This is a genomic window from Thermomonas fusca, from assembly GCF_005862345.1.
Taxonomy (GTDB): domain Bacteria; phylum Pseudomonadota; class Gammaproteobacteria; order Xanthomonadales; family Xanthomonadaceae; genus Thermomonas; species Thermomonas fusca.
The window spans coordinates 54,635-111,015 of record NZ_SROY01000004.1; the positions used below are offsets into that span (position 1 = coordinate 54,635).

Genomic DNA, 56,381 nt, shown 5'->3' on the forward strand with positions numbered 1-56,381 from the left:
CCGGCCACTGGCAGGCGCGCGCGTTGGCGGCGCAGTGGCTGCGGCTGGACGTGGGCCGGGTCGCACTGGACGCACAGGCCGACGGGCGGCCGCTGCTGCGTGTGGACGGTGATGCCGCGCCGCTGCATCTGTCGCTGAGCCATAGCGGCGGCTGGCTGGCGCTGGCGCTGGCCGATGCGCCGGTGGGCGTGGATATCGAGCTGCCGCGGCGCGTGCGCGATTGGAACGCGCTGGCGCGCTTCGTGTTTTCGCCGGAAGAATGCCGGCGCGTCGATGCCGCCGGCGACGCGCTGTGCGCCGAGGTGTTCCACGCGCTGTGGACGCTCAAGGAGGCGCGCGGCAAGCGCAGCGGCGAGGGCCTGCAGCCGCGCGCCGCGCGTGCGGTCACCGCGCAGCCTGCCGATGCGGCCAATGCCGAGGCGCTGGGCTGGGCCTTCGGCGAGGGAGCACTGGCGCTTGCGCTGGCGCCCGGCACCCGGCTTGAACGCGCCGACGGCGTGCCGGGCACGCCGGCGTACTGGCGCTTCTCCAGCGCCGCCGGTGACCCTCGCGAACGGGATTGACCGTTGGTTGCGCCCCCATTATCTTGTGGTTGTCGGTTCCGTCAGGCACAACCTGTCGGATGAAAAGGGAAGCCGGTGCGGCGCGCATTCTTTCGGAATGGCGCGCCAATCCCGGCACTGCCCCGCAGCGGTAAGTGGAGACGAGGTCGCGATATCGCACTGGGACGGTGGTCCTGGGAAGCGGCGGCCAAGGAGGTCGGGACGGGTTCCCGCCGCATCCACGAGTCCGAAGACCTGCCGACAGCCGCGCGAAGCACAGCGCGCGGTGCCGGCCGCGGAATCTCCGGGGGGAGATGGCAGGTAGCGCAGGGCTGACCGCACGGAATTTCCGTGGCGGATCGCAGGCCGTGCGACGCCGCGCTTCCACCCTGCGTTTCCGATGCCGCCGCGCCTGCGAGGGACAGGCCGGGCCGTGCATCACGCATGGAGACGCCAGATGCCACAGACCCAGACCGCCGAACCGCCCGCCGGCGCGCCCGCGTTCGACCTCACCCCGCCGCCCACCGCCACTGCCATGGGCGTGACCAAGCGCAACGGCAGCATCGAGCCGGTCGATCTGAACAAGATCGTGCGCGCCGTGCAGCGCTGCTGCGAGGGGCTGCACGCAGTCGATCCGATGCGCGTCGCCACCCGCACCATCTCCGGCCTGTACAACGGCGCGACCACGCAGGAGCTGGACGAGCTGTCGATCCGCACCGCCGCGCTGCTGATCGGCGAGGAACCCGAATACGGCCGACTGGCCGCGCGCCTGCTCGCCAACACCATCGCCAAGGAAGTTTCCGGGCAGGAAATCCACGCGTTCTCGCAGTCGGTAGGCCGCGGTCATGAAGTGGGCCTGATCAACGACCGCCTGCTCGGCTTCGTGCAGGCCAACGCGCGCAAGCTCAACGACGCCATCGATCCGGCGCTCGACCTGAACTTCGACTACTTCGGCCTGCGCACCCTGTACGACCGCTACCTGCTGCGCCACCCGCACAGCCGCAGGGTGATCGAGACCCCGCAGCAGTTCTTCCTGCGCATCGCCAGTGCCTTGAGCGAGGACGTGCCGGAAGCGCTGGCGCTGTACCAGCGGCTGGGGCACCTGGACTACCTGCCGTCCAGCCCGACCCTGTTCAACGCCGGTACCCGTCACGAGCAGCTGTCGTCCTGCTTCCTGCTGGATTCGCCGCAGGATTCGCTGGAGTCGATCTATGCGCGCTACGGCGAGATCGCTCAGCTGTCGAAGTTCAGCGGCGGCATCGGCGTGAGTTATTCGCGGGTGCGTTCGCGCGGCTCGCTGATCCGTTCCACCAACGGCCATTCCAACGGCATTGTTCCGTGGCTGAAGACGCTGGATTCGTCGGTGGCGGCGGTCAACCAGGGCGGCAAGCGCAAGGGCGCGGCCTGCGTGTACCTGGAGACCTGGCACGCCGACATCGAGGATTTCCTCGAACTGCGCGACAACGCCGGCGACGAGGCGCGCCGTACCCACAACCTCAACCTCGCCAACTGGGTGCCCGACCTGTTCATGCAGCGGGTCGAGGCCGGCGAGGATTGGTCGCTGTTCGATCCACGCGTGGTGCCCGAGTTCGTCGACCTGCACAGCGCAGATTTCGAGCGCGCCTACCTGCAGGCCGAGGCGCAAGGCAAGGCGGCGCGCACGATCCCGGCGCGCAAGCTGTACGCGCGGATGATGCGGACGCTGGCCGAGACCGGCAACGGCTGGATGACCTTCAAGGACAAGTGCAACCGCGCCGGCAACCAGACCCTGCGCCCGCACAACGTCATCCACCTGTCAAACCTGTGCACCGAGATCCTGGAGGTGACCAGCGCCGAGGAAACGGCGGTGTGCAACCTCGGTTCGATCAACCTCGGCAACCATCTGGACGCGCACGGCGATTTCGATTTCGGGAAATTGGCCGAAACCGTGCGGCTGGCGGTGCGCCAGCTCGACCGCGTGATCGACCTCAATTTCTATCCGATCGAATCGGCACGCCGCGGCAACCTGCGCTGGCGGCCGGTGGGGCTGGGCTGCATGGGCCTGCAGGATGTGTTCTTCCGTCTGCGCCTGCCGTTCGATTCCGATGCCGCGCGCGCGCTGTCGAAGCGGATTGCGGAGGAGATCTATTTCCACGCGCTGGACACCTCCTGCGAGCTGGCCATCGAACGCGGCGCGCATGCCTCGTTTGCCGATACCCGCGCCTCCGTCGGCGAGCTGCAGTTCGATGCCTGGGGCGTGGCGCCGGAACATGCGCAGCGCTGGGACGCATTGCGCGAACGCATCCGACAGCATGGCCTGCGCAACTCGCTGCTGATCGCGATCGCCCCCACCGCCACCATCGCTTCGATCGCCGGCTGCTACGAATGCGTGGAGCCGCAGGTGTCCAACCTGTTCAAGCGCGAAACCCTGTCCGGCGACTTCCTGCAGGTCAACCGCTACCTGGTCGCCGAGCTCAAGCAGCTGGGGCTGTGGACGGCGGAAATGCGCGATGCGATCAAGCTGGCTGAAGGTTCGATCCAGAACATCGCGCAGATCCCGGAAGCCCTGCGCCACGTTTACCGCACGGTATGGGAGCTGCCGATGCGCAGCCTGATCGACATGGCCGCCGAGCGCGGCGCGTTCATCGACCAGTCGGCCTCGCTCAACCTGTTCATGGAAAGCCCGAACATCGGCGCGCTGTCGTCGATGTACATGCATGCGTGGAAGCAGGGCATCAAGACCTGCTACTACCTGCGCTCGCGACCGGCCACCAGGATCGCCAAGACCACCGTGTCCGACTACAGCCCGGCGCAGGCGGTGGCCTGCTCGCTGGAAAACCCGGAAGCCTGCGAGGCCTGCCAATGAACGCCCCACAACCCCGCCAGACGCTGCTCGATCCCGGCTTCGAGCTGACCCTGCGCCCGATGCGTTATCCGGGTTTCTACGAGATGTATCGCAACGCCATCCGCAACAGCTGGACGGTGGACGAGATCAACTTCCAGATCGACATCGCCGACCTGCACGCAAAGATGTCGCCGGCCGACCGCCACCTGATCCATCGGCTGGTGGCGTTCTTCGCCACCGGCGATTCCATCGTCTCCAACAACCTGGTGCTGAACCTGTACCAGCACCTCAATGCGCCGGAAGCGCGCATGTACCTGTCGCGCCAGCTGTACGAGGAGGCGCTGCACGTGCAGTTCTACCTGACGTTGCTGGACAACTACCTGCCCGATCCGGAAGAGCGCTTCAAGGCGTTCGCGGCGGTGGAGAACATCCCGGCCATCAGGAAGAAGGCCGAGTTTTGCTTCAAGTGGATCGATTCACTGCAAGACCTGCGGCGCATCGAAACTCGCGCGCAGCGCCGCCAGTTCCTGCTCAACCAGATCTGCTTCGCCGCCTGCATCGAGGGCCTGTTCTTCTTCGCTGCCTTCGCCTACGTCTACTACTTCCGCTCGCGCGGGCTGCTGCCCGGGCTGTCGTCCGGCACCAACTGGGTGTTCCGCGACGAAAGCTGCCACATGGACTTCGCCTTCGAATGCGTTCGCACCATCCGCGCCGAGGAGCCGGCCTTGTTCGACGGGGAGATGGAAGCGCAGGTGCGCGACATGCTGGCCGAGGCGATCGAATGCGAGGTGCAGTTCGCCGAGGACGTGCTGTCCGGCGGCGTGGCCGGCATTTCCACCCGCGACATGCGCCAGTACCTGCAGCACTGCGCCGACAACCATTTCGCCAAGCTCGGCATGGCCAGGCAGTACCACGTGCGCAATCCGCTGCCGTTCATGGAGCTGCAGGACGTGCAGGAGCTGGCCAACTTCTTCGAGCGCCGGGTGTCCGCCTACCAGGTCGGGGTGCAGGGCGAGGTGGAGTTCGACCATGCCTTCTGAGCCGGTGCGTCCGCTCGAGGCGAAGCTGCAGGAGATCGTCTTCCCCGACCATGCCAACCACCTGGGCACGCTGTTCGGCGGGCAGGCGCTAGCGTGGATGGACAAGGCCGCGTTCATCGCCGCCTCGCGCTACGCGCGCAGGACGGTGGTGACGGCGCGTTCGGAGCAGGTGGATTTCCGCCTGCCGATCCGCCAGGGCCAGCTGGTGGAAGTGCTGGCGCGGATCGTCGAGGTCGGCCGCAGTTCGATGCAGGTGGAGGTGGAACTGATCGCCGAAGACCTGCTGGGCGGCGAACGCGAGCTGTGCACGCGCGGGCGCTTCACCATGATCGCGCTGGATGGGCGTGGGCGGCCGACCGGGATCCCGGCACTGTCCGAGCACCCGCCGTAGCAGCGCGCCGCGAGCGCCAGATCGCGCGGGAAGCAGCGCGCCGCCGCGGCGGGCCTATGGGTGGGCGTCGGGATGGCGGGCCAGCCACGCCGCCAGCGTCTGCCGGTAATGCGCCAGTGCTTCGGCGTAGGTGTCGTTGACGCAGGGATCGCAACCGCTGTCGCAGCAGTCGCTGGGCAGCGGCGCTTCCGGCGGCTGCGGGCGCGGATCGGGATCGAGGCGGGGCAGGGGAATCGGCATGGCCGCAATTATCCATGCCCGTGCATGAGGCGGAAATGAGCCGGCGGCGCTGGCCGGTGCTTTCCGCAAATCAATTTGTCGCAAGTTCAAGGAGAGGACGATGCAACCAGGCAATTCCACAGTCATGGCCGGGCGCAGCCTGGTCGATCCGGTCAGCTCGGTCGAGGAATACCTGACCCGCGCGGACTGGCGGGTCAATGCCAACGCCAACCAGGGCTATTCGCTGGGCGGGCTGATCCTCAACGTCGCCGGCAAGGTGACCGCCAATTACTGGCTGGAGAAGATCTATCCGCCGGAGATCGGCCGCGCCCATCGCGAGGCCGACCTGCACATCCACGACCTCGACATGCTCTCCGGCTACTGCGCTGGCTGGTCGCTGCGCACGCTGCTGTACGAAGGCTTCAACGGCGTGCCCAACAAGGTCGAGGCCGGCCCGCCCAGGCATCTGTCGTCGGCGGTCGGGCAGATCGTCAACTTCCTCGGCACCCTGCAGAACGAATGGGCGGGCGCGCAGGCGTTCTCCTCGTTCGACACCTACATGGCGCCGTTCGTGCGCAAGGACGCGCTGTCCTACGACGACGTGCGCCAGTGCATCCAGGAGCTGATCTTCAACCTCAACGTGCCCTCGCGCTGGGGCACGCAGACGCCGTTCACCAACCTCACCTTCGACTGGATCTGTCCCGCCGACCTGCGCCACCAGACCCCGTTCATCGGCGGCGAGGAGATGCCGTTCACCTACGGCGAACTGCAGGCCGAGATGGACCTGATCAACCGCGCCTACATCGAGGTGATGAGCGCGGGCGACGCGCGCGGCCGGGTGTTCACCTTCCCGATCCCGACCTACAACATCACCGCCGACTTCCCCTGGGAATCGGAGAACGCGCGGCTGCTGTTCGAGATGACCGCGAAATACGGCCTGCCGTACTTCCAGAACTTCATCAATTCCGAGCTGGACCCGGGGATGATCCGCTCGATGTGCTGCCGGCTGCAGCTGGATCTGCGCGAGCTGCTCAAGCGCGGCAACGGCTTGTTCGGCAGCGCCGAGCAGACCGGCAGCCTCGGCGTGGTCACGATCAACTGCGCGCGGCTGGGCCATCTGCATCGCGGCGACGAAGCCGGCCTGTTCGCGCGCCTCGACGAACTGCTGGAGTTGGGCCGGCGCAGCCTGGAAATCAAGCGCGGCACCATCCAGCAGCTGATCGACGACGGCCTGTACCCGTACACCAAGCGCTACCTCGGCACCCTGCGCAACCACTTCTCGACGCTGGGGGTGAACGGCATCAACGAGATGGTCCGCAACTTCAGCGGCGACGCGCACGACTTGACCAGCGACTGGGGCCACGCCTTCGCGCTGCGCCTGCTGGACCACGTGCGCGCGCGGATGGTGGAATTCCAGGAGCAGACCGGCCAGCTCTACAACCTCGAAGCCACGCCGGCCGAAGGCACCACCTACCGCTTCGCCAAGGAGGACCGCCGCCGCTGGCCGGACATCCTGCAGGCGGGCAGCCGCGACCGTCCTTACTACACCAATTCCTCGCAGCTGCCGGTGGGCTTCACCGACGACCCGTTCGAAGCGCTGGAGCGGCAGGAAGCGCTGCAGTCGCGCTACACCGGCGGCACCGTGCTGCACCTGTACATGGGCGAACGCCTGTCCAGCGGCGATGCCTGCCGCGACCTGGTGCGGCGCGCGCTGAGCCGCTTCCGCCTGCCCTACATCACGATCACGCCAACTTTCTCGATCTGCCCGGAGCACGGCTACCTGGCGGGCGAGCACGAATTCTGCCCGCGCTGCGACGAGCGGCTGCTGGCGGAACTGCAGGCGGCCGCCGCGCCGACCATTACCGACGTCACGTTCCACGAGGAGATTTCCGCATGAACAACATCGCCAATTCCGCAATATCCGCCGCCGCTTCGCTGCGCAACGAAGACCGCCAGCGCTGCGAAGTGTGGACCCGGGTGATGGGTTACCACCGCCCGGTGTCCAGCTTCAACATCGGCAAGCAGGGCGAGCACGCCGAGCGCTGCTTCTTCAGCGAACGCCCGCGCGCCACCCTGGCCGCCGCCGCCGCATGATCCGCGTCGGCGGGATGACGCCGCTGACCAGCATCGACTTCCCCGGTCGGCTGGCGGCGGTGTTGTACCTGCAGGGCTGTCCCTGGCGCTGCGGCTACTGCCACAACCCCGAACTGCTGCCGGCGCGTGGGCAGGGCGGGGTTGCCTGGGCGCAGGCCGAAGCGTTCCTGCACCGCCGCGTCGGCCTGCTCGACGCGGTGGTGTTCTCCGGCGGCGAGCCGACCTCACAGGCCGCGCTGCCCGACGCCATCGCGCAGGTGAAGGCGATGGGCTACCAGGTCGGCCTGCATACCGGCGGCATGTATCCGGCACGCCTGCGCCAGCTGCTGCCGCAGCTGGACTGGATCGGGCTGGACATCAAGGCGCCCGACGCGCATTACGACGCGGTGACCGGCCGCCGCGACAGCGCGCGTCCGGTGGGCGAGGCGCTGGAGGCGGTGCTGGCCAGCGGCGTGGCTTACGAATGCCGGACCACTTGGCATCCGGGGCTGTTCCCGCTGCCGGCGCTGTATGGCTTGGCGGAAGACCTGTTCGCGCGCGGCGTGCGTCACTGGGCGCTGCAGGAATGCCGCGAGGAAGGGCGCGGGCTGGTGGCGGAAGCCACGCTGGACCTGCAGCGGCTGGGTGCGGGGTTCGAGCGCTTCTGTTTCCGTCGCGGCTGAATCCCGCGTTCCCACCAGCGCCGGGACGGGCTGGCGCGCGGGTAACATGGCGACATGGAGGAATCCCTGTCCGCCTGGATGCAGTCCAGGATCGAATACGTCGTGGTGGCGCTGCAGGTGCTGGCGATCCTGCTGGCGGCGTGGGCATTGCGCTGGCTGGTGCGGCGGCTGATCGCACGCCTGGCCGCGCGTTACGAGCTGCCGCCGATGGTGGTGATGGGCGCGCGTCGGGTGGCCACGTTCCTGATCGGGATGGCGGCGCTGCTGATGGTGCTGGAGCGCTTCGGCGTCTCCGCCGGGGTGCTGTGGGGCGCGTTCACCGGCTTCGCCGCGGTGGCGGCGGTGGCGTTCTTCGCCGCCTGGAGCGTGCTCACCAACATTTTCTGTTCGTTCCTGATTCTGGTGACCCGCCCGTTCCGCCTGTTCGACCACATCGAGGTGCTGGACAACGGCGAGAAGCCCGGCCTGGGCGGGCAGGTGATCGACATCAATCTGGTCTACGTGACCCTGCTGGAGCGCCATGCCGACGGTTTCGAAAGCCAGCTGCGGGTACCCAACAGCCAGTTCTTCCAGCGCGCGGTGCGGCGCTGGAGCGGCGAGCCGCCGCCGCGCGCGGCCGACGGCGGTGCGCGCCGCTGCGATGACAAACCCTAGGAACCCGACCATGCCCGCGATCTCGCGCCGCAGCCTGCTGGGTTCCGGCCTGGCGCTGTCGGTGCTGGGGCCATTGGGCCTGCGCGCCGCGCCCACCATCGGCGCGGATGCGGACTGGATCCCTGCCGACGATTTCCTGCGCGAGCTGCCGCGGCAGATGCAGGCGCTGGGCGTGCCGGGCATCGCCATCGCGGTGGTCGAGGATGGCGGGCTGGCATGGTCGCGCGGCTTCGGCCTGGCGCATGCCGGACGCGGCACGCCGGTGGGCGATGACACGGTGTGGGAGGCGGCTTCGCTGAGCAAGCCGATGTTCGCCTACGCGGTGCTGCAGCTGGTGGACCGCGGCGTGTTGGCGCTGGACGCGCCACTGTTGGGTTACGCCACGCCGGCGTATCTGGGCAAATCGCCTTGGTTGGCGCAGATCACCGTGCGCGACGTGCTGCGCCATTCCACCGGCCTGCCGGACTGGCGCAAGGACCCGGCCAACGAACCGCTCGAACCCGCGGTCGCGCCGGGCACGCGCATCGACTATTCCGGCGAGGCCTTCGTCTGGCTGCAGCTGGCGGTGGAGCAGCTCACCGGCGAAAGCCTGGACCAGACCATGCATCGCCTGCTGTTCGAGCCGGCCGGCATGCGCGACAGCAGCTACGGCTGGGATGCCAGCCTCGCAGCGCGGTCGGTGTACGGCCATCGGCAATCGGACGATGGCGCAATCGTGGTGCCGCCGCAGATGTTGCGTGATGCCTGGAGTACGGTTCTGCCGCTGGCGGATCGCATCGGCAAACCGCTGTCCGCGTGGCGCTACGCAGACGCGGAGCTTGCGATGCCGGAGGCGCAGGCGGTGGCGCGGCCGGGGCTGGTGAATTGGCCCAGCGACATCCTGGCCAATGCGGCCGCAAGCCTGCGCTGCACCGTGCAGGACTATGCGCGGTTCATGGCGCTGATGGTGCGCGCGGATGCGCAGCAGTGGGAGCTGAAGCCGGCCACCCGCGAGGCGATGTTGCGGCGGCAGATCGACTTGCCCGGCCGCTGGACCGACAAGGGGCTGGGCTGGAACCTCGAAGCCACCGCGCGCGGGCCGGTGTTCTACCACTCGGGCAGCAATGGCGGTGTCTTCAAGACCTTCGCGCTGGGCGATGCCCGCCGACGCCGCGCGCTGGTGGCGATGACCAATGCCGCCAACGGCAACGTGCTGTATCGCCGCGTGGTGCGCGCGGCGACCGGCCTTGACCTGCTGGCGTTCGACCTCTGACCCCGCGCGGTGCGGTCAGCTGCGCTTGAGGCCCTTCAGCGCATCGGCCATGGCGCTGTTGAACGGCGCCTGCTGTTGTACGGCCGGGCGCGCGGCCGGTCGGTTTGCACGCTCATCGCGACGCTGGCCGCGGTCGCTGCCGCGCACATCGCTGCGTGCTTCCCCGACCGGATCGTCCATGCGCCGGGTCAGCGCGATGCGCTTGCGCGCCACGTCCACTTCCAGCACCTTGACCTTGACGATGTCGCCGGCCTTCACCACTTCGCGCGGGTCTTTCACGTAGCGGTCGGACAGCGCGGAGATGTGCACCAGTCCGTCCTGGTGCACGCCGATGTCCACGAACGCGCCGAACGCGGCAACGTTGCTGACCACGCCTTCCAGCACCATGCCGGGCTTGAGGTCGCGAATGTCCTCCACGCCGTCGGCGAAGGTGGCGGCCTTGAACTCCGGGCGCGGGTCGCGGCCCGGCTTTTCCAGCTCTTTCAGGATGTCGCGCACGGTGGGTTCGCCGAAGCGCTCGTCGGTGAACTGCGACGGCTTGAGCGAACGCAGGAAGGACGCATCGCCGATGATCTGCTTCACCTGCTTGCCGCCGGCGGCCAGGATGCGTTCCACCACCGGATAGGCTTCCGGATGCACCGATGAGGCATCCAGCGGCTGTTCGCCGTCCATGATGCGCAGGAAGCCGGCGCACTGCTCGAAGGTCTTCTCGCCCAGTCGCGCCACCTTCAGCAGCGCCTTGCGCGACTTGAACGCGCCGTTGGCATCGCGATGCGCCACGATGTTTTCCGCCACCGTGGCCGACAGCCCGGACACCCGCGCCAGCAGCGCGCCGGAGGCGGTGTTCACGTCCACGCCGACCGCGTTCACGCAATCTTCCACGCGGGCGTCCAGCGCGCGGGCGAGGCGATATTGATCGACGTCGTGCTGGTACTGGCCGACCCCGATCGCCTTCGGTTCGATCTTCACCAGCTCGGCCAGCGGGTCCTGCAGGCGACGGGCGATGGACACCGCGCCGCGCAGCGACACGTCGAGGTTCGGGAACTCCTTCGCCGCCAGTTCCGACGCCGAATACACCGATGCGCCGGCCTCGCTGACGACGATTTTCTGCGCCTTCAGTTCGGGCACCAGCTTGAGCAGGTCGCCGGCCAGCTTGTCGGTCTCGCGGCTGGCGGTGCCGTTGCCGATGGCGACCAGCTGCACACCGTGGGCGAGGCAGAGCTTCTTCAGCGTCGCCAGCGATTGGTCCCATTGGCGACGCGGCTCATGCGGATAGATGGTGTCGGTAGCGACCAGCTTGCCGGTGGCATCCACCACCGCCACCTTGACGCCGGTGCGCAGGCCGGGGTCGAGGCCCAGCACTGCCTTCGGGCCCGCGGGCGCGGACAGCAGCAGGTCCTTGAGGTTGTCGCCGAACACCGCGATCGCTTCGCCCTCGGCCTTCTCGCGCGCCTGGTTGAACAGGTCCAGCAGCAGATGCATGTGGATCTTGGCGCGCCAGGCCAGCCGCACGGCATTGCGCAGCCAGGTGTCGGCGGCGCGGCCGCGTGCGTCGATGCCGGCGTGCAGGGCGATGCGGCCCTCGGCGTACTGGTGGCCGGCCTCGGCATCGCTGCCGGGGTCGAGGTCGAGCTGCAGGAATTCCTCGCGGCGGCCGCGCAGCAGCGCCAGCAGCCGGTGCGAGGGAATCTTCGCCAGGGATTCCGCGTGGTCGAAATAGTCGCGGAACTTCTCGCCGGCCAGCTCCTTGCCTTCCACCACCTTGGCGCGGATCAGGCCCTCGCGTTCCAGCCAGCCGCGCAACTCGCCCAGCAGCGCGGCGTCCTCGCCCCAGCGTTCGATCAGGATCGCGCGCGCGCCTTCCAGCGCGGCCTTGGCATCGGCGACGCCCTTGTCGGCATCAACGAAGCCGGCGGCGAATTCCTCCGGCACCAGATCCGGGTTGGCCAGAAGGCCGTCGGCCAGCGGCGCAAGCCCGGCTTCGCGGGCGATCTGCGCGCGGGTGCGGCGCTTCTGCTTGTACGGCAGGTAGAGGTCTTCGAGGCGCGACTTGCTGTCGGCGGCGTCGATGTCGGCGCGCAATTCGTCGGTCAGCTTGCCTTGTTCTTCGATGCTGGACAGGATCGCGGCGCGGCGGTCTTCCATCTCGCGCAGATACGTCAGTCGGGTTTCCAGGTTGCGCAGCTGGGTGTCGTCCAGTCCGCCGGTGACTTCCTTGCGGTAGCGCGCGATGAAAGGCACGGTGGCACCTTCGTCCAGCAGCCCCACCGCCGCCTGCACCTGCGCGGGCTGCGCGCCGATCTCGACGGCGATGGTGGAGGCGATCTTGCGGGCGAGGGCGGGGGAAAGCTGGGTCATGCGGATCTGCTGTGGCTGCGGAACGAAGCCGTCATTGTCGCTGCCGCATCGGCACGGCAACAGCTTGACAAAGCCGGCTGCGCGGGAGTGCGCGGGCGCTTCGTCAGGATCCGCGCCCTCGCCACTCCACGAACACCCCCAGCGCCACGCCCAGCGCCGCCATGCCGGCGATGTACTGCATCGGTGCGTCGGGGTTGCCCTTCATCGCCAGGCTCAGTAGCACCGGGGTCAGACCGCCAGCGATGGCGTAGGCCAGGTTGTAGGAGAAGGACAGCCCGGAGAAGCGCACCGGCGCGGGAAAGCCGCCCAGCGCGATGGCCGGAATCATCGCGGTCAGGCCCACCGCGCTGCCGGCGACGGCGTAGTGCCACTGCGAATAGGTGCCGGCCTGCGCCTCGCGGAAGAACCACCAGAACGCGACGCCCAGCAGCAGGCTCCACAGCGCCAGCACGCGACCGGCGCCGTAGCGGTCCGCCAGCGCGCCGGCAAGCAGGTTGGCCGCCATCGCCGCCAGCACCGCCAGCGCGTTGCCCGCCAGCGCGGCGTCGCGGCTCACGCCCATGCCTTGCAGGAAGGTCGGCATCATCAGGATCGTGACCACCACCGCGGCGGTGAGCAACCAGGTCAGCAGCATGCCCAGCGCCACCGCGCCGGCATGGTCGCGCACCACCGCCTTCAGCGGCGTTTCCGCCAACAGCGCCCGGCGCTGCTGCAGCTCGGCGAATACCGGGGTTTCGTGCAGCTGCCGGCGCAGCACCATGGCCAGCAGGCCGAACACGCCGCCGGCCACGAACGGGATGCGCCAGCCCCAGGCCAGCAGCTGCGCCTCGTCGAACGCGGCGTTGACCGCGCGCGCCACCAGCGAGCCCAGCAGGATGCCGGCCAGCAGGCCCAGCGACAACGAGCCGCAGGCGAGGTTGCGGTGGCGCGCGGACACGTGTTCGCTGACGAACACCCACGCACCCGGTGCCTCGCCGCCGATCGCCGCGCCCTGCAGGATCCGCAGCAGCAACAGCAGCAGCGGCGCCGCCATGCCGATCTGCGCATAGGTCGGCAGCAGGCCCATCAGCAGCGTGGGCACCGCCATCAGCAGGATGCTCAGCATGAACATCCGCTTGCGGCCGGACAGGTCGCCGAAATGCGCCATCAGCACGCCGCCCAGCGGCCGCGCCAGATACCCGGCGGCGAAGATGCCGAACGCCTGCACCAGCTTCAGCCACTGCGGCATGTCGGCGGGGAAGAACAGCGCGCCCATGGTGGTGGCGAAGAACACGAACACCACGAAGTCGTAGAACTCCAGCGCGCCGCCCAGCGAGGCCAGCGCGAGGGTCTTGAGCTGTTGGCGGGACAGGCCGGGGGCCGGGGCGTCGCTTGCGGTCATCGTGCAAGCGTAGGGCATGGGCGCCGTTCGGGGCTACGCCAGCCAACGCCGCAGGTGGCTGTAGACCTCCTGGCTGCCGAGCAGGTCCAGATGTCCCGTGCCCTCCACCACCCGCTGGCGGGCGGGAGCAATCGCCAGGCGTCGGCGTGGATCGCGATGCTCGCCGAGGGCACTGGCGACAGGCACCAGCCCGTCGCCGCGCAGCGCGCGTCCGATCCGCGTGGTCGATCCGCTGGATCCCGCTACAGCGTAGGCACGGACGCCGTCCGGCAGCGGGATGGTTTGGCGAGGAGGCAGCGGGTGGTCGCTGATGCTGCCGTGGCGCAGGTCGCGGATGCCGGCGCTGCGCAGATCGCCGATGCGCACGAAAGGCGCCGTCCACGCCGACAGCCCGAGCGCTTGCTCCAGCAAATGGCCGACGCGCTCCAGCGGTGCGCCGTGGTGGGGGGTGCCGAGGAACACCACCTGGTCCAACCGCCGTACCCAGGGCTGGGAGCGCAGCGTGGCCTCGTGCATCGCGGCGCGTGTCACCAGCCCGCCCATGCTGTGCCCGAGGATGGCGAAGCGCTCCACCGGCACCGGCCAGCCATCCAGCATCTGCTGCAGCAGTGCGGAGAACGTGCGCCCATTGCGCGCGATCGGCAGCCCGCTGTTGTAGTGAAGGTGGATGGCGGTGTAGCCAAGCGCTTCGGCCAGCTGCTCGCCGTGGTCGTGGCCATTGCGGCGCCATTGCCGGTCGTTCATGCACAGCCCGTGGACCTGCACCAGCAGGCGTGGCGAGGGCGATGACAGGGCGCTGGCCCAGCGGGGTTCGCCGATCGGCAACGTCTGGCCTGCATGGCGCAACGATGCGGCCAGCGCCAATGGATTTCCGTTGGTGGTGAGCTGGTCGCCGAGCACGCCATTGAGCGCGGCCAGCAAGGCATCGCGGCGCGCCGACCCCGCGCCCTGCGGCCAGCGGTCCGCCAGCGGCGCCAGCACGCCGTCCACCGCGCCGCCCAGCAGCGACGCGCCGCCGCGGACGGCACCGTAGGCAAATCCGGCAATGCCGCGCGTGCGCGTTGTCGCTTCTGCCCCAAGCAGGCGCGCAGGCAGGCCAAGTACGTTGGCGTGCACGTTTTCGGCGAGGTCGGTGGTGGCAGTCACGGCTTGCACCAGCAACTGGGCGATCCCACGCAGGTCTTCCGCCAGCCGCGGCGGCGGGAGGTTTCCGGTGGAACCGGCGGTGTGCGCGGTGATGCCCATTCCTCCACCCTAGCGCGGGCAAGCTGAGTGAAAGTTCCAACCCGGCTGCGGGAACGGACCCGTGGCCGTGCGGGCGCTGGGTGGGGATTACCCCGGCTGCGGGCCGCGGAACAGGTCGTCCTGGGCCGCGCTGCCGTCGGGTTCGGCGAAGCCCGACAGGCCCACGCCGGCCAGCCGGTAGCGCGTGCCTGTCGGCAGGTCGACGCGCGCGCGCAGCGCGCAGGCGGTGCGTGCCAGCGCGTCCTCGCTGGTCGGCGGCTCCGTGCCGGTCAGGCTGCGGGTGAGGGTGCGGAAGTCGGCGGTCTTGAGCTTAAGCACCACGGTGCGGGCGATGCGGTCCGGGTGCTGCGCGCGTTCGCGCAGGTAGCCGGCCCAGGTGCTGGTGGCCAACCGCCGGATATGCGGCTCCAGCTCGTCCAGCAGCAGGTCGCTGGCGAAGGTGTCTTCGCTGGAGATCTGCAGGGTGGGGCGGCCGGTCTGCACTTCGCGCTCGTCGAGCCCCTGCGACAGCTCGTGCAGGCGCCGGCCCCAGCGGCCGAAGCGCGCTTCCAGCGCCTCCGCGCCAAGCGCGCGCAGGTCCGAACAGGTGGCCACGCCCAGTTCGGCCAGCTTCGCTTCCATCACCCTGCCGACGCCCGGCAGGCGTCCCACCGCCAGCGGGGCGAGGAACGCCTCCACCAGCGCCGGCTTGAGCACGAACTGGCCATCCGGTTTGTTCCAGTCGCTGGCGATCTTGGCCAGGAACTTGTTGGGGGCGATGCCGGCAGACGCGGTGAGCCGCGTCTCCTCGCGGATCGCATCGCGGATTTCGGTCGCGATGGCGGTGGCGCTGCCCAGATCCCGCTTGGGCGCGGTGACGTCGAGATAGGCTTCGTCCAGCGACAGCGGTTCGATCCGGTCCGTGTAGCGCTCAAAGATGCCTCGCACCTGTTTCGACACCGCCTTGTAGCGGGTGAAGTCCGGCGGCACGAACACGGCCTGCGGGCACAGCCGCTCGGCGCGCAGCGCCGGCATCGCCGAGCGCACCCCGAACCGGCGCGCCTCGTAGCTGGCGGCGCAGACCACGGAGCGCGCGCCCTTCCATGCCACCACCACCGGCAGGCCACGCAGCGACGGATCATCGCGCTGCTCCACCGACGCGTAGAACGCGTCCATGTCGACGTGGATGATCTTGCGCTGCGGGGTTTCGCTCACCCGCAGATTCTAGTGCGCGGCCGGCGTTGCCTCAGCGCCAGAACCGGATCGCATCGAAGCCCGGATCGGGGTTGTCCTTGTCCGGGTTGCGATCGGCGCGCGGCGGACGGGCCACGCGCAGCTCGTGCCGGCCGCGCGGCAGCTCGCGCACGTCGATCATCGCGAGCAGCGCGGGGCGGTCGGTGCGCGGGTCGCTGGCGATCTCGTAGCGCAGGTCGGTGAGCGGCTTGCCGTCCAGCGTCGCCGGGTGCAGGCCCTGCAGACATGCCAGTTGCGCCATTGCCAGTTCGGTGCCGGCCAGCTTCCGGGTTTCCTTGCCACATCGGTCGCGCATCGCCGCCTCGTCGCGACGGGGCTGATAGGGCACGACCAGCTTCAGATAGGGCCCGATGATCACGGCGGATTGCAGGTAGGGGCGCACGTTGTCCCGGGCGGGGTCGCGTTGGTCGTCGTAATGCGCAGGGTTGACGGCCAGCGCATCGGCGTCGGGGAAACCGGAGTAGCTGCCGATCACGCCGTCGCTCCGCATCACCAGGAAGCTCGCGCAAACGCCGATGATCGACACCAGCATCACGCCCAACACTGTCGCCATCATCCTGCGCTCGCCACCGTTGCTGCTGAGAATGGCGATGATCCTGTTGTTGCTTCGGCTCATGCCCACGCGAGTGTAAAAACGCAGCACGCCTGCGATGAGGCGATGGCCCGGGGTATCCGGAGGGAACCGGTTGTGCAGATGCTGGTCGAGGCTGGCGGCGACGAGGAACGGAGCCATGAAGGCCGCGAAGGCGCCGAAGAACAGCCAGATCGGCTTCGCCTGCAAACCCAGGGCCTGGGTGGATAACGTCGCCAGAACCAGCACGCAGCAGAAGATGACGCAGACGGAGGCGATAACCAGCGCCACGCTGACGCCGATGGCGAAGGCGACGCTGGAGCGGTTGTCGGCGCGCTCGATCGCCGCCTCGGTCGTGCCTTGGCGCTCGGCTTCGATGCTGCGCTGGATCGGTCCCATGCGCAGCCGGTCCAGCCGGATGCCCTGCGGATACACCGAGTGCACGCCGACCAGCGCGATCCACTGCGCGCGCAGCATCAAGTGCATGGCGAAGGTGGCCGCCAGCACCACGGCCGCGCTCTTGGCGTAGAAGTAGGACAGCGCCAGCACGACCCGCCAATCCTCGTCCAGCCGCGGCTCCAGCGCGAACATCCGGTCATCCAGCCAGCCCGGCAGCTGCAGCATGGCGAACACCGCCACGCCGGAGATCAGCAGCTCGACTTCCCAGGTGGGCGTGGTGCGGCGCGACAGGTGGCGCGTATCTTCGATGGGTTCGCTCATGGCCGCCGATGGTGCGGGCGGCGCGCGGTGCTGGCAAGCCCGGTCAGACCAGCCCGAAACCGTAGAACAGCCCGATCACCACGAACACCGCCAGCGTCTTGATGCAGGTGACGGCGAAGATGTCCTTGTAGGCTTGCCGGTGGGTCAGCCCGGTCACCGCCAGCAGGGTGATCACGGCGCCGTTGTGCGGCAGCGTGTCCATGCCGCCGGAGGCCATCGCCGCGACCCGGTGCAGCACCTCCATCGGGATGCCGGCGGCGTTCGCATTGGCGATGAAGGTGTCGGCCATCGCCGCCAGCGCAATGCTCATGCCGCCGGAGGCGCTGCCGGTGATGCCGGCCAGCGCGGTGACCGTTACCGCTTCGTTGACCAGCGGGTTGGGGATCGAGCCCAGGGCGTTGGCGACCACCAGGAAGCCGGGCAGGGCGGCGATCACCGCGCCGAAACCGTACTCGGATGCGGTGTTCATGCCGGCCAGCAGCGCGCCGGAAATGGCCGACTTGCTGCCTTCGGCGAAGCTGGCCTTGACCGGCTTCCACGCGAACAGCAGCACGCAGGCGATGCCGGCCAGCAGCGCGCCTTCCACCGCCCAGATCGCCGCCACCTTGGACACTTCCTGCACCACCGGCGCCGGATTGCCGATCACCGCCGGCACGAAGCTGGCGCTGTCACCGTAATGCCCGGGGATCCACAGCGTCAGCAGCTTGTTGGCCACGCCCACCACCAGCAGGGGCAGGATCGCGATCATCGGGTTGGCCAGCTTGCCGCCGGCGAACGCGGCAGGCTCGTTGACCAGGGTGGCCGCATCGCCATAGCCCTCGCCGTTGCGCGCGGCCACGCGCCGGCGCCAGTCGAGGTAGGACAGGCCGAGGATCAGGATGAAGACGCCGCCCAGCGTGCCCAGCACCGGCGCCGCCCAGGTGTCGGTGCCGAAGAAGGTGGTGGGGATGATGTTCTGGATCTGCGGTGTGCCCGGCAGCGCGTCCATGGTGAAGGTGAACGCACCCAGCGCAATCGTGCCGGGGATCAGCCGCTTGGGGATGTTGCTCTGGCGGAACAGTTCGGCGGCGAACGGATACACCGCGAACACCACCACGAACAGCGACACCCCGCCGTAGGTCAGCAGCGCGCATACCAGCACGATCGACAGCATCGCCCGCTGCGCGCCGACCACGCGGATGGTGGCCTGCACGATGGCCTTGGAGAAGCCCGACAGTTCGATCACCTTGCCGAACACCGCGCCCAGCAGGAACACCGGGAAATACAGCTTCAGGAAGCCGACCATCTTGTCCATGAACAGGCCGGTGAACATCGGCGCCACCAGCGTGGGGTCGGTCAGCAACACCGCGCCCAGCGCCGCCACCGGCGCGAACAGGATCACGCTGTAGCCGCGGTAGGCCACCAGCATCAGGAAGCACAGCGCGGCCAACACGATCAGAAACGACATGCCCATCCCCGGCGGCGGATTCAGGGCTGCGAGTGTCGTGGCAGCGGCCGGCCCGGCCCATTGTCCGAACGTCCAATGCCGCGACGAACGGTTGCCGATTACCTTGCCGGCATTGGTGGTAATCGTGCCGCCTGCAGCACCCGGAGGGGGAGTGATGAAACGCAAGCAATTGAGCATGGCGATCCACGGCGCGCTGGCCGTTTCGCTGCTGGTGGGCGCGCCCGCGCTGGCGCAGGACGCCCCCGCGGCCAAGCAGGGCGGCCAGAAGACCACGACGCTGGAAAGCGTCACGGTGACCGCGCGCAAGCGCGAGGAAACCCTGCAGGAGGTGCCGGTGGCGGTGACCGCGTTCACCGCGGATGCGCTGGACAGGCTCAACGTAGAGGATCTGTCCGACCTCGATGCGCAGGTGCCGAACCTCACCATCTACGCTGCACGCGGTTCCAGCAGCACGCTCACCGCCTACATCCGCGGTGTTGGCCAGTCCGATCCGCTGTGGGGCGTGGACCCGGGCGTCGGCATCTACATGGACGATGTCTACATCGCCCGCCCGCAGGGCGCGCTGCTGGACGTGTTCGATGTCGAGCGCATCGAAGTGCTGCGCGGCCCGCAGGGCACGCTGTACGGCAAGAACACCATCGGCGGCGCGATCAAGTACGTCTCCAAAGGGCTGCGCTCCGACTTCAACGGCTACGGCTCGGTGACGGTGGGCAACTACGGCCAGCGCGACATCAAGGCGGCGGTGGGCGGTGGTTTCGGCGGCAGCGAATACCTGCGCGGCCGGATTTCCGTGGCCGACCTGCACCGTGACGGTTTCGGCGAAAACGTCATCACCGGCGCCCAGGTCAGCGACAAGAAGATCCGTGCGTACCGGGCCAACCTGGGCGCGTACGTCACCGACAAGTTCGACCTGCAGTTCGCATTCGACCGTGTCGACGACACCTCCGGCGTGCGCGGCGCGAAGATGCTGGCCCCCAACCCGTTCAACTCGATCCCGCTGTACGGCGGCACCGGGCCGAAGCCGCCGATGGCGAGCCGCTACGACGTGCGCAACGGCATGCCGAACGTCAACGACACCACCCTCAGTGGCGCGTCGGCCACCGCGAACTTCCGCATGAACGACAACTGGACGTTCAAGTACGTGCTGGCCAAGCGCGAGTCGGATACCGAGACCAACATCGACTTCGACACCACCCAGGACAAGATCGCCGACGTCAAGGCGTTCTACAGCGACGAGCAGGTCACTCATGAGGTGCAGGCGAACTACGACGCGGGCGGCCGTATGCGCGGCGTGTTCGGCTTCTACAAGTTCGACGGCGAAGCCGGCGGCCAGGTGCTGAACAACTTCTTCAACTTGGCCTTCGGCGACACCCAGGGCACGATCTACACCGAAAGCATGGCGGCCTACGCCGACTGGACCTTCGACGTCAGCGACAAGTTCAGCGTGGACCTGGGCATGCGCTGGACCTCCGAGGACAAGCACGCGGTGGTCAAGAACATCGGCTATACCGACGGCACCTTCACCAAGCCCAGCGGCGTGGTGGCTGCGGCATTCGACAAGACCATCAATTTCAAGAACCTGTCGCCGAAGATCTCGCTGGATTACCAGGTCACGCCCGACATCATGGTGTACGGCCTGGCGTCCCGCGGTTTCAAGTCCGGTGGCTACAACATCCGCGCGCAGGCCACCGCGGTGCCGCGTTCCGCCGACCCGTTCCAGGACGAGCAGGTGGACAGCTACGAGGTCGGCACCAAGATGGGGCTGCTGGACCAGCGGCTGTTCCTGAACCTGTCGGCGTTCCACAACAAGTACAAGGACATCCAGCTCTCCATCTTCACCGAATACACCACGCCGCAGAACACCAAGGCGTTCTTCGGCGACTTCACCAACGCCGGTGAGGGCACCGTCGACGGGCTGGAAGTCGAGTACCAGTGGCTGGCCACCGACAACTTCACGATCACCGGCAACGTGGCCTGGCTGGACGCGAAGTTCGACACCTACATGTTCAAGAACGTCAACATCGCCAAGCAGCAGGAATTCACCAATGCGCCGGACTTCTCGGGTGCGCTGAACGCCGAATACCGCATGGATCTGGGCAGTGCCGGCAGCCTGTCCGCGCGGGTGGGCTACAGCTACCAGGGCCGCGTGGTGGCGACCACCGAGGTGGTCTATGACCCGGTGACCAAGGCGACGGTGCAGCCGATCACCCAGGATGGCTACGGGCTGATCGGTGCCGGCCTGATCTGGAAGTACAACGATGCCTGGACGGTGTCCCTGCAGGGCAGCAACCTGACCGACGAGGAATACCTCACCACCGGTTACAACCTGTATTCCGCGCTCGGCGTGCACACCGGTTTCTATGGTCCGCCGCGCCAGTACAGCCTGACCGTGAAGTACGACTTCTGATCCGGTAACCCCCCGGTGGAGACGGCGCGACGGCGGGCCTCGGTCCGCCGTCGCGCTATGCTCGCCGGCCATGCGCAACCATGAGCGACTTCCGTTCCCATGCCTGAAGGCGGCGCGATGCTGAGCGTCGCCGCGGTCGTGGCCGCGGCGCTGCTGTGGCTGGGGCTGCTGTTCGGCACCGGCCTGGTGGCGGAGCGGCATCCCGGCGTCTTCGAGAAGCACTGGCGCCACATTTACGCGCTGTCGCTGGCGGTGCACTGCACCTCGTGGACTTTCTACGGCACCGTCACCCAGGCCGCGCGCTATGGCTGGCCGCTGCCGCCCACCTTCGTCGGCGCGATCCTGTTCTACGCGCTGGCGATGGCGTTCATGATGCGGCTGGTGCGGCTGGCGCGCGAAAGCAACGCCACCTCGCTGGCCGACCTCATCGCTACCCGGCTGGGCAAGGACCCGTGGCTGGCGGCGGTGGTCACCCTTGTCGCGGTGCTCGGCCTGATTCCCTACATCGCGCTGCAGCTGCAGGCGATCACCATGAGTCTGGCCACCGTCACCACCGGGCTGCCCACCGCCGGCAGCGTGCCGCTGTGGCGCGACGGCGCGCTGTACGTGGCGCTGGCGATGGCGCTGTTCGCGATCCTGTTCGGTACCCGCCGGGTCAACGCGGCCGGGCACAACCGCGGGCTGGTGCTGGCGCTGGCGTTCGAATCGCTGTTCAAGCTGGTGGCGATGCTGGCGCTGGGCGCTTTCGTGTGGCTCGGCCTCCACGGACTGCCGGAAATCCCCGCTGCCCCGCCGCCGGTGCGCGCGGCCGGCGGCTTCATGCCGCTGGTGATCCTGGGCGCGCTGGCGATGTTCGTGATGCCGCACCAATTCCACGTCGGCGTGGTGGAGTGCCGCGACGAGGCCGATGTGCGCACCGCGCGCTGGCAGTTCCCGCTGTATCTGCTGCTGATCGCGCTGCCCACGCTGGCGCTGGCCCGCTACGGCGCGGCGCTGCTGGGCGATGCGGTGCCCACCGACATGTACGCGCTGGCGCTGCCGCTGGCGCAGGGCAATGCCGCGCTGGCGCTGCTGGTGTTCCTGGGCGGGCTCAGTGCCGCCACCGGCATGGTGATCGTCAGCACCCTGACGCTGAGCCTGATGATCGGCAACCACTGGTTCGCACCCGGCCTGCTGCGCAGTGCGTGGGCCCGCCGCATCGGTGACGACGGACGCGGCGACCATCGCGGCGACCTGCTGCTGCTGCGGCGCACCGGCATCGTCGCGCTGATGCTGCTGGGCTGGGCCTACAGCCGGCTGGTCAGCGGCAACGAGGCGCTGGCCGACGTCGGTGCGGTGTCGTTTTCGGCATTGGCCACGCTGGCACCGGCGCTGGCGTTCGCGGTCTGGCGGCCGCACACACCCGCCGTCGCTGCTTCGGCGGGCGTGCTGGCCGGGTTCGCGGCGTGGCTGTGGGTGATGCTGGTGCCGATGCTGGTGGCCACCATCGGCGGCGACCCGGCGTGGCTGCGCGACGGGCCATTCGGGCTGTCGTGGCTGGCGCCGGATGCGGTGTTCGGGCTGACCGGCTGGAGCCGATTGGGCCGCGCGGTGGGGGTGAGCCTGTTCGTCGGCACCGCCGCCACGCTGCTGCTGGCTGCGCTGCGCGGTGCACCCCGCCATCGGCAGGCAGGCGGCGCCGACCTCGCCAGCCTGCGCGACGCGGGGCGTCGCTTCCTGCCGGCGCCCCGCGTCGATGAGCTGCTGCGGCATGCGCCGGCCAGCGGGCCGGTGCCGGCGCGGATCGAATCAAAACTGGAGCACGAACTGGCCGCGGTGCTGGGCAGCGCCTCGGCGCGCCTGTTGCTGGACGCGGCGCGTCGCGATCCGGTGGAGGATGCCGACCGCCGCGGCGCCGACCTCGATACCGTCGCCGCCATCGTCGGCGAGGCCTCGCAGGACCTGCGCTTCAACCAGCGGCTGCTGGAGGCGGCGCTGGAAAACATGAGCCAGGGCATCAGCGTGGTCGATGCCGATCTGCATCTGGTCGCGTGGAACCGTCGCTACGAGGAGCTGTTCGGCTACCCGCCGGGAATGCTGCGGGTGGGCATGCCGATTGCCGAGGCGGCGCGCTGGGCGCTGCGCGAGATCGCCGGCATCGATCCGGCCCGCGGCACCGACGCGCTGGAGCGCCGGCTGGCGCATATGCGCGCGGGCACGCCGCATCTGTCGGAGCGCGTGTTCAAGGACGGCTGCATCGTCGAAATCCGCGGCAACCCGATGCCGGGGGGCGGTTTCGTCGCCACCTTCACCGACGTCACCGAGTTCCGCCAGGCCGAGGCCGGGCTGATGCGGGTGAACGAAACGCTGGAGCAGCGCGTGGCCGAGCGCACCGCGCTGCTGGAAACCGCCAAGCGCGAGGCCGAGCACGCCAACGATGCCAAGAGCCGCTTCCTTGCCGCCATCGGCCACGACCTGCTGCAGCCGCTGCACGCCGCCCACCTGTTCACCGACACCCTGCAGCAGCGTGGCGAACCGGCGCAGCGCGAGCTGGCGCGGCATATCGGTTCCGCGCTGGATTCCACCACCGACCTGCTGACCACACTGCTGGACATGTCGCGGTTGGAGGCCGGCGGGCTGGTGCCGGAGCCGCGGGCGTTCCCGCTGGCCGATGTGCTGGATCCGCTGGTGGCGCAGTTTCGCGTGCTGGCCGAGCTGCGCGGGCTGGCGCTGGAGTTCGTGCCCACCCGCGTCTGGATTCGCAGCGATCCGCAGTTGCTGCGGCGGGTGCTGCAAAACTTCCTCGCCAACGCGTTGCGCTACACCGCCAGCGGCCGGGTGCTGCTGGGCGTGCGCCGCAGCGGCGAGGGCCTGCGCATCGAGGTCCACGACACCGGGCCCGGCATCGATGCGGCCGGGCGCGAGGCGATCTTCGAGGAGTTCCGCCGTGGCGATGATGCGCCGGGGCAAGGGCTGGGCCTGGGGCTGGCGATTGCCCGCCGCATCGCCCGGCTGCTGGATTCGGACGTCTCGCTGCGCAGCACCTTGGGCCGCGGCAGCATCTTCGCCATCGACGTGCCGCGCGCGCCGGTGGCGCAGCCGCATCGCGCCGTGCCGCGCGGGCTTGGCGGGCTGCGCGTGCTGGTGGTGGACAACGAAGCGCCGGCGCGCGACGCCCTGGCCGGGGTGCTGCGTGGCTGGGGCTGCGAGGCGCTGGCGGTAGCAGGCGGCGACGCCGCGACGGCGGTGCTGGCGGCTGCGCCATTCGACCTGTGGATCTTCGACTACCACCTCGACGACGGCGACGATGGCGTGGCGCTGCACGCTCGCCTGTCGGCGGCGTTTCCGGCCGCGCCCTGCCTGATCCTCAGCGCCGACCAGACCGGCGCGGTTCGCAGCGCCGCGCAGGAAGCCGGCTTGCCGCTGCTGATGAAGCCGCTGCGTCCGCTGGCGCTGAAATCGGTGCTGGACCGGATGCTGGCGGCGCGCGGGTCGGATTATTCCTAGCCGCGATCGCGCCAAATCCTGCTTGGCCGCGGCGGGGTGGGGCGCTACCGTGTGTCCATCGGACAGGGGAGAGCCATGATGGGGATCAAGGTATTCATTGTCGACGACCACGCGCTGGTGCGCACCGGCTTCCGCCTGATCCTGGGCGCAGAGGGCGATATCGAGGTGGTGGGCGAAGCGGACAGCGCGGAGGCGGCGCTGCCGCAGATCCGCAGGCTGCGGCCGGACGTGGTGCTGTGCGACCTGCACCTGCCCGGACTCAGCGGGCTGGAACTGACCGAGCGCATCGTGCGCGGCGATTACGGCACCCGCGTCATCGCGGTGTCGGTGCTGGAAGACGGGCCGATGCCGCGCCGGCTGCTGGAGGCGGGCGCCTTCGGTTACGTCGGCAAGGCCAGCGATGCTTCCGAGCTGTTGCGGGCGGTGCGCGACGTGGCGCGTGGCAGGAAGTACCTGGCCAGTTCGATCGCGCAGGGCATGGCGCTGGCCGGCCTGCACGGCGAAACCGTCTCGCCGTTCGACACGCTGACGCCGCGTGAACTGGAGGTCGCGCTGCTGCTGAACCAGGGCCTGCGGCAGGAAGCCATCGCCCGCCAGCTCAGCCTGAGCGCGAAGACCGTGAACACCCACAAGACGCGGCTGTTCGAGAAGCTCGGCATCCAGGACAACATCGCGCTGGCGCGGCTGGTGGGCCAGTACGGCCTGGTCGATCCGGCGCAGGCGGTGCACTGAGCCGCGGCTGCCAGCGGGCAGCCGCGACGCTCGATTCCAATGGTCCAAATGCGATGGCGCCGGTTTCCCGGCGCCATCTGTCCTGCTGTGTGCCGCCCTGGATCAGGCGTTGTGGCGCGGTTCGTCGTCTTCTTTTTCCGCGGCTTCCGCGGCTTCCGCGGCGGCCACCTGCGCTTCCGGGGCAGCTGGTTCGGTCTGCGGCAGCGATTCGAACAACCCGCGCGTGGGGGCGTCCGGAGCCGGGGTCGAAACCGGTGTCGGTGCGGGTGCCGGGACTGCGGCCGCGACCGGATCGACGGCCGGTGCCACGGCCGGTGCTGCGGGCTCCCCGACTGCGACTGGCGCCACTTCCGCGGCGGCGCCAGGTTCGGTGGCAGGGCCAGCCTGCGCCACTTCCACTTCGGCCAGGCTTGCGTCCGCCGCCTGCGGGGTCGCGGTCGGCGCCGGCGCGGGTACCGCCACCGGCGCATCGGCGGCAGTCTCGGCGAAGACTTCGGCGCGCTCGGCTTCCACTTCGACCGAAGCGGTTGCGGTCACGGCGTCCGCCGGCGGCAGCCGTTCGGCTTCGGCCTTGGCGACGTCAGCCGCCTGCGCGACCGGCGCTGCGATTTCCGCGGCCACCGGCGCCACCTTGGCGACAGGCGAGCTGATCGCGACAATCGCGGCGGCTGCCGGCGTCGCGGTGGACGCTTCCGCCTTCGCGGCGGGCTGCTCGCGGGCGGTCGGGGCGGCGCTGTGGGCCGCCGGTGCTGCAGCCGCCGGCGCTTCGATGTCATCGAAATCGAATTCCGGCTGGTTGGTGTCGGCGCCCACCACTTCGTCCAACGCTTCGTCGTGGTCCAGCATCGCTTCGTCGGCACCGCCGGCGGCGTCGCCGTTGCCACGACGGCGGCGGCGACCGCCGCGACGGCCGCGGCGGCGCTTGCCGCCAGCTTCGCCCGCGTTGGCATCGTCGCCAGCGGCGGGCGCATCGTCGCTGGACGTGTCCAGCTGGGCGGTCTCGACGGTCGATTCCAGCTCGGCCGGCACAGCCGAGGCCGCAGCTGCGGCCGGCTGCTGGATCACCGCAGCTGCGCTGTTCTCCGCGATCGCCCCCGCTGCGGCCACCGCAGCTGCGGCGACTTCCGCCGGTTGCGCGGCCTCGCTGGCCGGACGTTCCTGCCGGGGCGGGCGCGGCTGCTTCTGCTGCTGCGCCTTCTCCGACTGCTGCGCCTTTTCCTGCGGTTTCGGCTGCTGCGGCTGGCGTTCCTGCTTCGGTTGTTGCGGCTGCTTGTCCAGCTTCTGCTGTTGCGGCTGCTTCTGCTTCTGCTGTTTCTGGCCTTCGCCGCGGTTGTCGCGCTGGCGGGTGTCGTCGCGGCGACCCTCGTCACGACGGCCATCGCGGTTGCCGCGCCCATCACGCTCGCTGCGACGATTGCCGCGCTCATCGCGGCGGCCGTTGCCTTCGCTGCGCGCCGGCGCCGGCGCGGGCGCGCTGGGCGCCGCACCGAACAGGCCGCGCAGCCAGCCGATCACGCCACCGTTGGCGGGCGCGGCCGGGACCGGCTTCGCCGCCTGGGCGAACGCCGGGGCGGGCGTCTGCTGCGGTTCCTGCGGCATCGGCTTGGGATCGCGCAACGGTGCCGGCTGGGCGGGGCTGACCCTGGTGACGGCCGGCGGCGGGATGTTCAGCTGGCCCTTGGTCAGGGCGATGGTGTTCAGCTTGCGCGGGGTGCCGCGCTGGTAGCTGGGCCGGCCGGTTTCCTCGCCCATCTCGTTGTCGCGGATGCGCGTCACTTCGTAATGCGGGGTTTGCAGCTGTTCGTCGGCGACGATCACGATCGGCGCGTCGTGGCGCTGCTCGATCTCGCGCAGCGCGCTGCGCTTCTCGTTGAGCAGGAAGTTGGCGATCTCCACCGGCGCCTGCACCAGCACCTGGCCGGTGTTGTCCTTCATCGCGTGCTCTTCGGCGACGCGGATGATCGACAGGCTCAGCGATTCGATGCTGCGCATGCGGCCGTGGCCCTCGCAGCGCGGGCAGACGATCTGGCTGGCCTCGCCCAGGCTGGGGCGCAGGCGCTGGCGGCTCATTTCCAGCAGGCCGAAGCGGCTGATGCGGCCGATCTGCACGCGGGCGCGGTCGTACTTCAGCGCGTTCTGCAGCTTGTTCTCGACCTCGCGCTGGTGCTTGGTGGACGACATGTCGATGAAGTCGATCACCACCAGCCCGCCGAGATCGCGCAGGCGCAGCTGGCGCGCGACTTCTTCGGCCGCTTCCAGATTGGTGTTGAACGCGGTTTCCTCGATGTCGCCGCCCTTGGTGGCGCGCGCCGAGTTGACGTCGATGGCGGTCAGCGCTTCGGTCTGGTCGATCACCAGCGCGCCGCCGGAGGGCAGGCGGATGGTGCGCTCGTAGGCGTTCTCGATCTGCGACTCGATCTGGAAGCGGTTGAACAGGGGCACGTCGTCGGTGTACTGCTTCAGCTTGCGCTTGTTGTGCGGCATCACCTGATCGACGAACTCCAGCGCCTCGGCGTACATCTCCGGGGTATCGACCAGGATTTCACCGATGTCGCTGCGCATGTAGTCGCGCAGGGCGCGCACGATCAGGCGCGACTCCTGGTAGATCAGGAACGACGCCGGCTTGCTCAGCGCGGCTTCGGCGATGGCGCGCCAGATGCTGAGCAGGTAGTCCAGGTCCCACTGCAGCTCTTCCGCGTCGCGGCCCACGCCGGCGGTGCGGATGATCACGCCCATGTCGTCGGGGATGTCCAGCGAATCCATCGCGCGCTTCAGCTCGGCGCGGTCGTCGCCCTCGATCCGGCGCGACACGCCGCCGGCGGTCGGCGAGTTCGGCATCAGCACCATGTAGCGGCCGGCCAGCGAGATGAACGTGGTCAGGGCCGCGCCCTTGTTGCCGCGCTCCTCCTTGTCCACCTGCACCACCACTTCCTGGCCTTCGCGCAGGAGTTCCTTGATGCCGGCCTTGTTGTGGTCCACGCCCGCCTGGAAATAGTCGCGGGAGATTTCCTTCAGTGGCAGGAAGCCGTGGCGCTCGCCGCCGTATTCGACGAACGCGGCTTCCAGGGAGGGCTCGAGCCGGGTGATGCGGCCCTTGTAGATGTTGGACTTCTTGTTGTCGCGGGACGGCTGTTCGATGTCGATGTCGTACAGGTTCTGTCCGTCGACGATGGCAACCCGCAGTTCTTCCGCCTGCGTGGCGTTGATGAGCATTCGCTTCATTGTGCGTTCCTTGTGCGCTGCCACACCCCGTAACGGGTGCCGCGCGGAACGCCATGGGGCGTTTCGCTTCTGGATACCACCGAGCGTGCGGCCGCGCTGGGCGCTGGCCGTGCCGCTTTCGAGTTTTCCAGCGCTGCCACACCACGGCGAACCGCGGGAGCGCTTTTTCCTTGTAATGGGCTTGCTGGGCCGGCGACCGCCACCGCATGCCTTTGGGGGGAATGGGCGCGTCGCACGGGGCGTTGTTCAACGGGCAGAATCACGGCGGGGGCCGGCAATGGGCGGGTTTGCCGCGCAGCCGTTAACATGTCCGCCCCGAGGGCGGTGGCAACGTCACTGCGGCGGGGCTCGCCAGGCAGGCCGGCTTTCGGCCGGATGGGCGGTCAACCGCCCGACACTTCCTGCGAAATCAAACCCTTGCATCGCCCCCCGAGTGTAGCAGATCAACCCCCGATGACACAGCCGGACACCCCCCCCAGCAGCGGCGCGCGCACCGTCCGCATTCCCGATGATCGTGCCGGCCAGCGGCTGGACAATTTCCTGCTGGGCCAGCTCAAGGGCGCCCCGCGCAGCCTGGTCTACAAGCTGGTGCGCAGCGGGCAGGTGCGGATCAACGGTGGCCGGGCCAAGGCCGAACGCAAGCTGGAAGTGGGGGATGAGGTCAGGATCCCGCCGGTTCGGCTCGAAACCCAGCAAGATGCCGGACGTTCGCCGCCGAAAGGCCTGCTGGCGGCGCTTGAGGCGTCGATCGTGTTCGAGGACACCCGCCTGCTGGCCATCAACAAGCCTTCCGGCATCGCCAGCCACGGTGGCAGCGGCATTTCCTTCGGCGTGATCGAGGCGATGCGCGCCCTGCGTCCGCGCGACACGCTGGAGCTGGTGCACCGGCTGGACCGCGACACCTCCGGCCTGCTGGTGCTGTCCAAGAAGCGCTCGGCGCTGTCGGAACTGCAGCGATTGCTGCGGGAAGATCACGGATCAGGCATCGAAAAGCGCTATATGGCGCTGCTGCTGGGGCGCATGCCGGACGGCACCATGAGCGTGGATGCGCCGCTGCACGTCGGCCTGCGCCAGGGTGGCGAGCGGCATGTGCAGGTCAATCCGGCCGGCAAGCCGTCGATGAGCCATTTCCGGGTGCTCGAGCGGCGTGGCGGGCAGAGTTACTGCGAAATCCGCATCGAAACCGGCCGCACCCACCAGATCCGCGTCCATGCCCAGCACATCGGCCACCCGGTGGCGGGCGACGACAAATACGGCGATCCGGCCGCCAACAAGCGGCTGCGCGAGCAACTGGGTCTGAAGCGGCTATTCCTGCACGCTTCCACCCTGGAGTTCGCCCTCGACGGCGGCAAGGCGCCTTACTCGCTGAGTGCGCCATTGGTGCCGGAATTGATCGAGGTGCTGGATAGGCTGGGGTGAGTTGTGCGAAAGGCCTTGGTCGCCGCAGGCCTGGGCCGACCAAGCCCTGTGACGCTTTTCTAGCCCGCCAGCAGATCTGCTTTCGCCGCGCAGATGAAATCGTTCTCGCTGAGCCCGCCGACGTCGTGGGTGGAGAAATGCACCACGCAGCGGTCGTAGTGCACCGACAGGTCCGGATGGTGGTTCTCGGCGTTGGCGACGTGGGCCAGCGCGTTCACGAACGACATCGTCCGGTAGTAGTTGGGAAAGGTGAACGTCTTACCCAGCACATGGCCGTTTTCCAGCAGCTCCCAGCCGGGCAGCTGCGGAAGCAGTTCGCGGATGCGGGCTTCGCCGAGGCGGTGCTCGTGGCCGTGGCGCACGATGCAGTGGGCCTGGGCGAGGGGGATGAGATCGACCATGGTGTGCTCTCCGTGCGCGGGCTGAACCGGGATTCGGGCGATACGCAGCCGCAACGCCGCGCCGCTAGAATAGCCGGATGATCCAGATTTCCGAAGCCGCGCAGACCCATTTCCGCAAGCTGATCGAGCGTGAGGCGATTCCCGGCCTCGGCGTGCGCCTGTCGGCCCAGCACCCCGGCACCGCGCGTGCCGACGTGCGCCTGGAATTTTCCGAGCCGGACGAGCTTGCCGGCGACGAGTGGGCGATCGATTGCGAAGGCTTCACGCTGTGGCTGGATGCGCCCAGCGTGCCGTTCCTCGACGGCGCCGAAATCGACTATGCCACGATGGCCACCGGCGGCCAGCTGCAGATCCGCGCGCCGCGGATCAAGGGCGTGGCGCCGGGTGAGTCGGCGTCGCTGGTGGAGCGCGTGCGCTGGGTGATCGAGAACGACATCAACCCGCAACTGGCCATGCACAAGGGCCACGTCACCCTCACCGAAATCACCGCCGACGGCATCGTGGTGCTCAATTTCGGCGGCGGCTGCCACGGCTGCAGCATGGTCGACATCACCCTGAAGCAGGGCGTCGAAAAAACCCTGTTGGACAAGGTGCCGGGCGTCACCGGGGTGCGTGACGTCACCGACCACGCCAGCGGCAGTGCGCCGTACATGTCGAACTGACGGAACCCGGCGCGCGTGACGACGGCACAGGACCTGATCACCGCACTCGAACAACGGCGCCTGCTGAAGCGCGGGCATGCCGACATTCCCGGGGAAATGCCGGTCGGCTGGCAGCACTGGTTCGATGCCCTGCCGCAGGCCGATGCCGGCGCCGCGCGCGCGCGCATCGAAGCGTGGGTACAGCCGCTGGCGCAGCGCCTCACCTACGCGGCGCAAGGCAAGGCTGCCCGGCTGGGACTGCCGTTTTTCCATCTGCAGCGGCTGGGGCGTCCGCATGATCCGCGCGACGGACGCGCGCTGCGGATCGGCGTGGGCGCCGCCGACATCCTGCTGCACCTGCTGCTGGCGGTAACGCTGCTGTGGCTGATGTACCTGAACCTGGCGGAACTGGCGCGGCAGGACGACGACCCCGGTCAAGTGGTGCAGGTGCATTTCATCGGTCGCGGCAACGCGGAGACCGGCGGCGGTGCGCTGGCCGAACAGGGCGCGCAGTCTGGGCCGTCCGCCGCTGCAGCCGTCGTCCGGACCACGCCGACACCAACGCCGGTGGCGGAGGCGATGCCGGAAGCCGCCGCTGCAACCGCAGCGCCGCCGGTATTGGAGCAGGTGGCGGAGCCGCTGCCGCAGACCATCGACGCCAGCCGGCCGGTGCCGACGCTGGAGCAGGCGCCGCCCACGCCGCCGGAAGCGCGGCAGGTGCTGCAGGTCAGCGAGGTGCCGCAGCCGCAGCCGGACGGATTCAAGCTGCCGCCGCCGCGCGAACGCAGCGTGGCGCTGCCGCAGGCAACGCTGCGGGAAGCGCAGCTACAGCCGCAGGTGGAGTCGCTGCCGATGCTCGAAACGCCCGCGCCGCGCGCACTGCAGCCGGCGCAGCGGCAGGCCCAGCTGCGTGCGCCGGAACTGAAGGAACAGGTGCGCGAAATCGAGGTGTTCCGGCCCGACCCGCGCCTGCAGCCGCGCGAGCGCGCCGCGCCCACCGCCGATGCCCCTGCGCTGCGGGTGCCACAGCCGGCCGGGCAGGTGCGTGAGTTGCCGTTGAAGCCGGATGCCGGTGGTGCCACCGCCGCGGCCGGTGATCGCGGCAACGCCGCGGCGGACGGCAGTGCGCGCAACGCAAGCTCCGGCGCCGGGCAGAAGCAGGCCGGCAGCGGACAGGGTGCACGGCCGGCAGCGGCCGGCGGGCGCGGCGTTGCGGCAGCAGGCACCGGCGCCGGACCGGGGCTCAAGCCGGCACCGGGCGGCTGGCCGGGCGCGGCGAAAAGCGACGACTGGGGCGCTTCGCAACGCAACGTCGCCGGCACCGGCAATGGCCAGGGGCGCGAGGGCGACGGCAAGTCCGGCCTGTTCAACGCCGACGGCAGCGCGCGCCTGCCCGATGAATGGCTGGATCAGAACAGCGTCGACCTCGACCGCGCCGGCACCTGGCTGAAGCGGCCGGGGCTGGAATACCGCGGCACCCGCTTCGACAAATACTGGGTTCCGCAGGGCACGCTGCTGCAGGAATGGGTGCGCCGCGGGATCAAGGAGCTGTCGATCCCGATTCCCGGCACCAGCCTCAAATTGAAATGCGTGGTGTCGCTGCTGCAGTTCGGTGGCGGCTGCATGCCGGTGAACCCGGACGTCAACGAACAGTCGTCGACCGGCCGCGCCGCACCTGAGGTGCCGTTCAAGCCGGAGCTGCAGGAAGACAACGGCAGCGTGCGCCCGGCGCCGGTGCCTGCCGACAACCCGTAGTGGCACCGCGGCGCCGCGCGTGCTGTTGAAGCGCCTTGAAGCGCCGGCTGGCGCGCTCGCGCTGCCGGCGGTGAGGGAAGCGGTCGGCTTACGCGCGCGCGCCCAGCGACTGCAGCATCTGCGGACGCAGGCCGTCGTCGTCGCGCGCCTGCGGTGGTGCGATTTCGGTCAGCGAGAACCCGCGCGCCAGCGCATCGTCCTCGTCCAGTCCCTCGAACGACACGAACTCGGCGTCCATCAGCGCGGCGCGCGCGGTGTCGATGCTGTCGTAGGCGAGGGTGTTGCCATCGCTGTCGAACACCTCGGCGGTGCCGGCCTCGCGCTCGCGCAGGCGCGCCCACACCACGGTGCGGCCGAGCGTGGCCAGCCACCAGCTGTCGTTGTCCGTCTCGCTCATGCCAATCCCTTTCCGATGATCCACAGCACCCCGCCCATCGCGATCCCGCCCAGGATCACCAGCAGGGAAATGCGCGAAGGCGTGGCCAATCCCGACAGGCTGCGGTCGGCCGCGCTGCGATAGCCGCCGCGCAGCAGCCACCACAGCGCGACGGGGTTGAGGAAGGCGCCGGGGCTGAACTGCGCCACCAGCTGCGGGTGACGATCGCGCAGGTGCACCAGCGTCAGCGGCCAGAAAATCACGAAGGCGGTGGCGCCGGCGATCGCGATGGCGAATGCGGTCAGGGCCAAAAACAGGATCAGGTCGGCATCCATCAGAACTCTGCCGAGCCCGGCGCGCGCGGGTAGGCGATCGCGTCGCGGATGTTTGCCAGCCCGCAGACATAGACCACCAGCCGCTCGAAGCCCAGCCCGAAGCCGGCGTGCGGCACCGTGCCGTAGCGGCGGAAGTCGCGGTACCAGCCGTAATGGGCCGGGTCGAGGCCGAACTGGGCCATGCGCGCGTCCAGCACGTCCAGCCGCTCCTCGCGCTGGCTGCCGCCGATGATCTCGCCGATGCCCGGCGCCAGCACGTCCATCGCGGCGACCGTGCGGCCGTCGTCGTTGATGCGCATGTAGAAGGCCTTGATCTGCTCGGGATAGTTCATCACCACCACCGGGCGGCCGACGTGTTCCTCGGTCAGCCAGCGCTCGTGCTCGGTCTGCAGGTCCAGGCCCCATTCGACCGGGAAGTCGAACTTCCTGCCGGACTTCTGCAGCAGCGTGATCGCGTCGGTGTAGTCGATCCGTTCGAACGGCGCGTTGATGAATTTTTCCAGCCGGGTGACCGCATCCTTCTGCACGCGCTCGGCGATGAAGGCCATGTCGTCGGCGCGCTCGTCCAGCACCGCCCTGAACAGGTACTTGAGGAAGTCCTCGGCGAGGTTGGCATCGTCATTGAGGTCGGCGAAGGCGATCTCCGGCTCGATCATCCAGAACTCGGCCAGGTGGCGCGTGGTGTTGCTGTTCTCGGCGCGGAAGGTCGGGCCGAAGGTGTAGACCTTGCTCAGGCTCAGGCAGTAGGCCTCGACGTTGAGCTGGCCGGACACGGTGAGGAAGGTTTCCTTGCCGAAGAAGTCGCGGCTGAAGTCCACGTTGCCCTTGCCGTCGCGCGGCAGGTTGGCCATGTCCAGGGTGGAGACCCGGAACATCTGGCCGGCGCCTTCGGCGTCGCTGGTGGTGATGATCGGCGTGCTGATCCAGTAGAACTCGCGCTCGTGGAAGAAGCGGTGCACCGCCTGTGCCAGGCAGTGGCGGATGCGGGTGACGGCGCCGAACAGGTTGGTGCGCGGACGCAGGTGGGCGAACTCGCGCAGGTATTCCAGCGAATGCTGCTTGGGCTGCATCGGGTAGGTCAGCGGGTCTTCCACCCAGCCGACGACTTCGATGTTCGATGCCTGCACCTCGAAGCTCTGGCCCTGGCCCTGCGACTTCACCAGGGTGCCGGTGGCGATCACCGCGCAGCCGGTGGTCAGGTGCTTCACCTCGGAGTCGTAGTTGGCCAGCGTGTCCGGCGCCACCACCTGGATCGGTGCGAAGCAGGAGCCGTCGCTGACGTTGACGAAGCTCAGCCCGGCCTTGGAGTCGCGGCGGGTGCGCACCCAGCCGCGCACGGACACCTGGCCGCCTTCCGGTACCTTCCCGGCCAGCGCCTGGGCAACGGAGATCGTCGTCATCTTGAAATCCTGCACTGCAAGCATGAAATAGATTCGGGAGTTTACCGGAGCAGCCGCTCCCCTTGGATTAGAATCGACACATGGCCATCCTGCTGACCGACACCGCCCGCGACCGCATCCTCGGCTACCTCGATGCCGACCCCAAGGCCGTGGGCCTGCGCTTCGGCGTCTCCCGCAGCGGCTGCTCGGGCTGGGGCTACAAGGTGGACATGGCCCGCGAGCAGGGCGCGGACGACGTGGTGTTCGATGCCGGCGGCGTGCGCATCTTCGTCGATGCCGCCAGCCTGCCGCAGGTCGACGGCACCCGCATCGATTTCGTGAAGCAGGGGCTGAACGAACAGTTCACCTTCGACAATCCCAATGTGACCGGCGGCTGCGGCTGCGGCTCCAGCTTCACCACCGGGCCGCTTCCGCTGGCCTGATTTGCGCATAACCCCTTGATTGGCCATAATGGCCGGCTCCCGCTTGCGGGAATTCTTGCCCGAACGCGCCTGTCCATGTCACCGGCAGGTGGCCGAGGGCTGCCCGGCCGGCATTGCGCCAGCCGCCATCCACAAGGAAACCACCATGCGTCACTATGAAATCGTGTTCCTGGTCCATCCGGACCAGAGCGAGCAGGTCCCGGCGATGATCGAGCGCTACAAGAGCGCCATCGAGGCCGGCAACGGCAAGATCCACCGTCTGGAAGACTGGGGCCGCCGTCAGCTGGCCTACCCGATCCAGAACCTGGTGAAGGCGCACTACGTGCTGCTGAACATCGAGACCGAGCAGTCCGTGCTGGACGAGCTGGTCGACACCTTCCGCTTCAACGACGCGATCCTGCGCCACCTGGTCATGCGTCGCGACGACGCGGTGACCGAGCAGTCCCTGATCATGAAGAACAAGGACGAGAAGGGCGACAAGCCCGAGCGTCGCCGCCGCGACGACGAGAGCGACAGTGCCGTGGGCACTGGCGATAACGAAAACGCCGAAGCCGCCTGAGGATCACGCCCATGTCCAAGTTCTTCCGTCGCCGCAAGTTCTGCAAATTCACCGCCGAGGGCGTGACCGAGATCGACTACAAGGATCTCAACACCCTGCGCCAGTACCTGACCGAGACCGGCAAGATCGTGCCGAGCCGCATCACCGGCACCAAGTCCAAGTACCAGCGCCAGCTGCAGAACGCCGTCAAGCGCGCCCGCTTCCTGGCCCTGATCCCGTACACGGACAACCACAACATCTGACGCTTGCCTGTACGTCAGCCAGATTGAATCCCGTCCATTCGGACAGCAACCGTTGCGGCGCATCGCGCGCCGCTAACGAATACGGAGCAACACCATGCAACTGATCCTCCTGCAGAAGGTCACCAACCTCGGCAACCTCGGCGACAAGGTCGACGTGAAGCCGGGCTACGGCCGCAACTATCTGGTGCCGCAGGGCAAGGCCGTGCCGGCCACGGCCGCCAACCTGGCCGAGTTCGAAGCCAAGCGCGCCGAGTACGAAGCCAAGGCCCAGTCCAACCTCGATGCCGCTTCCGCGCGTCAGGCCAAGCTGGCCGATGCCAGCGTGACCGTGGCCGCCAATGCGTCCACCGAAGGCAAGCTGTTCGGTTCGGTCGGTCCGCGCGAAATCGCCGAGGCCCTGACCAAGCAGCTGGGCGTGGAAGTGAACAAGTCGGAAGTGGTGATGGGCGAAGGCCCGCTGCGCCACACCGGCGAGTTCGAGGTGCTGGTGCACCTGCACGCCGACATCGACACCACCGTCAAGGTGGTGGTGGTGCCGGAAGCCGCCTGAGTCTTCCGCGTCATTGCAGTATCCGGACGGGCACCCCAGGGTGCCCGTTCTGCTTTTTGCGGGATGTCCCGGAGTGTTGGTGGTGCTGGGCCCGGATCGAGCACGGGACACGCCGCAAGTACGTCCATGTAGGCTAATCGGCGACATCCATGTCGCCGATTGTCCCGCGCCCGATCCGGGCCCAGCGCCACCAACGTCATGGCGTCTGTCGTCGGTGTCGCAACCTGTGAGATGCCCACCGGTTATCCACAGGGTTATCTGCAACGCTCGCCGCCGGCGCCGACTACGATGATCGTTTCCGCCGCACAACAACAACCGGCCCGCCATGACGGGCCGACAGGGGAGTCACGCAGCCGATGAGCGCAAGGTCGGGGATCCGTTCCGATGCCAGCTTCCAGACCCGCAACGAGCATCGGGTCGAGCAGCTGCGCGTGCCACCGCAGTCGATCGAAGCCGAGCAGGCGGTGCTGGGCGGCTTGATGCTGGACCCGAACGCGTTCGACCGCGTCGCCGACCAGTTGCTGGAAGAGGATTTCTACCGCCGCGACCACCAGCTGATCTACCGCGCGGTGCGCGAACTGGTGGAGAAGAACCGGCCCTGCGATGCGGTGACGGTGGGTGAGTGGTTCGATTCGCAGGGACTCGGCGAACAGGTCGCCGGCGGCGCCTATCTGGTCGAGCTGGCCGCCAGCACCCCCAGCGCGGCCAACATCAAGGCCTATGCCGAAATCGTCCGCGACAAGGCGGTGCAACGCCGGTTGATCGACATCGGCACCACCATCGTCAACGACGGCTTCCAGCCCGAAGGCCGCGATTCCGGCGAACTGCTGGCGCAGGCCGAATCGGCGGTGTTCGCGATCGCCGAAGGCCATTCGCGCGGCAAGCAGGACTTCGTGCCGGTGCGGCGCGCGCTGGCAGAGGCGTTCGAGATCCTGCAGAAGCGCGCCGAGAACGGCGGTGGCATCACCGGCCTGCCGACCGGCTATTCCGAATTCGACCAGATGACCGCCGGGTTGCAGCCCACCGACCTGATCGTGCTGGCCGCGCGGCCGGCGATGGGCAAGACCACCTTGGCCCTCAACATCGCCGAATACGGCGCGCTGAAGTCGAAGAAGGCGGTGGCGGTGTTCTCGATGGAAATGTCCGCCGGCCAGCTGGCGATGCGCCTGATCTCTTCGCTGGGCCGGGTCAACGCCCAGCGGCTGAAGGTGGGCGACCTGGAGGACGAGGACTGGAGCCGCGTCACCGGCGCCATCGCCCAGCTCAGCGGCATCAAGATCTTCATCGACGACACCCCCGGCCTGTCGCCGGAGGTGCTGCGCGCGAAGGCGCGCCGGCTCAAGCGCGAGCACGACCTGGGCCTGATCGTGATCGACTACCTGCAGCTGATGCAGGTGCCGGGCAACAGCGAGAACCGCGCCACCGAGATCTCCGAGATCAGCCGTTCGCTGAAGGGTTTGGCGAAGGAGCTGAACGTGCCGGTGATCGCGCTGTCGCAGCTCAACCGCTCGCTGGAATCGCGCACCGACAAGCGCCCGGTGATGGCCGACCTGCGCGAATCCGGCGCGATCGAGCAGGACGCCGACATGATCGTGTTCATCTACCGCGACGAGTACTACAACAAGGAAAGTTCGCCGGACAAGGGCCTGGCCGAGATCATCATCGGCAAGCACCGAAACGGCAGCACCGGCAGCTTCAAGCTGAAGTTCTTCGGCGAATACACGCGCTTCGACAACCTCGCCCACGACACCGTCGGCAGTTTCGAGGGCTAGGCCGGCCGCCAGTGATGGCGGCATGCCGAAGGTTGGCTAGGCAGCCACGGCTGCGCGTGTTCGAATAGCGCCCCTATGAGCGAACTGATGAGCCAGCGGCCGACCCGCATCGTGGTCGACCTGGACGTGCTGGGCGGCAACCTGCGCGCGATCCGCGCGAAGGTTGGCGTGCCGGTGATGGCGATCGTCAAGGCCAATGCTTACGGCCACGGCCTGGTGCCGGTGGCCCACCACCTGCAGGCGCAGGGCGTGGAGCAGTTGGGCGTGGCCTTCGTCGAGGAAGGCATGGCGCTGCGCCGGGCCGGCATCACCGTGCCGATCCTGGTACTGGGCGGCATCCTCGGCCGCCAGACCGGGCAGCTGATCCAGCACGATCTGGAAATCACCGTGTCCTCGCTGGACAAGCTGCGCAAGGTCGAGGCCGCGGCCGAGCGGCTGGGCCGCAAGGCGGTGATCCACCTGAAGATCGACACCGGCATGGAGCGCATCGGCGTGCACAGTTATTCGTGCGGGCCGATGATCGAAGCGGCGGTGGCGTCGCCATGGTGCACGGTCAAGGGCGTGTATTCGCACCTGGCCTGCGCCGACGATCCGGCATCACCGATGACCGCGCTGCAGCTGGAGCGCTTCCTTGAAGCCTGCGCGCATTTCGACCGCATCGGTGCACCGATGCCGATCCGCCACCTCGCCAACTCCGGCGGCGTGCTGCACTACCCGCAGACCTGGCTGGACATGGTGCGGCCGGGGATCATGCTCTACGGCGTGCTGCCTGATCCCGATGCGCACCGCACGGTGGACGTGAAGCCGGCGCTGTCGCTGATCTCGCAGGTGGTCTATTTCAAGACCGTGCTGGCCGGGCACCCGGTGGGCTACGGCGCCACCTGGGCGCCTGAGCGTGACACCCACGTCGTGACCGTGCCGATCGGCTATGGCGACGGCTATCCGCGCGCGCTGTCCAACTGCGGCGAAGTGCTGATCCGCGGGCAGCGCCGGCCGATCGTGGGGCGGCTGTGCATGGATCAGTTCATGGTTGACCTGGGCGCGGACGGCAGCGCCTACGTCGAGGACGACGTGGTGTTGATCGGCACCCAGGGCGGGGAAACGATCAGCGTCGAGGACGTGGCCAGGCGCGCCGGTACCATCGGCTACGAAATCCTGACCCGCCTCAACGAACGCGTGCCGCGCGAATACGTGGGTGGCCCGGCCGCAGTCGCGTAAGCCGCCGGTGCAGGGCATTCCGGTGCGGACGGAACGCGCCTCGCGTTGACCGCCCACGACGCGGCGTGATTCACTCGCCCGGACTACCGGGGAGTGCAGGATGGCCACGTCGAAGCCGCGTCTGAAGCGTTCTGCCGAGCCATCGCGCCGGCCGAAACGCGAGCCGATGTCGCGCGTGGATACCGCCTGGCTGCGGATGGAGCGGCCCACCAATCCGATGATGATCACCGGCGTGCTGATGCTCGCCGAGCCGATGCAGCTTGCGCAGCTGAAGAAGGTGATCCAGCAGCGCTTCCTTTCCTACGCGCGGTTCCGGCAGAAGCCGGTCGATGGCGCCGCCGGTGCGCAGTGGGTGGAGGATTCGCACTTCGACCTCGACTGGCATGTGCGTCTGTCCGGGCTGCCGGGGCGGCCCGGCAAGGCCTCCGAGAAGCGCGCGCTGGAGCGCTTCGTCAGCGAGCTGGCGTCGAGTCCGCTGGATCCCACCAAGCCGCTGTGGCAGTTCCACCTGATCGAGCGCTATCAGGGCGGTTCGGCGGTGGTGGCGCGCATCCACCACTGCTATGCCGACGGCATCGCGCTGGTGCAGGTGCTGCTGTCGCTGACCGATACCAGCCGCGAATCGTCTTCGGCTTCGCGCCTCGACAAGAGCTGGCTCAAGCATGAAGCGGTGCCGGTGGCCCGCCGGATGGGCGCGGTGGAGCGCTACATGAAGCTCGGCGGCAAGGCGCTGGGCCAGGGCATGGCGATGATGCAGGACCCGTCGCTGGCCACGCTGCTGGCGAAGGAGGGCGGGGACATCGCCCGCGAGCTCGTCCATGCGCTGTCGCTGCCGGACGACCCGCCATCGCTGCTGCGCGGCCAGCTGGGCGTGAGCAAGCGCGTGGCCTGGGCCGAGCCGCTGGACCTGGAGGAAGTGAAGGCGGTCGGCCGCGCCTGCGGCTGCACCGTCAACGACGTGCTGATGGCCGCCGCCGCCGGCGCGCTGCGCAGCTACATGCGCGAGCGTGGCGAGGCGCTGGAGGGCATGAGCCTGCGTGCCACCGTGCCGGTGAACCTGCGTCCGCTGGAACACGCGAAGAAGCTGGGCAACCACTTCGGCCTGGTGTTCCTGGACCTGCCGGTGGGCGAGGACAATCCGCTGCGCCGCCTGCAGCGCGTGGCCGAGTGCATGAACCAGCTCAAGGCATCGCGCCAGGCCATCGTCGCCTACGGCCTGCTGGCCGCACTGGGCATCGCCCCGCAGCCGGTGCAGGAGATCGCGCTGGAGCTGTTCAGCCGCAAGGCCAGCGCGGTGGCCACCAATGTGCCGGGCCCGCAGCAGCCGCTGTACATGGCCGGCTGCACGGTTCGAGAAATCATGTTCTGGGTGCCGCAGACCGGCTCGATCGGGCTGGGCCTGTCGATCCTCAGCTATCGCGGCAAGGTGCACTTCGGGCTGATTGCCGATGCCCGCCTGATCCCCGATCCGGACGCGGTGGTGCGCCGCTTTGGCGAGGAGTTCGAAAAGCTCCTGTACCTGGCGATGATGGGCCCTTGGGATGCGCCGCTGGATGCCGCCGTCGCGGAAGCACTGCTGCAAGATGCAACCGTGGCTTAACGCGGCGGCGCCCGTTCACATTCAGGCCACGGTCCGCCGCCTAGCCTCTGGGTCGTAACGCCACCGCGCCATCCAGACGAGGAATTACCCGATGAAGCCCCATTTCAAGCTCGCCATCCTAGGCGTTTGCCTGGCCACCCTGACTGCCGGCTGTGCCACCTACACCGGGCAGACCAATGATCCCAATGATCCCAATCGCACCAAGCGCGGCGCGCTGATCGGCGCGGCCATCGGTGCCGCCGCCGGCCTGCTCAGCGGCGACAGCGCGGTGGAGCGTCGCCAGCATGCGATGGTCGGCGCCGGCATCGGCGCGCTGGCCGGTGGCTCCATCGGTGCCTATCAGGACCGCCAGGAAGCCGAGCTGCGCCGTGCCACTGCCGGCACCGGCGTTGACGTCAGCCGCGACGGCGACGTCATCAAGCTCAACCTGCCGGACGGCGTGACCTTCGACTTCAACAAGACCAACGTCAAGCCGCAGTTCTATCCGGCCTTGAACACCATTGCCGGCACCCTGAAGGAGTACAACCAGACCATCGTCGAGGTCAGCGGCCATACCGACAGCATCGGCACCGACGCGATCAACCAGCGCATTTCCGAGCAGCGCGCCAATTCGGTGGCCAGCTACCTGATGGGTCAGGGCGTGCAGCGCGAGCGCTTCGAGATCGTCGGCATGGGCAAGCGCTATCCCATCGCCAGCAACGACACCGACTCCGGCCGTGCATTGAACCGCCGGGTGGAGATCCGCCTGCTGCCGCTGCGTTCGTAAGCGGGCCGCAAGCCGTTTGCCGAAGCGGGCCGCGCGATGCGGCCCGTTTCCGTATCCGGCGGATGAACGCCCGCCGCCCCGGCCTTGTGAATGCCGCCACCGCCCCTATACTGGCCCTGTCGGTAAGATCGACAACTTCCCGGGGGTGCACTGGCTTCGACGGGGGTCGCGAAATTACTTGGCGCATGCCGAGGGGGTAGCTTTCCTCGTTAATCCAGCTGCAAAACTCTAGTTGCCAACGACGACAACTACGCTCTCGCCGCTTAAGGCGTAAGCCCCGAACCCACTTGTGCCCGTGCTCGTGGATGTAGGGTCATTATCACGGAACCGGCTGTGATGGCTGCCTGTCAGTCACGGCTTAACCAAAACAGGCTGGTCCCGCGGTGCGCTTTGCACACCGTGCTGCTGCGGGACGAGACCCAACGGTGAGCTAAGCATGTAGTGCCGGGGATGGAGTGCCTTCGGACGCGGGTTCGACTCCCGCCACCTCCACCATCTTCCAAAACCCCAACCGGCTTCGGTTGGGGTTTTTCTTTTTTGGTGGCCGTTGCCCCGGCTCCATTGGTGCCGGCGGGAAGCAAGGCCGGCAGGGGCGACGATCAGAGCAGCGGCGCCAGCCGCGGTTCCAGCAGTGCGCGGCGCCAGCCGGCCAGCTGGCCGTTCCAGCCGCCGCCGTCCTGCAGCGCTTCCAGCACTTTGCGCGAGGCCAGCAGGCCTTCGGGCAGCTGCAGTTCGCCGGCGAGGGCGGCCACCGCTTCCTGCAGGGCGCGCAGCTGTTTCTTGTCGCGGTCGTCGCCGCGCGCCAGCGGTGCTTTCGCTTCGTCGGGCAGCGGCGTGATCAGGGCTTCCCACAGCGGCGTGCGCAGGCTGCGCGGGGCTTTGGGATTGGCGTCCAGGAGGGCGTCGAAGCGCAGCCGGCTGTCCAGTTTCTGGCGGGCCAGGGTGACCGCCAGTTCGTTGTCGAGGATCCAGCTGCGCGGGCGGTCGCTGCTGCGCGCCTGCACGTCGCGCCAGCGCAGCATGCGCAGCAGCCGGCGCTGGCCCTCTGCGTCGAGGAACTGCGCGCTGCGGATCGCCAGGTGCGGCCAGCGCTCGCAGTCGTCGCTGGCGGCATTGGCCAACTGGCGGGCGCTGTCTTCTTCCAGCCACGCGGCGCGGCCGTTGCCGGCCAGGCGCATCTGCAGGTCGCGATGGAGGGCGTGCAGGTGGCGCACGTCGTCGGCTGCGTATTCCAGCTGGGCAGGAGAGAGCGGGCGGCGCAGCCAGTCGGAGCGGGTTTCGCCCTTCGCCAGCTCTACCCCGGTCACCGCTTGCACCAGTTTCTGGTAGCCAAGCCCTGCGCCCAGCCCGCACAGTGCAGCAGCGGCCTGGGTATCGAACAGCGGCATCGGCAGCGTGCGGCAGGCGTACTGGAACGCCACCAGGTCCTCGCTGGGGCTGTGCATCAGCTTCAACACGTCGGGGTTGGCCAGCAGCGGCGCCAAGGCTTCGCACATGCCGGGCCGCAACGGGTCCACCAGCAGGATGTCGTCGTCGCTTTCGCCCAGCGAGATCTGCACCAGGGCCAGCTGCGGCCAGTAGGTGCGTTCGCGGATGAACTCGGTGTCCAGGCCGATGGCGGCGGGCAGGGTGGCGAGGCGCGCGCGCAGCGCGCCGGGGGTATCGATCCAATGTGTCATCCGCACATTATGCGGTTGCCGGAGGCTGGCCCATGCCCTAAGTTCGTCTGCATCGTGAACCGGCGTGTGCCGGTGCTGATGGAGTCAGGGTTTGCGCGCAGGTGGTTTCCTCATCCCGGTGCTGTTGGTGCTGGCCGGCTGCAAGCCGGAGCCGGAGGCGCCGGCACTGGCGTTGCACCCGGTGCCGGTGCAGCAGCGTCTGCCGGCGCAGGTGTCTGCACCGGCGCTGGAATCCGGCCGGGTCAGCATCCGCGGCGACGATGCACTGGCCGATGTGCTGAGCTGGACCCTGCCCGAAGCCAGCATCGAACAGCCGGCGCGCGCCCGCGCTGCCGCGCGGCGGGCGCTGGCCAAGGGCGACCTGTTCGAAACCGCGGAATCGGCGATCCCGCTGCTGCTGGCGCTGCGCAAGGCGCAGCCGGACAACGCACAGGATGCGCGCCTGCTGGAAAAAGCCCGCGCGGCGCTGCTGGCGCAGGCCTGGATTGCGCTGGATGCCGGCGAAGACCTGGCTTCGTTGCGCTACGCCCAGCGCCACGGCACCGTCCTGCGCACGCTGTGGCCGGCGCTGCCGGAGGCGAAAACCTATCTGGACGCGGTGGACCGCGCAGGCCAGGCGTTCGAACTGTGCGTCGGCGGCGAGCGCGCGCTGCACGCCGGCAATCTGGATACGTCCGGCGGCGCGCTGGAGCTGTTCCGCCGCGCGCAGGCGCTGTGGCCGCTGCAGACGCGTGCGCAGCGCGGCATCGCCGCGGTCCAGGCGGCATTGCTGGCGGGCGCACAGGCACAGGCAGCGGAGGGAGATTTCGAGGGCGCCTATGCCGAGTTGAGCCGCGCGGGGCGGGTGCGCAGCGATGCGGAGGCCATCGCCACGGCGCGGCAGCGGATCGAGGCGACGCGCACCGACCGCATCCGCAGGTTGGGCGATGAAGGCCTGATGGCGCTGGCGGACCCCGCCGGGCTGCAGATTGCCCGCGAGCGGCTGGCCGAGATCCTGCGCATCGCGCTGCCCGGCAGCGGTGCCGGCGTGGCGCTGCGCCAGCGCATCGACCTGGTGGGCCATTACGGCTTGTTCCGCCCCGGCCAGGTGTTCACCGATGAAATGGCCGATGGCGGGCGCGGGCCGGCGCTCAGCGTGCTGCCGCGCGGCGGTTTCTCGATGGGAGCACCGGAAGACGAGGAGGGCGCAAGCCCGGACGAGCAGCCGCAGCACCCGGTGCGCTTCGAACGCGGCTTCGCGATGACCCGGCACGAGATCACGGTCGGCCAGTTCCGCCGCTTCGTGACGGCCACCGGGGCTACCCCGCGCGCCACCCAGCGCGGCCACTCGCTGGCCTATGACGCGCGCAGCGGCAACTTCCTGCGCGGCAGCGGGATCGACTGGCAGTCCGGCTACGACGGCCGCCCGGCCGGCGAGGACATGCCGGTGATCCACGTCACCGCGCGCGATGCCGAGGCCTACGCGGCCTGGCTGTCGGAGCAGACTGGCGTGCATTACCGGCTGCCCAGCGAGGCCGAATTCGAATACGCACTGCGTGCGGGCGGGCAGACCCTCTATCCCTGGGGCGTCGGCGCGCCGCCGGCGGGCGCCGGCAACCTGGCGGGCGGCAAGGACGTGTCGACGCGCGGGCGCAGCTGGAGCAACGCGTTTCCGGGCTACGGCGATGGCTGGTGGGGGCCGGCGCCGGTGGGCCGCTTCGCGGCGAATGCCTATGGTCTGTACGACATGGTGGGCAACGTCAGCGAGTGGGTCGCGGACTGCTGGCACCGCGGCTATCGGCGCGCGCCGTCGAACGGCCAGGCGTGGGTGAATCCGGGCTGCCGCACCCGAATGTATCGCGGCAGTTCCTGGGCCAGTGCGCCGGCGCAGGCGCGCTCGGCCTGGCGGGCCTCCGGCGGCGTCGATGCCACCAACGCGCGGGTGGGATTCAGGCTGGTGCGGCAGCTGTGAGGCCGACCTCACGCGGCGTTGAGTGTTGCAGGCTAGTCTTTTACGCATGCCCATGGCGGGCTCGGAGGACACGATGAATCGCAATCCGGTTGGAACCCGCAGGGGCGGCCTGCGCATCTGGGTGCTGGTGTTGTTTGCCGGCTATGCGGCCTATTACTGGTTCTCCAATCGCAGCATCGACCCGCTGACCGGGCAGGCGGTGGTGATCGACAGGAGCATCTCGCCTGAACAGGAAACCGCGCTGGGCTTGCAGGCCTACCAGCAGGTGCTGCAGCAGGAGCGTCCGCTGCCGGCGGACGCGCAGGTATCGCGGCAGGTTGGCGCCATAGCGCAGCGGCTGATCGCCAAGATCCCGCCGGTGTCGGATGCGCTGGCCGCCGAACACGGGCTGCAGGCCAGCCATATCGAAAAATCCTTCGATTGGAAGGTCAGCGTGCTGCAGTCGGACCAGGTCAACGCGTTCTGCCTGCCGGGCGGCAAGATGGCGGTCTACACCGGCCTGCTGCCGGTGGCGCAGAACGCCGATGCGATGGCGGTGGTGATGGGGCATGAGATCGCCCATGCGCTGCTGCGCCACGGCGCGCAGCGGATGACCCGCGGCAAGCTGGAGCAGCTGGGGCAGATGGCCGGCGCGGCCAGCGGCATGGACCAGGGCACGATGCAGACGGTGATGCAGGCCTACGGCTACGGCAGCGCGCTGCCGTATGCGCGCAGCCAGGAGACCCAGGCCGACGAGCTGGGCCTGATGCTGGCGGCGGCGGCCTGTTTCGATCCGCGCGAATCGGTGCCACTGTGGGAGCGCATGGACAAGAATTCGGGGGGCGGCGCGCAGCCGGAATTCGCCTCCACCCATCCCAGCGCCGGTACCCGGATCAGCGAGCTGGAAAAGCTGATGCCGAAGGCGCTGCAGTATCGGGTGAAGTTCTGCGAAAGCGCCGCGCAGGGTTGAGCTGACATCGCGCTTCGGTGAGTTGCCAGGAACGGCGCGCCGCAGCAGCCCGCCTGCTTTTCGGTTGCTTCGGCACGGGAGCGATGCGGCGCTCTGCGTGGCGCGTCTACAGCCACCACGCCAGCGCGAACAGCCCCAGCATGGCGAAGGCCAGCGCAAGCTTGAGCGCGGTCCCGATCAGCAGGCCGACCCAGGTGCCCACGCCCACCTTGGTCGCGTGACCAACCCGATGTGGATGCAGGCTGCGATGGTGAAGCAGTTCGCCAATCAGCGCGCCTACGAACGGGCCGAACAGCAATCCGGGCAGCCCGAACAGCAGCCCGACCACGGTGCCGATGACAGCGCCGAGCATCGCCAGCCGGCTGGCACCGACGCGCTTGGCGCCATGTGCGGTGGCCCAGAAGTCCACCGCCAGTGACACCAGGGTCAGCACCGCCAGTACGACCAGGGTCGCCGCACCGATGTGCTGGAAATCACCCGCCCACGCCGCCAGCAGCATGCCGGCGAACATCAGCGGCACGCCGGGCAGGATCGGCAGCACGGTGCCCAGCAGTCCGATCAGCACCAGCAACGCGGCGATCAGGTAGTAAATCGTGGTGAGGTCCATGGCGGCTCGCGACGGGGTGGCGGGACATTGTGCCAGCGGGCATGCGAACGGCCCGCACTGCGGGCCGTTCGGGGAAGGACGGGCGCGCGAAGCGCCCGGCTGGTCAGCGCAGGTAGGCCTGGCCGTTGTCGATGCGTACCCGCGAGCCTTCGCGGAAACCGGAGACGTTCGACTGGGTGACCTTCACCGTGCGCCCGTCATCCATCCGCACATGGACGGTGTAGCCCTCGCTGCGGTTCTTCTGGATGGCGCTGCCTGCCGCGGCGCCCGCAGCCGCGCCGGCCACGGTGGAGATGTTCTGGTTGCCCTTGCTGCCGCCGGTCTGGGCGGAGACCTCATGGCCGGCCACCGCGCCGATCAGGCCGCCGATGAGCGCACCCGTGGTGCCGGAGGCACCGCCGACGGTGATCTGGGTCACGGTGCCGCAGTTGCCGCAGGTGCTGTCGTAGCCGGAGCTGCCGGCATAGCCGGAGCCGTAGGTCGGGCTGGTGCTGGCGCAGCCGGTGCCGGCGGCCAGGGCCAGTGCGAGCGCGGTGGTACCCAGGATGGTGTGGATGCGAACAGCCATGTTGTATCTCCTTCGGTGCGCGGGGAATGCCGTGATGCCCCGATCCTGTGCCGCCGCGCATGAACGGCGACCGACATTGCGCGGATGCGGGCGCCAACGCTCAGCGGTGGTTCACCGCGGTGGAGGCGGGGTGAAGGCGCGGGATCGGCAAGCCGTGTCGGCCACTGGCCATCCCGACGCACTGAAAGGAGAAGGCCGCCCGGAGGCGGCCTTCCTGCACGGCTGCTGCGGGGGCGGCGGGCTTCAGCCGCGGAAGTCGCGATGGCAGGCCTTGCAGGAGTCGCCGAGCGACTTCATGGTGGCGGCCAGGCTTCCGCAACTGAGCGGCGGCGCGGTGATCGCCTTGTCGGTGGTCGCGCGCATCGCCGCGGCGGCGGTGCGGAAGCGCTCGTCGTCGCGCAGGTCGGGGAACGCCGGCTCCAGGTCGTTGCCGAGCATCCGCAGGGTCTGCAGGTGCGGCAGAACGTCGGTAGCGCCGCAGCGGTTCTGCTCCATCGCTGTCTTCAGCTGGCCCATGTGCCAGCCCTGGACTTCCATCAGCGAGTCGGGGAAATGATCCTTGCGTGCGTCCAGCGCGCGCATCGCCATGACCGTGGCGATCGCGCCGACCACCAGGCCGAGGATCAGCAGGAACAGGTAGCGCCCGGCGTTGGAGGAACGGGCCGCGTCAGGCTTGCCGTTGGGATCGGGATTGGACATGGCGTCTCCGGAAGGATCGAGTGGAAATGGAACCCGTGGATGGTGGCATAGCGGCCGGTCTCGCGTAACCACCGGCGCATTGCTTCCTGTGCGTGGAAGCACGCGCCGGTGCGGGCCGGCGTGGCATCACCAGCCCATGTGGTGGCCGCCGTTGATGTCGAGGTTGCTGCCGGTGATCCAGCCGGCCTGTTCGTCGGCGAGGAAGCCGACGCCGTAGGCGATCTCCTCCGGTGTGCCGAGGCGGCCGGTGGGGATGTCGGCGACGATCTTGGCGCGCACCTCTTCCGGCACCGCCATCACCATGTCGGTGGCGATGTAGCCGGGGCAGATGGTGTTCACGGTGATGCCGTTCTTCGCGTTCTCGCGCGCCAGCGAAATGGTGAAGCCGTGCATGCCGGCCTTCGCCGCGGCGTAGTTGGCCTGGCCGTACTGGCCCTTGAGGCCGTTGATCGAGCTGATCTGGATGATCCGGCCCCACTTGCGCTCGCGCATGCCCTCGATCACCGGGCGGGTGACGTTGAAGCAGGAGTTGAGGTTGGTGTTGATCACGTCCGTCCACTGGTCGGCCTTCATCCGGTGGAAGGTGCCGTCGCGGGTGATGCCGGCGTTGTTGACCAGGATGTCGATCGGGCCAAGCATCGCTTCAACCTCGCGCACCATCGCTTCCGCTTCCTCCGGCGAGGTCACGTCGCCCTTGACGATGGCCACGTCGAAGCCCTCGGCCTTCATCTTCTCCTGCCAGGCGCGCGCCTTCTCCTCGTTGCGGTAGTTGGTGGCGACTCTGTGCCCCATGTTGGCCAGGCGCTTGACGATGGCGGTGCCGATGCCGCCGGTCCCGCCGGTGACCAGTGCAACCCTGGAAGTCATGTACAGCTCCTTGTGGATGACGGGAAGGTGGTTGTCTCGATTCTAGGCACGGCAGGTGGCGTTTGCGTTGTGCGCTGCGGCGCAAACGTGCCGGGCCCGGAGAGGAACGCGATCCAGCCGGAATCCGGCCACGGCCGCGCGCAGGAATTCCGTCGCGCCGTGCGCTGCGCTGCCTGCAAGCGGCGCCTGGCCGAGGCAGTCCCAGAGCATCTGCAGGGTCGCCAGCGGGGTGTCGGCGGATACCGGCAGCGCCGCTTCCGACTTCGACAGCTTGCGACCGTCGGCACCCAGCAGCAGCGGCAGGTGGGCATGGCGCGGCGTTGGCAGCCCCAGCGCGCGCTGCAGCAGGAGTTGCCGCGGGGTCGAGTCCAGCAGGTCGGCGCCCCGCACCACGTCGGTGATGCCCTGGTCGGCATCGTCCACCACCACTGCAAGCTGGTAGGCCCACAGGCCGTCGCTGCGGCGCAGGACGAAGTCGCCCACCTCCAGGTCCACGCGTTGGGCGACGCGGCCGTGCACGGCGTCGTCGAAGGCAATGCTGCAGCCGTCGGCCACGCGCAGGCGAATGGCTGGATCGGGGCGCGGGCGGCGGGCGACGCAGCGGCGATGGATGCCGCCGGCTGCGGCCAGTTCGCTGCGGCTGCAGTGGCATTCGAACGCCGAGCCATCCGCCAGCAGGCGCTCCAGCGCGGCCTGGTAGAGGTGGCCGCGACGGCTCTGGTATTCGATCGCGCCATCGTGGTGCAGGCCGAACGCCGCCAGCGTGTCCAGCTGCGCCTGCGCCGCCCCGGCCACTTCACGCGGCGGGTCGATGTCCTCGATCCGCACCAGCCAATCCCCACCGGCCTGCCGCGCCAGCAGCCAGCTGCCCAGCGCGGCCAGCATCGAGCCGGCGTGCAGCGGCCCGCTGGGGGAAGGGGCGAAGCGGCCACGGTAGCGTGGTCCGGTCATGCGTTCAGCTCGGCGTATTGATTTCGCACGTGATCGGCCACACTACCGGGTGAAGCCGCGCATCGGGCGCGGATGGACCGGATTATCCATGTTCAATCGCGTCTTCCTCTTCTTGGCAACCAACCTCGCGGTACTGGCGCTGGTCAGCGTGGTGATGTCGGTGCTCGGGGTGAACCCCAACCAGTTCGGCGGCCTGCTGATCATGGCGGCACTGTTCGGCTTCGGCGGTTCGATCATCTCGCTGCTGCTGTCGAAGTGGATGGCCAAGCGCAGCACCGGTGCCCACGTCATCGAGCAGCCGCGCAACGAGGCCGAGCAGTGGCTGCTGTCCACCGTGCGCCGGCAGGCCGAGGCGGCCGGCATCGGCATGCCCGAAGTGGCCATCTACGACGCCCCCGAGATCAACGCCTTCGCCACCGGCGCCAACCGCAACAACGCGCTGGTGGCGGTGTCCACCGGCCTGCTGCGGGCGATGAACCGCGACGAGGCCGAGGCGGTGCTGGCGCACGAGGTCAGCCACGTCGCCAATGGCGACATGGTGACCATGGCGCTGCTGCAGGGCGTGCTCAACACCTTCGTGATCGTGCTGGCGCGGGTGGTCGGCCGGGTGGTGGACGGCGTGATCAGCGGCAACCGCGACAGCGATGCGCCGGGCTTCGGCTACTACATCATCGTGTTCGTGCTGGAGATGGTGTTCGGGCTGTTCGCCTCGATGATCGCGATGTGGTTCTCGCGCCATCGCGAATTCCGCGCCGACGCCGGCGGTGCGTCGCTGGCCGGCCGCAACAAGATGATCGCCGCGCTGGAACGGCTGGCGCAGACACACGGTGCCAGCACCCTGCCCAAGCAGGTGGCGGCGTTCGGCATCAGTGGCGGCATGAGCGGCCTGCTGCGCAGCCATCCGCCGCTGGAGGAACGCATCGCGGCGCTGCGCCAGGCCGGCTGATCCGCGAACTCGCGACGCACCGCAAGAAGCCCGCCGTCCGGCGGGCTTCGTGGTATCAGGCGTCGAACTCGTAGTTCATGTCAGGGCCGGCAATGGCCAGGAAGTTGCCTTCGACGTAGTCGATGCCCTGCGAGAACAGGATGCTCATGCTGGCCGCGTCCTGCACGAACTCGGCGATGCTCTGGATGCCCAGCTCGCGCGCCTTCTCCGCCAGTTCGCGCACCCGGTTCTGGTTGGCCTGGTGCTTCGACAGGTCTTCCATGAAGCTGCGGTCGATCTTGACGAAGCCCGGCGTGAAGTGGGACAGCAGCTGGAACGAATCCAGGCCGGCGCCGAACTGTTCCAGCACCAGCTTGCAGCCCAGCTTGCCGATCGCGGCGGCGAAATCCTGGGTGGCACGCAGGTTGATGAATACCTTCGACTCCGGCAGCTGCAGCAGCAGCGCATCGCCACCGACGCCGTGCGTGGCCAGCTGTTCGCCGATGTAGGCGGGCAGGTCCGGATCCTGCAGCGAAGCCTGGGTGATCTTCACCAGCAGGGTCACCGGCTTGTTGGCGCGCGCGCGCGCGCCCAGCACCGAGACGGCGTGGCCGATCACCCAGCGATCGATCTGCCCCATCAGGCCATGTTCTTCGGCGATCGGCAGGAAGTTCATCGGGGTGATGGTTTCGCCGGTGCCCGATTCCAGCCGCAGGTAGCTTTCATACATCGCCCGCGGTTCGCCCAGCAGGTGGATGATCGGCTGGTAGTGCAGCAGGAAGCGGTCGTTGGCCAGCGCGTCGTGCAGGCGTTCCACCCACGCCTGGACGCGCTCCTCCTCGGCGCGATCGGTGGCGCTGGGGTCGAACACCTCGGAATGGTTGCCGCCCACGCTCAGCGACGACTGCAGGCACTGGCTGGCCTTGGCCAGCACCTGGGTGACGCTGGCGATCTTCTCGCCGATCTGCACGCCACCGATGCTGGCGGTGATGGTGCTGGAGCTGCCGCCGACCTCGAACAACCGCGCCGCGAACGCGCCGATGATGCGCTCGGCCAGCGCGGCGGTGCGCGCGTGGTCGCCGCGGGCCAGCACCGCGAAGCTGTGTTCGCTGAAGCGCGCCGCGTGGGCGCTGCCGTCGGCCAGCTGTTCGCCGACTTCCTGGCGGATGCAGTCGGCGATCGCCGCCAGCAGGTCGTCGGCGCTGTCCAGGCCGATTTCCTGCAGGATGCGCTGGTAGTTGTCCGGTTCCAGCAGCAGCAGGCCGTACTGGGCGCGCTGCTGGGCGGTTTCGGCCACCGCGTCTTCCAGCACGCGCAGGAAGGTGGGGCGGTTGAGCAGGCCGGTGCTCTGGTCGCGCTGGCGCAGTTCCTCGACCTCGCGTGCCAACTCCGGATCCACCTCGGTGGCCTGGTGACGGAAGATCACCTGTTGGCAGGCTTCGCCCTGGTACCGCGCGGCGGTGAACTCCATCACCGCCGGGAATTCGTTGCCGTCGGCGTCGTGCGCGGTCAGCTCGTAGCGCGGCGGCGCTTCCTCGCCCTTGGACAGGCTCTTGAGCAGCGCCTTGAACGCGGTGACATCGCCAGACGCCACCAGGTCCAGCAGCGACATGCCCTCGATGTCCTCGAACGACTCGAAGCCGAACATCTCCAGATACGCCTGGTTGGCGCGGATGTGCATGCCTTCGTGGATGTAGGCGATGGGCTCGCGCGAGGAATCGATCAGCATGTCGCAGCGGCGCTGGGTCTCGCGCATCTGCGCTTCCAGCCGGCGCTGGGTGCGGCGGGCTTCCAGCGCCTGCCATTCGGTCTGCACGGTCTTCAGGAACTGCTGCGGGCGATCGCGCAGGGCCACCGCCTGCGCGCCCAGCGCCTGCACGTTCTCCAGGATGTCGTCGCTGACGCCGTCCAGCGTGGCCAGCAGCGGCACGTCGCGGCCGCAACCGATCACCGCCTTGGCCACCTGCTCGAACGGCAGCAGGCTGGAGGCGTAGTCGGCCAGCACCATGTCGACGGGCTGCGCGGCCAGCATCTCGACCATTTCATCCAGCGATTCCGGGCGCAGCGGGCGCACCGCGGTGCCGGCGTTGCGCAAACGGCTGACGAGGGCCTCGGCCTCGTTGACCAGATCGGCCACGAGCATCAGTCGCAGCGCAATGTCTTTGCCTGTGGCCATGCGGAGGATCTTGCGGTGTTCGTTGCCGACAGGCTACATCATCCTGCCGCGGCTGTAGTCCCCTGCAGCAGCGGCGTCTTGCCCGGCTGGCCGGCGATTTCCCGCACCAGTTTCGGCACCAGATAGCCGGGCAGACGCGCTGCCAGCGTGGCATGCAGCGCGAGTGCGGTGGCATCGCTCACCTCGAAGTGGGCGGCGCCGGCAACGCGGTCGAGCTGGTGCAGGTAGTAGGGGAGCACGCCGGCTTCGTGACCGCGCTCGCACAAATCGGCCAGTGCTTCGACCGAGTCGTTGACCCCGCGCAGCAGCACCGCCTGGTTGAGCAGGGTGGCGCCGGCATCGCGCAGTGCCGCCATCGCTGCATCGACCGAAGCGTCGAACTCGTTGGCGTGGTTGGCGTGCACCACCACCGCCAGCGGCCACGGCAGGCCGCGCAGCCACGCCAGCAGGCCGGTGTCCACCCGCTCCGGCAGCACGATCGGCAGGCGGCTGTGGATGCGCAGGCGGCGGATATGCGGAATGCCGCGCATCGCCTCGGTCAGTTCGGCCAGTTTGTGGTCGGCCAGCGACAGCGGGTCGCCGCCGGACAGGATCACCTCGTGCACGGACGGATCGGCCGCGATCAGCGCCACCGCTTCGCGCCAGCCGGCAGCCGCAGCGCTGTCCTCGGCATAGGGATAGTGGCGGCGGAAGCAGTAGCGGCAGTTGACCGCGCAGCTGCCGGTGGCGATCAGCAGGGCGCGGCCGTTGTATTTCTGGATCACGCCGTGGCCGCTGCGGGCGGCGGTATCGCCCACCGCGTCCACGCCGAAACCGGGCACGAGGCGCTCTTCGTCCAGCACTGGCAGCACCTGCCGCAGCAGCGGGTCGTGGGGATCGCCCGGGCGCATGCGGGCGATGAAGCCGCGCGGAACCCGCAGCGGGAACTGCCGGGCCGCGGCCTCGGACAGGCCGTCGGCCAGGGCGTCCAGGTCCAGCATCGCCAGCAGCTGGCGCGGGTCGCGCACGGCGTCGCGCCAGAGCGCCTGCCAGCGCTGCGGCTCGCCCTGCTGCAATGGGGTAGGGGCTGCGGGTATCATGTCGGGCTGCAAGAAAACCATTCCGGCCACACTGGAATCCTCGCCAAACCCACAGTCTAGCCGCCCTGCCGGGTGGCCCCAAGGAGTACCCATGGCCAGCCTGGGCATGAACGACGTCAAATCCGGTCAGAAAATCCTGGTCAACAACGAGCCCGCGGTCATTTTCGAAACCGATTACGTGAAGCCGGGCAAGGGCCAGGCGTTCACCCGCGTGCGCTACCGCCAGATCCGCACCGGCCGCGTGCAGGAAATCACCATGAAGTCCACCGATTCGGTGGAAGCCGCCGACGTGGTCGATACCGACATGCAGTACCTGTACACCGATGGCGAGTACTGGCACTTCATGAACCAGGAGTCGTTCGAGCAGGTGCAGGCCGACAAGGCCGGCGTCGGCGATGCCGCCAAGTGGCTGAAGGGCGAGGAAGACTGCGTGGTCACCCTGTTCAACGGCAACCCGATCCAGGTGACGCCGCCGAATTTCGTCGAGCTGAAGATCGTCGAGACCGACCCGGGCGTGAAGGGCGACACCGCCGGCACCGGCGGCAAGCCGGCCACCCTGGAAACCGGCGCGGTGGTGCGCGTGCCGCTGTTCGTCGCCCAGGATGAAATCATCAAGGTCGACACCCGCAGCGGCGAATACGTGAGCCGGGTCAAGTAAGTCATGACCGATGCCGCCCCGCAGCCCTGCGATCTGCTGATCGAAGCCGGCTGGGTGGTCCCGGTGGTGCCGCACGGCGTGGTCCTCCCGGATCACGCCGTTGCCGTTTCTGCCGGCGCCATCGTTGCCGTGCTGCCCATCGCCGAGGCGCGCGCGCGCTTCGCAGCGAAGGAAACCGTGTCGCGCCCGGACGCCGCGCTGATCCCCGGCTTGGTCAACGCCCACACCCACAACCCGATGACCCTGCTGCGCGGGATCGCCGACGACCTGCCGCTGATGACCTGGCTGCGCGAGCACATCTGGCCGGTGGAAGCGGCGGTGATCGGGCCGGAGTTCGTGGCCGACGGCATGGCGCTGTCGATCGCCGAGATGCTGCGCGGCGGCACCACCTGCGCCAACGAGAACTACTTCTTCCCCGACGTGCAGGCCGGTGTCTACAAGAAGCACGGCTTCCGCGCGCGGGTGGGCGCGGTGATCATCGACTTCCCCAGCGCCTGGGCATCGAGCGACGACGAATACTTCGATCGCGCCTGCGAGCTGCACGATGCCTGGCGGGGCGATCCGCTGGTCGGCACCGCGTTCGCGCCGCACGCGCCGTACACGGTGAATGACGCCAACTTCGAGCGCGTGCGGATGCTGTCCGACCAGCTCGACGTGCCGGTGCATCTGCACACTCACGAGACCGCGCAGGAAGTGGCGGACTCGATCCAGCTGCACGGCCAGCGCCCGCTGGCGCGGCTGGACCGGCTGGGCCTGGTCAACGATCGCCTGATCGCCGTGCACATGACCCAGCTCACCGAGGCCGAGATCCACCTGTGCGCCGAGCGCGGCGTCAGCGTGGTGCACTGCCCGGAGTCCAACCTCAAGCTGGCCTCGGGCTTCTGCCCGGCCTGCGCGCTGCTGAAGGCGGGGGTGAACCTTGCCATCGGCACCGACGGCTGCGCCAGCAACAACGACCTCGACATGTTCGGCGAGACCCGCACCGCCGCGCTGCTGGGCAAGGCGGTTGCCAACGACGCCGCCGGCTTCTCCGCGTTCGAGGCGCTGCACGCGGCCACGCTGGGTGGTGCCAAGGCGCTGGGTTTCGATGCGCGCATCGGCAGTATTGAAATTGGCAAGCGCGCCGATCTGGTGTGCGTGGACCTGTCGCAGCTCGAGACGCAGCCGCTGCACCACGTGGTCTCGCAGCTGGTCTACGCCACCGGTCGCCAGCAGGTCAGCGATGTCTGGATCGACGGCGTGCCCAAGCTGCGCCAGCGCGTGCTGGTGGACATGGACACCGATGCCATCGTCGCCAACGCCAGGCAGTGGCGCCAGCGCATTGCCGCCATCCAAC

The 56,381-nt window shown here is 68.7% G+C and carries 48 protein-coding genes, 1 other RNA gene and 1 riboswitch (2 of these 50 running past the window's edge); of the genes, 29 read left to right on the forward strand and 20 right to left on the reverse strand.

Annotated features, from left to right (window positions below):
- The 4 genes from E5S66_RS09815 to E5S66_RS09830 form a co-directional block, all read left to right on the forward strand.
- A protein-coding gene (locus E5S66_RS09815; protein ID WP_138349050.1) for a 4'-phosphopantetheinyl transferase family protein crosses the window boundary here: on the forward strand, positions 1-563 show its 3' portion. It extends 142 nt beyond the left edge of the window; the window shows 563 of its 705 coding nt (coding positions 143-705); its start codon lies off the left edge, out of view; it ends in the stop codon at positions 561-563.
- Between the two features lie 16 nt (positions 564-579).
- Positions 580-819: riboswitch (cobalamin riboswitch) on the forward strand.
- Positions 820-999: 180 nt separating this feature from the next.
- Positions 1,000-3,387 carry a ribonucleoside-diphosphate reductase subunit alpha gene (locus E5S66_RS09820; RefSeq protein WP_138349051.1) on the forward strand — a complete coding sequence of 796 codons (2,388 nt, stop codon included), beginning with the start codon at positions 1,000-1,002 and terminating at the stop codon, positions 3,385-3,387.
- Entirely contained in the window at positions 3,384-4,406 is a 1,023-nt protein-coding gene (locus E5S66_RS09825; protein ID WP_138349052.1) for a ribonucleotide-diphosphate reductase subunit beta, read from the forward strand. Before E5S66_RS09820 ends, E5S66_RS09825 begins: the two co-directional genes overlap by 4 nt.
- Positions 4,396-4,797, forward strand: a complete 402-nt coding sequence (locus E5S66_RS09830; protein WP_138349053.1) for an acyl-CoA thioesterase — start codon at positions 4,396-4,398, stop codon at positions 4,795-4,797. The genes E5S66_RS09825 and E5S66_RS09830 overlap by 11 nt, the downstream gene beginning before the upstream one ends.
- Before the next feature lie 54 nt (positions 4,798-4,851).
- Here the strand turns inward: E5S66_RS09830 and E5S66_RS09835 are convergent, their stop codons facing one another.
- Positions 4,852-5,037, reverse strand: a complete 186-nt coding sequence (locus tag E5S66_RS09835; protein ID WP_138349054.1) for an oxidoreductase-like domain-containing protein — start codon at positions 5,035-5,037, stop codon at positions 4,852-4,854.
- A 100-nt stretch (positions 5,038-5,137) separates the two neighbouring features.
- On the opposite strand from E5S66_RS09835, the gene E5S66_RS09840 reads away from it, so the two are divergent.
- From E5S66_RS09840 to E5S66_RS09860, 5 genes are read left to right on the forward strand one after another with little or no spacing between them, the layout of a single operon-like run.
- The gene (locus tag E5S66_RS09840) at positions 5,138-6,913 is read left to right on the forward strand and encodes a ribonucleoside triphosphate reductase (protein WP_138349055.1); all 1,776 of its coding nucleotides are present in this window, start codon (positions 5,138-5,140) and stop codon (positions 6,911-6,913) included.
- Positions 6,910-7,110, forward strand: a complete 201-nt coding sequence (gene nrdD / locus E5S66_RS13835; protein WP_028838178.1) for an anaerobic ribonucleoside-triphosphate reductase — start codon at positions 6,910-6,912, stop codon at positions 7,108-7,110. The genes E5S66_RS09840 and nrdD overlap by 4 nt, the downstream gene beginning before the upstream one ends.
- 14 nt (positions 7,111-7,124) lie before the next feature.
- Positions 7,125-7,772, forward strand: coding sequence for an anaerobic ribonucleoside-triphosphate reductase activating protein (locus E5S66_RS09850; protein WP_246037207.1), 648 nt, complete (start codon positions 7,125-7,127; stop codon positions 7,770-7,772).
- Between the two features lie 54 nt (positions 7,773-7,826).
- Positions 7,827-8,426: a mechanosensitive ion channel domain-containing protein gene (locus E5S66_RS09855; RefSeq protein ID WP_138349056.1), complete on the forward strand. Its 600-nt coding sequence runs from the start codon at positions 7,827-7,829 to the stop codon at positions 8,424-8,426.
- Positions 8,427-8,436: 10 nt separating this feature from the next.
- Positions 8,437-9,678, forward strand: coding sequence for a serine hydrolase domain-containing protein (locus E5S66_RS09860; RefSeq protein WP_212745343.1), 1,242 nt, complete (start codon positions 8,437-8,439; stop codon positions 9,676-9,678).
- Positions 9,679-9,693: 15 nt separating this feature from the next.
- On the opposite strand, the gene E5S66_RS09865 is transcribed toward E5S66_RS09860, so the two are convergent.
- The 6 genes from E5S66_RS09865 to E5S66_RS09890 form a co-directional block, all read right to left on the reverse strand.
- Entirely contained in the window at positions 9,694-12,036 is a 2,343-nt protein-coding gene (locus E5S66_RS09865) for a Tex family protein (protein ID WP_138349057.1), read from the reverse strand.
- Positions 12,037-12,139: 103 nt separating this feature from the next.
- Entirely contained in the window at positions 12,140-13,417 is a 1,278-nt protein-coding gene (locus E5S66_RS09870; RefSeq protein ID WP_212745344.1) for an MFS transporter, read from the reverse strand.
- A gap of 33 nt (positions 13,418-13,450) precedes the next feature.
- Positions 13,451-14,662, reverse strand: a complete 1,212-nt coding sequence (locus E5S66_RS09875; protein WP_138349059.1) for a PGAP1-like alpha/beta domain-containing protein — start codon at positions 14,660-14,662, stop codon at positions 13,451-13,453.
- An 87-nt stretch (positions 14,663-14,749) separates the two neighbouring features.
- On the reverse strand, positions 14,750-15,856 hold the full coding sequence (gene dinB / locus E5S66_RS09880; RefSeq protein WP_281278274.1) for a DNA polymerase IV: 1,107 nt from the start codon (positions 15,854-15,856) through the stop codon (positions 14,750-14,752).
- A gap of 31 nt (positions 15,857-15,887) precedes the next feature.
- The gene (locus E5S66_RS09885; protein WP_138349060.1) at positions 15,888-17,090 is read right to left on the reverse strand and encodes a hypothetical protein; all 1,203 of its coding nucleotides are present in this window, start codon (positions 17,088-17,090) and stop codon (positions 15,888-15,890) included.
- Between the two features lie 139 nt (positions 17,091-17,229).
- Positions 17,230-18,633: a GntP family permease gene (locus tag E5S66_RS09890; protein WP_138349061.1), complete on the reverse strand. Its 1,404-nt coding sequence runs from the start codon at positions 18,631-18,633 to the stop codon at positions 17,230-17,232.
- A 154-nt stretch (positions 18,634-18,787) separates the two neighbouring features.
- On the opposite strand from E5S66_RS09890, the gene E5S66_RS09895 reads away from it, so the two are divergent.
- From E5S66_RS09895 to E5S66_RS09905, 3 genes are all read left to right on the forward strand, one after another.
- Positions 18,788-21,040 (forward strand): TonB-dependent receptor, encoded by a 2,253-nt coding sequence (locus E5S66_RS09895; protein ID WP_171033526.1) that lies wholly within the window; start codon positions 18,788-18,790, stop codon positions 21,038-21,040.
- Positions 21,041-21,139: 99 nt separating this feature from the next.
- Complete coding sequence (locus E5S66_RS09900; RefSeq protein ID WP_425472206.1) at positions 21,140-24,526, forward strand: PAS-domain containing protein; 3,387 nt, start codon at positions 21,140-21,142, stop codon at positions 24,524-24,526.
- A 78-nt stretch (positions 24,527-24,604) separates the two neighbouring features.
- On the forward strand, positions 24,605-25,258 hold the full coding sequence (locus E5S66_RS09905) for a response regulator (RefSeq protein ID WP_138349062.1): 654 nt from the start codon (positions 24,605-24,607) through the stop codon (positions 25,256-25,258).
- Between the two features lie 102 nt (positions 25,259-25,360).
- On the opposite strand, the gene E5S66_RS09910 is transcribed toward E5S66_RS09905, so the two are convergent.
- Positions 25,361-28,480, reverse strand: a complete 3,120-nt coding sequence (locus E5S66_RS09910) for an Rne/Rng family ribonuclease (RefSeq protein WP_138349063.1) — start codon at positions 28,478-28,480, stop codon at positions 25,361-25,363.
- Between the two features lie 453 nt (positions 28,481-28,933).
- On the opposite strand from E5S66_RS09910, the gene E5S66_RS09915 reads away from it, so the two are divergent.
- Positions 28,934-29,899 (forward strand): RluA family pseudouridine synthase, encoded by a 966-nt coding sequence (locus tag E5S66_RS09915; RefSeq protein WP_138349064.1) that lies wholly within the window; start codon positions 28,934-28,936, stop codon positions 29,897-29,899.
- A gap of 59 nt (positions 29,900-29,958) precedes the next feature.
- Here the strand turns inward: E5S66_RS09915 and E5S66_RS09920 are convergent, their stop codons facing one another.
- Positions 29,959-30,300 carry a 4a-hydroxytetrahydrobiopterin dehydratase gene (locus E5S66_RS09920; RefSeq protein ID WP_138349065.1) on the reverse strand — a complete coding sequence of 114 codons (342 nt, stop codon included), beginning with the start codon at positions 30,298-30,300 and terminating at the stop codon, positions 29,959-29,961.
- 77 nt (positions 30,301-30,377) lie between these two features.
- Here E5S66_RS09920 and E5S66_RS09925 point away from each other — a divergent pair, with 77 nt between their 5' ends.
- The gene (locus E5S66_RS09925; RefSeq protein ID WP_138349066.1) at positions 30,378-30,962 is read left to right on the forward strand and encodes an NfuA family Fe-S biogenesis protein; all 585 of its coding nucleotides are present in this window, start codon (positions 30,378-30,380) and stop codon (positions 30,960-30,962) included.
- Positions 30,963-30,977: 15 nt separating this feature from the next.
- Positions 30,978-32,696: a hypothetical protein gene (locus tag E5S66_RS13575; protein ID WP_171033527.1), complete on the forward strand. Its 1,719-nt coding sequence runs from the start codon at positions 30,978-30,980 to the stop codon at positions 32,694-32,696.
- 88 nt (positions 32,697-32,784) lie between these two features.
- On the opposite strand, the gene E5S66_RS09930 is transcribed toward E5S66_RS13575, so the two are convergent.
- The 3 genes from E5S66_RS09930 to asnS are packed head-to-tail and all read right to left on the reverse strand — an operon-like array spanning position 32,785 to position 34,807.
- On the reverse strand, positions 32,785-33,093 hold the full coding sequence (locus tag E5S66_RS09930; protein ID WP_138349067.1) for a hypothetical protein: 309 nt from the start codon (positions 33,091-33,093) through the stop codon (positions 32,785-32,787).
- Positions 33,090-33,395 (reverse strand): hypothetical protein, encoded by a 306-nt coding sequence (locus E5S66_RS09935; RefSeq protein WP_028838162.1) that lies wholly within the window; start codon positions 33,393-33,395, stop codon positions 33,090-33,092. Before E5S66_RS09935 ends, E5S66_RS09930 begins: the two co-directional genes overlap by 4 nt.
- Before the next feature lie 11 nt (positions 33,396-33,406).
- Positions 33,407-34,807 carry an asparagine--tRNA ligase gene (gene asnS, locus E5S66_RS09940; RefSeq protein ID WP_138349068.1) on the reverse strand — a complete coding sequence of 467 codons (1,401 nt, stop codon included), beginning with the start codon at positions 34,805-34,807 and terminating at the stop codon, positions 33,407-33,409.
- Between the two features lie 80 nt (positions 34,808-34,887).
- On the opposite strand from asnS, the gene E5S66_RS09945 reads away from it, so the two are divergent.
- From E5S66_RS09945 to ssrA, 9 genes are all read left to right on the forward strand, one after another.
- Positions 34,888-35,229 carry a HesB/IscA family protein gene (locus E5S66_RS09945; RefSeq protein ID WP_138349069.1) on the forward strand — a complete coding sequence of 114 codons (342 nt, stop codon included), beginning with the start codon at positions 34,888-34,890 and terminating at the stop codon, positions 35,227-35,229.
- A 145-nt stretch (positions 35,230-35,374) separates the two neighbouring features.
- Positions 35,375-35,788 (forward strand): 30S ribosomal protein S6, encoded by a 414-nt coding sequence (gene rpsF, locus E5S66_RS09950; RefSeq protein WP_138349070.1) that lies wholly within the window; start codon positions 35,375-35,377, stop codon positions 35,786-35,788.
- Positions 35,789-35,799: 11 nt separating this feature from the next.
- Complete coding sequence (rpsR, locus tag E5S66_RS09955) at positions 35,800-36,030, forward strand: 30S ribosomal protein S18 (protein WP_028838158.1); 231 nt, start codon at positions 35,800-35,802, stop codon at positions 36,028-36,030.
- 94 nt (positions 36,031-36,124) lie between these two features.
- Positions 36,125-36,580 carry a 50S ribosomal protein L9 gene (rplI, locus tag E5S66_RS09960; protein WP_028838157.1) on the forward strand — a complete coding sequence of 152 codons (456 nt, stop codon included), beginning with the start codon at positions 36,125-36,127 and terminating at the stop codon, positions 36,578-36,580.
- Between the two features lie 356 nt (positions 36,581-36,936).
- Entirely contained in the window at positions 36,937-38,352 is a 1,416-nt protein-coding gene (locus E5S66_RS09965; RefSeq protein WP_028838156.1) for a replicative DNA helicase, read from the forward strand.
- A 75-nt stretch (positions 38,353-38,427) separates the two neighbouring features.
- Positions 38,428-39,570: an alanine racemase gene (gene alr / locus E5S66_RS09970; RefSeq protein ID WP_138349071.1), complete on the forward strand. Its 1,143-nt coding sequence runs from the start codon at positions 38,428-38,430 to the stop codon at positions 39,568-39,570.
- Positions 39,571-39,670: 100 nt separating this feature from the next.
- On the forward strand, positions 39,671-41,170 hold the full coding sequence (locus E5S66_RS09975) for a WS/DGAT/MGAT family O-acyltransferase (RefSeq protein WP_138349072.1): 1,500 nt from the start codon (positions 39,671-39,673) through the stop codon (positions 41,168-41,170).
- A gap of 91 nt (positions 41,171-41,261) precedes the next feature.
- Positions 41,262-41,936: a YiaD family glycine zipper/OmpA-like lipoprotein gene (locus E5S66_RS09980; protein ID WP_028838153.1), complete on the forward strand. Its 675-nt coding sequence runs from the start codon at positions 41,262-41,264 to the stop codon at positions 41,934-41,936.
- Between the two features lie 141 nt (positions 41,937-42,077).
- Positions 42,078-42,431, forward strand: a transfer-messenger RNA (tmRNA) gene (gene ssrA, locus E5S66_RS09985).
- A 104-nt stretch (positions 42,432-42,535) separates the two neighbouring features.
- Here the strand turns inward: ssrA and rnd are convergent.
- Positions 42,536-43,615 (reverse strand): ribonuclease D, encoded by a 1,080-nt coding sequence (rnd, locus tag E5S66_RS09990; protein ID WP_138349073.1) that lies wholly within the window; start codon positions 43,613-43,615, stop codon positions 42,536-42,538.
- Positions 43,616-43,706: 91 nt separating this feature from the next.
- Here rnd and E5S66_RS09995 point away from each other — a divergent pair, with 91 nt between their 5' ends.
- Positions 43,707-45,566: a formylglycine-generating enzyme family protein gene (locus E5S66_RS09995; protein WP_138349074.1), complete on the forward strand. Its 1,860-nt coding sequence runs from the start codon at positions 43,707-43,709 to the stop codon at positions 45,564-45,566.
- A 73-nt stretch (positions 45,567-45,639) separates the two neighbouring features.
- Positions 45,640-46,515, forward strand: a complete 876-nt coding sequence (locus E5S66_RS10000) for a M48 family metallopeptidase (RefSeq protein ID WP_342777289.1) — start codon at positions 45,640-45,642, stop codon at positions 46,513-46,515.
- 106 nt (positions 46,516-46,621) lie between these two features.
- On the opposite strand, the gene E5S66_RS10005 is transcribed toward E5S66_RS10000, so the two are convergent.
- From E5S66_RS10005 to gluQRS, 5 genes are all read right to left on the reverse strand, one after another.
- Positions 46,622-47,122, reverse strand: coding sequence for a DUF456 domain-containing protein (locus tag E5S66_RS10005; protein WP_138349076.1), 501 nt, complete (start codon positions 47,120-47,122; stop codon positions 46,622-46,624).
- Positions 47,123-47,225: 103 nt separating this feature from the next.
- Positions 47,226-47,690 carry a glycine zipper 2TM domain-containing protein gene (locus tag E5S66_RS10010; protein ID WP_138349077.1) on the reverse strand — a complete coding sequence of 155 codons (465 nt, stop codon included), beginning with the start codon at positions 47,688-47,690 and terminating at the stop codon, positions 47,226-47,228.
- Between the two features lie 243 nt (positions 47,691-47,933).
- Entirely contained in the window at positions 47,934-48,389 is a 456-nt protein-coding gene (locus E5S66_RS10015) for a cytochrome c (RefSeq protein ID WP_138349078.1), read from the reverse strand.
- 126 nt (positions 48,390-48,515) lie between these two features.
- Positions 48,516-49,256: an acetoacetyl-CoA reductase gene (gene phbB / locus E5S66_RS10020; protein ID WP_138349079.1), complete on the reverse strand. Its 741-nt coding sequence runs from the start codon at positions 49,254-49,256 to the stop codon at positions 48,516-48,518.
- Positions 49,257-49,298: 42 nt separating this feature from the next.
- Positions 49,299-50,207: a tRNA glutamyl-Q(34) synthetase GluQRS gene (gluQRS, locus tag E5S66_RS10025; RefSeq protein ID WP_138349080.1), complete on the reverse strand. Its 909-nt coding sequence runs from the start codon at positions 50,205-50,207 to the stop codon at positions 49,299-49,301.
- 88 nt (positions 50,208-50,295) lie between these two features.
- On the opposite strand from gluQRS, the gene htpX reads away from it, so the two are divergent.
- Positions 50,296-51,153 (forward strand): protease HtpX, encoded by an 858-nt coding sequence (gene htpX, locus E5S66_RS10030; RefSeq protein ID WP_138349081.1) that lies wholly within the window; start codon positions 50,296-50,298, stop codon positions 51,151-51,153.
- Positions 51,154-51,208: 55 nt separating this feature from the next.
- On the opposite strand, the gene E5S66_RS10035 is transcribed toward htpX, so the two are convergent.
- Positions 51,209-53,308, reverse strand: a complete 2,100-nt coding sequence (locus tag E5S66_RS10035) for an EAL domain-containing protein (protein WP_138349082.1) — start codon at positions 53,306-53,308, stop codon at positions 51,209-51,211.
- Between the two features lie 38 nt (positions 53,309-53,346).
- Positions 53,347-54,387 carry an EF-P beta-lysylation protein EpmB gene (gene epmB, locus E5S66_RS10040; RefSeq protein ID WP_138349083.1) on the reverse strand — a complete coding sequence of 347 codons (1,041 nt, stop codon included), beginning with the start codon at positions 54,385-54,387 and terminating at the stop codon, positions 53,347-53,349.
- Positions 54,388-54,478: 91 nt separating this feature from the next.
- On the opposite strand from epmB, the gene efp reads away from it, so the two are divergent.
- Together efp and E5S66_RS10050 are read left to right on the forward strand one after the other, a co-directional pair.
- A complete protein-coding gene (gene efp / locus E5S66_RS10045; protein ID WP_028838141.1) occupies positions 54,479-55,045 on the forward strand; it encodes an elongation factor P in 567 nt (188 codons plus the stop codon).
- A 3-nt stretch (positions 55,046-55,048) separates the two neighbouring features.
- On the forward strand, positions 55,049-56,381 hold the 5' portion of the coding sequence (locus tag E5S66_RS10050) for a TRZ/ATZ family hydrolase (RefSeq protein WP_138349084.1). Its footprint extends 5 nt past the window's final position; only the first 1,333 of its 1,338 coding nucleotides appear in the window; its start codon is at positions 55,049-55,051; the stop codon falls past the right edge of the window.

Excerpts from the sequence above, each read along its gene's own strand:
- E5S66_RS09820 (WP_138349051.1), top strand. The coding sequence starts at position 1,000 with ATGCCACAGACCCAGACCGCCGAACCGCCCGCCGGCGCGCCCGCGTTC.
- E5S66_RS09825 (WP_138349052.1), top strand. The coding sequence starts at position 3,384 with ATGAACGCCCCACAACCCCGCCAGACGCTGCTCGATCCCGGCTTCGAG.
- E5S66_RS09830 (WP_138349053.1), top strand. The coding sequence starts at position 4,396 with ATGCCTTCTGAGCCGGTGCGTCCGCTCGAGGCGAAGCTGCAGGAGATC.
- E5S66_RS09835 (WP_138349054.1), bottom strand. The coding sequence starts at position 5,037 with ATGCCGATTCCCCTGCCCCGCCTCGATCCCGATCCGCGCCCGCAGCCG.
- E5S66_RS09840 (WP_138349055.1), top strand. The coding sequence starts at position 5,138 with ATGCAACCAGGCAATTCCACAGTCATGGCCGGGCGCAGCCTGGTCGAT.
- nrdD (WP_028838178.1), top strand. The coding sequence starts at position 6,910 with ATGAACAACATCGCCAATTCCGCAATATCCGCCGCCGCTTCGCTGCGC.
- E5S66_RS09850 (WP_246037207.1), top strand. The coding sequence starts at position 7,125 with ATGACGCCGCTGACCAGCATCGACTTCCCCGGTCGGCTGGCGGCGGTG.
- E5S66_RS09855 (WP_138349056.1), top strand. The coding sequence starts at position 7,827 with ATGGAGGAATCCCTGTCCGCCTGGATGCAGTCCAGGATCGAATACGTC.
- E5S66_RS09860 (WP_212745343.1), top strand. The coding sequence starts at position 8,437 with ATGCCCGCGATCTCGCGCCGCAGCCTGCTGGGTTCCGGCCTGGCGCTG.
- E5S66_RS09865 (WP_138349057.1), bottom strand. The coding sequence starts at position 12,036 with ATGACCCAGCTTTCCCCCGCCCTCGCCCGCAAGATCGCCTCCACCATC.
- E5S66_RS09870 (WP_212745344.1), bottom strand. The coding sequence starts at position 13,417 with ATGACCGCAAGCGACGCCCCGGCCCCCGGCCTGTCCCGCCAACAGCTC.
- E5S66_RS09875 (WP_138349059.1), bottom strand. The coding sequence starts at position 14,662 with ATGGGCATCACCGCGCACACCGCCGGTTCCACCGGAAACCTCCCGCCG.
- E5S66_RS09885 (WP_138349060.1), bottom strand. The coding sequence starts at position 17,090 with ATGCTGCAGCTGCCGGGCTGGCTGGATGACCGGATGTTCGCGCTGGAG.
- E5S66_RS09890 (WP_138349061.1), bottom strand. The coding sequence starts at position 18,633 with ATGTCGTTTCTGATCGTGTTGGCCGCGCTGTGCTTCCTGATGCTGGTG.
- E5S66_RS09895 (WP_171033526.1), top strand. The coding sequence starts at position 18,788 with ATGAAACGCAAGCAATTGAGCATGGCGATCCACGGCGCGCTGGCCGTT.
- E5S66_RS09900 (WP_425472206.1), top strand. The coding sequence starts at position 21,140 with ATGCCTGAAGGCGGCGCGATGCTGAGCGTCGCCGCGGTCGTGGCCGCG.
- E5S66_RS09905 (WP_138349062.1), top strand. The coding sequence starts at position 24,605 with ATGGGGATCAAGGTATTCATTGTCGACGACCACGCGCTGGTGCGCACC.
- E5S66_RS09910 (WP_138349063.1), bottom strand. The coding sequence starts at position 28,480 with ATGAAGCGAATGCTCATCAACGCCACGCAGGCGGAAGAACTGCGGGTT.
- E5S66_RS09915 (WP_138349064.1), top strand. The coding sequence starts at position 28,934 with ATGACACAGCCGGACACCCCCCCCAGCAGCGGCGCGCGCACCGTCCGC.
- E5S66_RS09920 (WP_138349065.1), bottom strand. The coding sequence starts at position 30,300 with ATGGTCGATCTCATCCCCCTCGCCCAGGCCCACTGCATCGTGCGCCAC.
- E5S66_RS09925 (WP_138349066.1), top strand. The coding sequence starts at position 30,378 with ATGATCCAGATTTCCGAAGCCGCGCAGACCCATTTCCGCAAGCTGATC.
- E5S66_RS09930 (WP_138349067.1), bottom strand. The coding sequence starts at position 33,093 with ATGAGCGAGACGGACAACGACAGCTGGTGGCTGGCCACGCTCGGCCGC.
- asnS (WP_138349068.1), bottom strand. The coding sequence starts at position 34,807 with ATGACGACGATCTCCGTTGCCCAGGCGCTGGCCGGGAAGGTACCGGAA.
- E5S66_RS09945 (WP_138349069.1), top strand. The coding sequence starts at position 34,888 with ATGGCCATCCTGCTGACCGACACCGCCCGCGACCGCATCCTCGGCTAC.
- rpsF (WP_138349070.1), top strand. The coding sequence starts at position 35,375 with ATGCGTCACTATGAAATCGTGTTCCTGGTCCATCCGGACCAGAGCGAG.
- rpsR (WP_028838158.1), top strand. The coding sequence starts at position 35,800 with ATGTCCAAGTTCTTCCGTCGCCGCAAGTTCTGCAAATTCACCGCCGAG.
- rplI (WP_028838157.1), top strand. The coding sequence starts at position 36,125 with ATGCAACTGATCCTCCTGCAGAAGGTCACCAACCTCGGCAACCTCGGC.
- E5S66_RS09965 (WP_028838156.1), top strand. The coding sequence starts at position 36,937 with ATGAGCGCAAGGTCGGGGATCCGTTCCGATGCCAGCTTCCAGACCCGC.
- alr (WP_138349071.1), top strand. The coding sequence starts at position 38,428 with ATGAGCGAACTGATGAGCCAGCGGCCGACCCGCATCGTGGTCGACCTG.
- E5S66_RS09975 (WP_138349072.1), top strand. The coding sequence starts at position 39,671 with ATGGCCACGTCGAAGCCGCGTCTGAAGCGTTCTGCCGAGCCATCGCGC.
- E5S66_RS09980 (WP_028838153.1), top strand. The coding sequence starts at position 41,262 with ATGAAGCCCCATTTCAAGCTCGCCATCCTAGGCGTTTGCCTGGCCACC.
- rnd (WP_138349073.1), bottom strand. The coding sequence starts at position 43,615 with ATGACACATTGGATCGATACCCCCGGCGCGCTGCGCGCGCGCCTCGCC.
- E5S66_RS10000 (WP_342777289.1), top strand. The coding sequence starts at position 45,640 with ATGAATCGCAATCCGGTTGGAACCCGCAGGGGCGGCCTGCGCATCTGG.
- E5S66_RS10005 (WP_138349076.1), bottom strand. The coding sequence starts at position 47,122 with ATGGACCTCACCACGATTTACTACCTGATCGCCGCGTTGCTGGTGCTG.
- E5S66_RS10010 (WP_138349077.1), bottom strand. The coding sequence starts at position 47,690 with ATGGCTGTTCGCATCCACACCATCCTGGGTACCACCGCGCTCGCACTG.
- E5S66_RS10015 (WP_138349078.1), bottom strand. The coding sequence starts at position 48,389 with ATGTCCAATCCCGATCCCAACGGCAAGCCTGACGCGGCCCGTTCCTCC.
- phbB (WP_138349079.1), bottom strand. The coding sequence starts at position 49,256 with ATGACTTCCAGGGTTGCACTGGTCACCGGCGGGACCGGCGGCATCGGC.
- gluQRS (WP_138349080.1), bottom strand. The coding sequence starts at position 50,207 with ATGACCGGACCACGCTACCGTGGCCGCTTCGCCCCTTCCCCCAGCGGG.
- htpX (WP_138349081.1), top strand. The coding sequence starts at position 50,296 with ATGTTCAATCGCGTCTTCCTCTTCTTGGCAACCAACCTCGCGGTACTG.
- E5S66_RS10035 (WP_138349082.1), bottom strand. The coding sequence starts at position 53,308 with ATGGCCACAGGCAAAGACATTGCGCTGCGACTGATGCTCGTGGCCGAT.
- epmB (WP_138349083.1), bottom strand. The coding sequence starts at position 54,387 with ATGATACCCGCAGCCCCTACCCCATTGCAGCAGGGCGAGCCGCAGCGC.
- efp (WP_028838141.1), top strand. The coding sequence starts at position 54,479 with ATGGCCAGCCTGGGCATGAACGACGTCAAATCCGGTCAGAAAATCCTG.